57 protein-coding genes (1 of these 57 cut by a window edge) are annotated in these 55568 nt (G+C 71.7%); 35 read left to right on the top strand and 22 right to left on the bottom strand.

Annotated features, from left to right (window positions below):
- Positions 1 to 427 precede the first annotated feature (427 nt).
- Positions 428 to 1783 (bottom strand): DUF2252 domain-containing protein, encoded by a 1356-nt coding sequence (locus QSK10_RS23995; protein WP_285665195.1) that lies wholly within the window; start codon positions 1781 to 1783, stop codon positions 428 to 430.
- Positions 1784 to 1886: 103 nt separating this feature from the next.
- Between QSK10_RS23995 and QSK10_RS24000 the strand changes: the two genes are divergently transcribed.
- Both QSK10_RS24000 and QSK10_RS24005 read left to right on the top strand, forming a co-directional pair.
- Positions 1887 to 2498, top strand: coding sequence for a trimeric intracellular cation channel family protein (locus QSK10_RS24000; protein ID WP_285665196.1), 612 nt, complete (start codon positions 1887 to 1889; stop codon positions 2496 to 2498).
- Between the two features lie 41 nt (positions 2499 to 2539).
- Positions 2540 to 3274 carry a class I SAM-dependent methyltransferase gene (locus QSK10_RS24005; RefSeq protein WP_285665197.1) on the top strand — a complete coding sequence of 245 codons (735 nt, stop codon included), beginning with the start codon at positions 2540 to 2542 and terminating at the stop codon, positions 3272 to 3274.
- A 3-nt stretch (positions 3275 to 3277) separates the two neighbouring features.
- Here QSK10_RS24005 and QSK10_RS24010 read toward each other — a convergent pair whose 3' ends face one another.
- Positions 3278 to 3523, bottom strand: coding sequence for a DUF3039 domain-containing protein (locus QSK10_RS24010; protein WP_285665198.1), 246 nt, complete (start codon positions 3521 to 3523; stop codon positions 3278 to 3280).
- Between the two features lie 58 nt (positions 3524 to 3581).
- Positions 3582 to 3923 carry a DUF3099 domain-containing protein gene (locus QSK10_RS24015; protein WP_285665199.1) on the bottom strand — a complete coding sequence of 114 codons (342 nt, stop codon included), beginning with the start codon at positions 3921 to 3923 and terminating at the stop codon, positions 3582 to 3584.
- 73 nt (positions 3924 to 3996) lie between these two features.
- Between QSK10_RS24015 and dtd the strand changes: the two genes are divergently transcribed.
- A complete protein-coding gene (dtd, locus tag QSK10_RS24020) occupies positions 3997 to 4419 on the top strand; it encodes a D-aminoacyl-tRNA deacylase (RefSeq protein WP_285665200.1) in 423 nt (140 codons plus the stop codon).
- 47 nt (positions 4420 to 4466) lie between these two features.
- On the top strand, positions 4467 to 6167 hold the full coding sequence (locus tag QSK10_RS24025; protein ID WP_285665201.1) for a DEAD/DEAH box helicase: 1701 nt from the start codon (positions 4467 to 4469) through the stop codon (positions 6165 to 6167).
- A 1057-nt stretch (positions 6168 to 7224) separates the two neighbouring features.
- Here the strand turns inward: QSK10_RS24025 and QSK10_RS24030 are convergent.
- Both QSK10_RS24030 and QSK10_RS24035 read right to left on the bottom strand, forming a co-directional pair.
- Positions 7225 to 7464, bottom strand: coding sequence for a DUF7455 domain-containing protein (locus tag QSK10_RS24030; protein WP_285665202.1), 240 nt, complete (start codon positions 7462 to 7464; stop codon positions 7225 to 7227).
- Between the two features lie 366 nt (positions 7465 to 7830).
- Positions 7831 to 9435 carry an RNA polymerase sigma factor gene (locus QSK10_RS24035; RefSeq protein WP_285665203.1) on the bottom strand — a complete coding sequence of 535 codons (1605 nt, stop codon included), beginning with the start codon at positions 9433 to 9435 and terminating at the stop codon, positions 7831 to 7833.
- A 220-nt stretch (positions 9436 to 9655) separates the two neighbouring features.
- On the opposite strand from QSK10_RS24035, the gene QSK10_RS24040 reads away from it, so the two are divergent.
- The gene (locus QSK10_RS24040; protein WP_285665204.1) at positions 9656 to 10537 is read left to right on the top strand and encodes an inositol monophosphatase family protein; all 882 of its coding nucleotides are present in this window, start codon (positions 9656 to 9658) and stop codon (positions 10535 to 10537) included.
- A 16-nt stretch (positions 10538 to 10553) separates the two neighbouring features.
- Here the strand turns inward: QSK10_RS24040 and QSK10_RS24045 are convergent, their stop codons facing one another.
- A complete protein-coding gene (locus QSK10_RS24045; protein WP_285665205.1) occupies positions 10554 to 11102 on the bottom strand; it encodes a LytR C-terminal domain-containing protein in 549 nt (182 codons plus the stop codon).
- A 361-nt stretch (positions 11103 to 11463) separates the two neighbouring features.
- On the opposite strand from QSK10_RS24045, the gene QSK10_RS24050 reads away from it, so the two are divergent.
- Positions 11464 to 11763: a DUF4193 domain-containing protein gene (locus QSK10_RS24050; protein ID WP_285665206.1), complete on the top strand. Its 300-nt coding sequence runs from the start codon at positions 11464 to 11466 to the stop codon at positions 11761 to 11763.
- 132 nt (positions 11764 to 11895) lie between these two features.
- Here QSK10_RS24050 and QSK10_RS24055 read toward each other — a convergent pair whose 3' ends face one another.
- Positions 11896 to 12351 (bottom strand): DUF3093 domain-containing protein, encoded by a 456-nt coding sequence (locus QSK10_RS24055; protein ID WP_285665207.1) that lies wholly within the window; start codon positions 12349 to 12351, stop codon positions 11896 to 11898.
- Positions 12352 to 12378: 27 nt separating this feature from the next.
- Between QSK10_RS24055 and dut the strand changes: the two genes are divergently transcribed.
- From dut to QSK10_RS24080, 5 genes are all read left to right on the top strand, one after another.
- Positions 12379 to 12864, top strand: coding sequence for a dUTP diphosphatase (gene dut, locus QSK10_RS24060; RefSeq protein WP_285665208.1), 486 nt, complete (start codon positions 12379 to 12381; stop codon positions 12862 to 12864).
- 7 nt (positions 12865 to 12871) lie between these two features.
- The gene (locus QSK10_RS24065) at positions 12872 to 13558 is read left to right on the top strand and encodes a DUF3710 domain-containing protein (protein ID WP_285665209.1); all 687 of its coding nucleotides are present in this window, start codon (positions 12872 to 12874) and stop codon (positions 13556 to 13558) included.
- A 179-nt stretch (positions 13559 to 13737) separates the two neighbouring features.
- A complete protein-coding gene (locus QSK10_RS24070) occupies positions 13738 to 14136 on the top strand; it encodes an OB-fold nucleic acid binding domain-containing protein (protein ID WP_285665210.1) in 399 nt (132 codons plus the stop codon).
- Between the two features lie 43 nt (positions 14137 to 14179).
- Positions 14180 to 14836: a DUF3159 domain-containing protein gene (locus QSK10_RS24075; protein ID WP_349497705.1), complete on the top strand. Its 657-nt coding sequence runs from the start codon at positions 14180 to 14182 to the stop codon at positions 14834 to 14836.
- A gap of 5 nt (positions 14837 to 14841) precedes the next feature.
- Positions 14842 to 15246 carry a hypothetical protein gene (locus tag QSK10_RS24080; RefSeq protein ID WP_285665212.1) on the top strand — a complete coding sequence of 135 codons (405 nt, stop codon included), beginning with the start codon at positions 14842 to 14844 and terminating at the stop codon, positions 15244 to 15246.
- Between the two features lie 2 nt (positions 15247 to 15248).
- Here the strand turns inward: QSK10_RS24080 and QSK10_RS24085 are convergent, their stop codons facing one another.
- Together QSK10_RS24085 and QSK10_RS24090 are read right to left on the bottom strand one after the other, a co-directional pair.
- Positions 15249 to 15911: a potassium channel family protein gene (locus QSK10_RS24085; protein WP_285665213.1), complete on the bottom strand. Its 663-nt coding sequence runs from the start codon at positions 15909 to 15911 to the stop codon at positions 15249 to 15251.
- The gene (locus QSK10_RS24090) at positions 15911 to 16576 is read right to left on the bottom strand and encodes a potassium channel family protein (protein WP_285665214.1); all 666 of its coding nucleotides are present in this window, start codon (positions 16574 to 16576) and stop codon (positions 15911 to 15913) included. The genes QSK10_RS24085 and QSK10_RS24090 overlap by 1 nt, the downstream gene beginning before the upstream one ends.
- Before the next feature lie 175 nt (positions 16577 to 16751).
- Here QSK10_RS24090 and QSK10_RS24095 point away from each other — a divergent pair, with 175 nt between their 5' ends.
- Together QSK10_RS24095 and QSK10_RS24100 are read left to right on the top strand one after the other, a co-directional pair.
- Positions 16752 to 18722, top strand: a complete 1971-nt coding sequence (locus tag QSK10_RS24095; RefSeq protein ID WP_285665215.1) for an APC family permease — start codon at positions 16752 to 16754, stop codon at positions 18720 to 18722.
- Positions 18719 to 19930, top strand: coding sequence for a class I SAM-dependent RNA methyltransferase (locus QSK10_RS24100; protein ID WP_285665217.1), 1212 nt, complete (start codon positions 18719 to 18721; stop codon positions 19928 to 19930). Before QSK10_RS24095 ends, QSK10_RS24100 begins: the two co-directional genes overlap by 4 nt.
- Here the strand turns inward: QSK10_RS24100 and QSK10_RS24105 are convergent.
- Positions 19894 to 20757 (bottom strand): LysR family transcriptional regulator, encoded by an 864-nt coding sequence (locus QSK10_RS24105; RefSeq protein WP_285665218.1) that lies wholly within the window; start codon positions 20755 to 20757, stop codon positions 19894 to 19896. The genes QSK10_RS24100 and QSK10_RS24105 overlap by 37 nt on opposite strands.
- 82 nt (positions 20758 to 20839) lie before the next feature.
- Between QSK10_RS24105 and QSK10_RS24110 the strand changes: the two genes are divergently transcribed.
- Both QSK10_RS24110 and QSK10_RS24115 read left to right on the top strand, forming a co-directional pair.
- Positions 20840 to 21724, top strand: a complete 885-nt coding sequence (locus QSK10_RS24110) for an MBL fold metallo-hydrolase (RefSeq protein WP_285665219.1) — start codon at positions 20840 to 20842, stop codon at positions 21722 to 21724.
- A 1134-nt stretch (positions 21725 to 22858) separates the two neighbouring features.
- On the top strand, positions 22859 to 23134 hold the full coding sequence (locus tag QSK10_RS24115) for a hypothetical protein (RefSeq protein WP_285665220.1): 276 nt from the start codon (positions 22859 to 22861) through the stop codon (positions 23132 to 23134).
- On the opposite strand, the gene QSK10_RS24120 is transcribed toward QSK10_RS24115, so the two are convergent.
- Entirely contained in the window at positions 23131 to 24312 is a 1182-nt protein-coding gene (locus QSK10_RS24120; protein ID WP_285665221.1) for an ROK family transcriptional regulator, read from the bottom strand. The two genes, QSK10_RS24115 and QSK10_RS24120, sit on opposite strands and share 4 nt — an antisense overlap.
- Before the next feature lie 216 nt (positions 24313 to 24528).
- On the opposite strand from QSK10_RS24120, the gene QSK10_RS24125 reads away from it, so the two are divergent.
- From QSK10_RS24125 to QSK10_RS24140, 4 genes are all read left to right on the top strand, one after another.
- Positions 24529 to 25818: an ABC transporter substrate-binding protein gene (locus QSK10_RS24125; protein ID WP_285665222.1), complete on the top strand. Its 1290-nt coding sequence runs from the start codon at positions 24529 to 24531 to the stop codon at positions 25816 to 25818.
- Between the two features lie 90 nt (positions 25819 to 25908).
- Entirely contained in the window at positions 25909 to 26796 is an 888-nt protein-coding gene (locus QSK10_RS24130) for a carbohydrate ABC transporter permease (protein ID WP_285665223.1), read from the top strand.
- Positions 26793 to 27692 (top strand): carbohydrate ABC transporter permease, encoded by a 900-nt coding sequence (locus tag QSK10_RS24135; RefSeq protein WP_285665224.1) that lies wholly within the window; start codon positions 26793 to 26795, stop codon positions 27690 to 27692. Before QSK10_RS24130 ends, QSK10_RS24135 begins: the two co-directional genes overlap by 4 nt.
- 2 nt (positions 27693 to 27694) lie before the next feature.
- Positions 27695 to 28852 (top strand): ABC transporter ATP-binding protein, encoded by a 1158-nt coding sequence (locus QSK10_RS24140; protein ID WP_285665225.1) that lies wholly within the window; start codon positions 27695 to 27697, stop codon positions 28850 to 28852.
- A 70-nt stretch (positions 28853 to 28922) separates the two neighbouring features.
- Here QSK10_RS24140 and QSK10_RS24145 read toward each other — a convergent pair whose 3' ends face one another.
- Positions 28923 to 29579 carry a response regulator gene (locus tag QSK10_RS24145; protein ID WP_285665226.1) on the bottom strand — a complete coding sequence of 219 codons (657 nt, stop codon included), beginning with the start codon at positions 29577 to 29579 and terminating at the stop codon, positions 28923 to 28925.
- Positions 29576 to 30721 (bottom strand): sensor histidine kinase, encoded by a 1146-nt coding sequence (locus QSK10_RS24150; RefSeq protein ID WP_285665227.1) that lies wholly within the window; start codon positions 30719 to 30721, stop codon positions 29576 to 29578. Before QSK10_RS24150 ends, QSK10_RS24145 begins: the two co-directional genes overlap by 4 nt.
- 165 nt (positions 30722 to 30886) lie before the next feature.
- On the opposite strand from QSK10_RS24150, the gene QSK10_RS24155 reads away from it, so the two are divergent.
- Entirely contained in the window at positions 30887 to 31342 is a 456-nt protein-coding gene (locus tag QSK10_RS24155) for a class I SAM-dependent methyltransferase (protein ID WP_285665228.1), read from the top strand.
- Here the strand turns inward: QSK10_RS24155 and QSK10_RS24160 are convergent.
- The 4 genes from QSK10_RS24160 to QSK10_RS24175 all read right to left on the bottom strand — a co-directional run bounded on the left by QSK10_RS24160 (position 31296) and on the right by QSK10_RS24175 (position 36660).
- A complete protein-coding gene (locus QSK10_RS24160; protein ID WP_285665229.1) occupies positions 31296 to 33020 on the bottom strand; it encodes a hypothetical protein in 1725 nt (574 codons plus the stop codon). The two genes, QSK10_RS24155 and QSK10_RS24160, sit on opposite strands and share 47 nt — an antisense overlap.
- A gap of 24 nt (positions 33021 to 33044) precedes the next feature.
- Positions 33045 to 35078 carry a hypothetical protein gene (locus tag QSK10_RS24165; protein WP_285665230.1) on the bottom strand — a complete coding sequence of 678 codons (2034 nt, stop codon included), beginning with the start codon at positions 35076 to 35078 and terminating at the stop codon, positions 33045 to 33047.
- Entirely contained in the window at positions 35075 to 35404 is a 330-nt protein-coding gene (locus QSK10_RS24170; protein ID WP_285665231.1) for a PadR family transcriptional regulator, read from the bottom strand. The genes QSK10_RS24165 and QSK10_RS24170 overlap by 4 nt, the downstream gene beginning before the upstream one ends.
- 113 nt (positions 35405 to 35517) lie before the next feature.
- Positions 35518 to 36660 (bottom strand): epoxide hydrolase family protein, encoded by a 1143-nt coding sequence (locus QSK10_RS24175; RefSeq protein WP_285665232.1) that lies wholly within the window; start codon positions 36658 to 36660, stop codon positions 35518 to 35520.
- Between the two features lie 373 nt (positions 36661 to 37033).
- Here QSK10_RS24175 and QSK10_RS24180 point away from each other — a divergent pair, with 373 nt between their 5' ends.
- The gene (locus QSK10_RS24180; RefSeq protein ID WP_285665233.1) at positions 37034 to 38176 is read left to right on the top strand and encodes an anhydro-N-acetylmuramic acid kinase; all 1143 of its coding nucleotides are present in this window, start codon (positions 37034 to 37036) and stop codon (positions 38174 to 38176) included.
- Between the two features lie 68 nt (positions 38177 to 38244).
- Complete coding sequence (locus tag QSK10_RS24185) at positions 38245 to 39210, top strand: oxidoreductase (protein ID WP_285665234.1); 966 nt, start codon at positions 38245 to 38247, stop codon at positions 39208 to 39210.
- Here QSK10_RS24185 and QSK10_RS24190 read toward each other — a convergent pair.
- Positions 39171 to 40172, bottom strand: coding sequence for an amidohydrolase family protein (locus QSK10_RS24190; protein WP_285665235.1), 1002 nt, complete (start codon positions 40170 to 40172; stop codon positions 39171 to 39173). The genes QSK10_RS24185 and QSK10_RS24190 overlap by 40 nt on opposite strands.
- 111 nt (positions 40173 to 40283) lie before the next feature.
- Here QSK10_RS24190 and dxs point away from each other — a divergent pair, with 111 nt between their 5' ends.
- Genes dxs through QSK10_RS24205 form a run of 3 tightly spaced genes read left to right on the top strand, consistent with a single transcriptional unit; the run spans position 40284 to position 43903 of the window.
- The gene (dxs, locus tag QSK10_RS24195) at positions 40284 to 42203 is read left to right on the top strand and encodes a 1-deoxy-D-xylulose-5-phosphate synthase (protein ID WP_285665236.1); all 1920 of its coding nucleotides are present in this window, start codon (positions 40284 to 40286) and stop codon (positions 42201 to 42203) included.
- 10 nt (positions 42204 to 42213) lie between these two features.
- On the top strand, positions 42214 to 42879 hold the full coding sequence (locus tag QSK10_RS24200) for a response regulator transcription factor (protein WP_285665237.1): 666 nt from the start codon (positions 42214 to 42216) through the stop codon (positions 42877 to 42879).
- Position 42880: 1 nt separating this feature from the next.
- Positions 42881 to 43903: a sensor histidine kinase gene (locus QSK10_RS24205; protein ID WP_285665238.1), complete on the top strand. Its 1023-nt coding sequence runs from the start codon at positions 42881 to 42883 to the stop codon at positions 43901 to 43903.
- Between the two features lie 2 nt (positions 43904 to 43905).
- Here QSK10_RS24205 and QSK10_RS24210 read toward each other — a convergent pair whose 3' ends face one another.
- A complete protein-coding gene (locus QSK10_RS24210; protein WP_285665239.1) occupies positions 43906 to 44775 on the bottom strand; it encodes an NmrA family NAD(P)-binding protein in 870 nt (289 codons plus the stop codon).
- Between the two features lie 73 nt (positions 44776 to 44848).
- On the bottom strand, positions 44849 to 45676 hold the full coding sequence (locus QSK10_RS24215) for an NAD(P)-dependent oxidoreductase (RefSeq protein WP_285665240.1): 828 nt from the start codon (positions 45674 to 45676) through the stop codon (positions 44849 to 44851).
- Between the two features lie 82 nt (positions 45677 to 45758).
- Between QSK10_RS24215 and QSK10_RS24220 the strand changes: the two genes are divergently transcribed.
- Complete coding sequence (locus QSK10_RS24220; protein ID WP_285665241.1) at positions 45759 to 46661, top strand: LysR family transcriptional regulator; 903 nt, start codon at positions 45759 to 45761, stop codon at positions 46659 to 46661.
- Positions 46662 to 46850: 189 nt separating this feature from the next.
- Positions 46851 to 47240, top strand: a complete 390-nt coding sequence (locus QSK10_RS24225; RefSeq protein WP_285665242.1) for a VOC family protein — start codon at positions 46851 to 46853, stop codon at positions 47238 to 47240.
- Here QSK10_RS24225 and QSK10_RS24230 read toward each other — a convergent pair.
- Entirely contained in the window at positions 47237 to 47773 is a 537-nt protein-coding gene (locus tag QSK10_RS24230) for a TetR/AcrR family transcriptional regulator (RefSeq protein ID WP_285665243.1), read from the bottom strand. The two genes, QSK10_RS24225 and QSK10_RS24230, sit on opposite strands and share 4 nt — an antisense overlap.
- Before the next feature lie 91 nt (positions 47774 to 47864).
- Between QSK10_RS24230 and QSK10_RS24235 the strand changes: the two genes are divergently transcribed.
- The 8 genes from QSK10_RS24235 (at position 47865) to QSK10_RS24270 (ending at position 53931) form a co-directional block, all read left to right on the top strand.
- A complete protein-coding gene (locus tag QSK10_RS24235; RefSeq protein WP_285665244.1) occupies positions 47865 to 48395 on the top strand; it encodes a carboxymuconolactone decarboxylase family protein in 531 nt (176 codons plus the stop codon).
- Positions 48392 to 48598: a hypothetical protein gene (locus QSK10_RS24240; RefSeq protein ID WP_285665245.1), complete on the top strand. Its 207-nt coding sequence runs from the start codon at positions 48392 to 48394 to the stop codon at positions 48596 to 48598. The genes QSK10_RS24235 and QSK10_RS24240 overlap by 4 nt, the downstream gene beginning before the upstream one ends.
- A gap of 88 nt (positions 48599 to 48686) precedes the next feature.
- A complete protein-coding gene (locus QSK10_RS24245) occupies positions 48687 to 49547 on the top strand; it encodes an aminoglycoside phosphotransferase family protein (RefSeq protein ID WP_285665246.1) in 861 nt (286 codons plus the stop codon).
- Positions 49548 to 49586: 39 nt separating this feature from the next.
- Positions 49587 to 50285 carry an AraC family transcriptional regulator gene (locus tag QSK10_RS24250; protein ID WP_285665247.1) on the top strand — a complete coding sequence of 233 codons (699 nt, stop codon included), beginning with the start codon at positions 49587 to 49589 and terminating at the stop codon, positions 50283 to 50285.
- Between the two features lie 52 nt (positions 50286 to 50337).
- On the top strand, positions 50338 to 51198 hold the full coding sequence (locus QSK10_RS24255; protein ID WP_285665248.1) for a sterol desaturase family protein: 861 nt from the start codon (positions 50338 to 50340) through the stop codon (positions 51196 to 51198).
- A 150-nt stretch (positions 51199 to 51348) separates the two neighbouring features.
- Positions 51349 to 52875: an alkaline phosphatase D family protein gene (locus tag QSK10_RS24260; protein WP_285665249.1), complete on the top strand. Its 1527-nt coding sequence runs from the start codon at positions 51349 to 51351 to the stop codon at positions 52873 to 52875.
- Positions 52876 to 53025: 150 nt separating this feature from the next.
- Entirely contained in the window at positions 53026 to 53454 is a 429-nt protein-coding gene (locus QSK10_RS24265; protein WP_285665250.1) for a CARDB domain-containing protein, read from the top strand.
- A gap of 72 nt (positions 53455 to 53526) precedes the next feature.
- A complete protein-coding gene (locus QSK10_RS24270) occupies positions 53527 to 53931 on the top strand; it encodes a RidA family protein (RefSeq protein ID WP_285665251.1) in 405 nt (134 codons plus the stop codon).
- Here the strand turns inward: QSK10_RS24270 and QSK10_RS24275 are convergent.
- Positions 53928 to 55568, bottom strand: the 3' portion of a protein-coding gene (locus tag QSK10_RS24275) for an AfsR/SARP family transcriptional regulator (protein ID WP_285665252.1). It continues 900 nt past the right edge of the window; 1641 of the gene's 2541 nt are visible here — the last part of the coding sequence; its start codon lies off the right edge, out of view — the gene reads right to left on this strand; its stop codon occupies positions 53928 to 53930. The two genes, QSK10_RS24270 and QSK10_RS24275, sit on opposite strands and share 4 nt — an antisense overlap.

Here is a 55568-nt window from a genome sequence, read left to right on the forward strand (position 1 = left end):
GGAATGGGGTGAGACCCAAGGTGAGGCGACTGGCGGACCACGGTGGCCTCGCGAGGCGAACCCCGGCTGGTGAAGCGGCGCGACCCCGACGCCCCAGGGCATGGGCAGGGGTGAGGCGCGTGGCCCGCAAGCCGAGAGATGGCGGGGGAGAGATGGCGGGGCGAGAGAGGCGAGGGCTGGCGCGGTGCGGGCGAGGCCGCGGGTGGGGTGAGAGCCGAGGCCCGCTGGCTGAAGGGCTACTGGGAGCGGCCTCGCGAGGTGAACCCCGGCCGGTGAGCCGTGTGTCCCCGGTGGCCCGGGGCGTGGGCTGGGTGAGTTCCGTGGCCCGCACGCCGAAAGACGGCGGGGGGTGACGGCGGGGGGTGACGGCGGGGGGTGACGGCGGGGGGTGACGGCAGCGGAAGACAGCGGCGGAGCCCCCGCCCCCTCACCCCACCCGAACCTCCCCCCGCCTCACCGCCCTCCCCAACTCCTCAAAATCCCGCTCCGTCTGGTCCGCATACGAAAACGCGTACCTCACCAGCGACTCGTCAAGACTCTCCCCATCCGAGCAGTACCCCGCCAAAACCCGCACATCCAGCGACCGCGCATGCGCCCGCGCCAGCAACGCCCCCGCCAGCCGCCCGTAATCGTCCAAATCATGATGCGACAACGCCGAAGGGTCGATCTTCCCCTTCCGGTTCCGGAACTGCCGCACGATGTAGTCCCGCCCCTGCACCGACGTCCACCCCAGCAGCACGTCCGTATCGGCCTGCACCAGCCGCGACCCCCGCACCACTCGCTCACCCTCGTGCCGGGACGGCGCAAGCCCGAGGTACGGCGCCAGCGCCGACCCGATCGCCTGTTTGACCTGCAGGATCATCGGCTCGTCCCCGTTGCCGCGCATGAGGACGAGGTAGTTGCGCAGTCCCACCGATCCGGTGCCGACCACGCGGAAGGCCACGTCGTAGACGGTGTAGCGGCGGATGAGCGCGGCGAGTGAGTCGGGGAGGGTGGTGGTGTACTCGTCGAGTCCGGCGACCACGGCGTCGGCGACTTCCGCGGAGACGGGGGTGAGGGTGGGCGGGTCGGCGACGAAGCGCCAGTCGCCGTTGCCGTCGCGGCGGGTCCATTTCGCCGCGGCCTTCGCCGAGGTGTTCTTGCGGGCCTTGGCGGCGGCGTCCTGGAGTTCGTCGATGAGGTCGTGGGAGCCGATGCGGCGGAGGGTCTTCTCGTCGGCGAGGGCGTACCAGGAGTCGAGGAACGGCTGGGCGGCGAGCGCGGCGGCGGCGCGGCGGTAGAGCTCGACGGTGTCGTGGACGGCCGAGCGGCAGTGTTTCTCCGATACTCCGGCGACGCGGCCGGCGAGCACCAGTGATGTCGCGAGGCGTTTGACGTCCCATTCCCAGGGGCCGGGGGCGGTTTCGTCGAAGTCGTTGAAGTCGATGACGATCTCGCCGTCCTTGCGCCCGAAGAGGCCGACGTTGGCGGCGTGGGCGTCGCCGCAGAGTTGCGCGGTGATGCCGGAGGTGGGGTCGTCGGCGAGGTCGTGGGCCATGAGCCCGGCGGCGCCCCGGAAAAACGAGAACGGCGAGGCGAGCATGCGTTCGACGCGCAGGGGGATCAGCGAGGGCACACGTCCCGCGGAGGTGGCGCGGATGTACTCGGTGATGGTGGGCCGCCCGGCGGTGGGCGCGTGGTCGCGGTGGACGGCGTGGTCGGCGATGTCGCGCAGGGCCCGGCCGTGGGCGTGGGCGTCCTCGGGGGCGGTCCAGGACCGCCAGTCCGTCCTCTGTCGATGCACGTCCACAAGTGTGCCGCGCGCTACCTCGCCGCGCGGCTTCCTTTCGCGCACCGGCGGCGGCCGTAGTCTGATCCGGCCCAAACGGTGAGTCCTGGAGTGACCGATGCTCGTGCTCGACCTGATCGGCGTGGCGGTGTTCGCCGCGTCCGGCGCTTCGGCGGGTGTCGCCAAGCGCCTCGACCTGTTCGGTGTGGTGTTCGTGGGCATGGTGACCGCCCTGGGGGGTGGGGTGATCCGTGACGTGGTGATCGGCTCGACGCCGCCGCTGGCGTTCACCGACTGGGAGTACGCCACCACGGCGTGCCTGACGTCGCTGGCGGTGTTCTGGCTGCATCCGCAGGTCGACCGGCTGCGGCGCACGATGCTGGTGCTGGACGCCGCCGGGCTCGGCCTGTTCAGCGTGGTCGGGGCGATGAAGGGCGTGGACTTCCACGTGCCGCTGGTCGGCTCGATCATGGTCGGCATGATCACCGGCATCGGTGGCGGCGTGATCCGCGATGTGCTCACCAAGGAGATTCCGGTGGTCCTGCACCGCGAGATCTACGCCTCGGCCTCGCTGCTGGGCGCGGCGGTCGTCGTGACCGTCACCCACTTCGGGATCGCCCGGCCCGTCCCGATCATCGGGGCGATCCTGCTGGTGTTCGGGCTGCGGCTGCTGTCGCTGTACCGGCGCTGGTCGGCGCCGACGCCGCGGGTGGGTCCCACCTCGGGATAAAGCGCGCGACATGGGCGTGATCGTCCCCGATACTGCCGGACGTGACAGCGACGTACACCGATGCCGAAGCCGCCGCCCTCTACGACGTGCTGAACCCCTGGGATCCGGCCGAGTGGCCGGGTGACGCGTTCTACGCCGGGCTGATCGAGGACGCCGAGAGCGTCCTGGACGTCGGCTGCGGCACCGGGCAGGCACTGGCCCACGCCCGCGCCGCCGGGCACACCGGGCGGCTGGCGGGCATCGACCCGGACGCCGCCGCGCTCGACGTCGCGCGGGCCCGCGCCGAGGCCGAGTGGGTCCTGGGGACCGCCGCGAACATCCCGTGGACGGGCGAGTTCGAGCTGGCGTTCATGACCGGGCACGCCTTCCAGTTCATCCCCGCCGCCGAGCTGGACCGCTCGCTGCGCGCGATCCGCGCGGCCCTGCGTCCCGGCGGGCGCTTCGCCTTCGAGACGCGCCACCCTCAGGCGCGCGCGTGGGAGCACTGGATCCCCGCCAACGAGGACACCGTCACCGACGCCGCCGGGCGCGTCCTGCGCGTCTGGCACGACCTGGAGTCGGTCACCGGCGACGAGGTCACCTTCACCGGCACCACCGCCGACCCCGACGGGACGGTCCTGCGCGTGGAGCGCGCCACTCTCCGGTTCATCACCGAGGACGCGCTCGACACGGCTCTGGCGGCGGCCGGCTTCACCGTGGAAGCACGGCACGGGTATTGGGACGGCCGCCCGGTGGACGCCGCCTCTCGCGAGATCATCACGATCGCGCGGGCGTGAGGACTACTCGCCCCGCATCGACTCGTGGATCTCCTTGCACTCGGGGCAGATCGGGAAACGCTCGGGATCACGGGAGGGCACCCACAGCTTGCCGCACAGGGCGCGCACCGGCGTCCCGTTCACCATCGCCTCCATGAGCTTGTCCTTCGGCACATAGTGCGCGAAGCGCTCATGGTCACCCTCGTCGTAGCGGAGTTCGCTGACGCGCTCCTCGATGATCGTGCCGCCGTCGGTCTGCGGGTTGGTCACGTGAGGCTCCGGATCGGTCGGTTAACGAAAGACCCGTCCAGTGTCGCACGCGGCCGCACTACTCGTCGGCGTCCACCACCGTGTGCGGACGGGCCTCCAGCGCGCGCGGATCGTCCGGCTCGGGACGCTTGTGGAAGAAGTGCCGCAACCGGTGCTGCTCCTTGGGCGGACGGTCATTGGCCAGCAGCACCGCGAACCACGGCAGCAACGCGCCGCCCACGATGCACCCCAGCGCCCACAGCCACGCCAGCGGCACCTTCAGCGTCACCAGGACCACGGCCAGGATCACCAGCACGATGCGCGCGCACATCATCAGCACGTACCGAAGACGCCGGTCGCGCAGCTGCTCGTCCTGGCTCTTCTCCGCGTTGGTGATCAGCGCGGGCCTGCCATCCGCCATACCCCCAGCCTGCCAGATCCGCACGACGGCGGCCGTGCCAGGATCGAACGGTTTCGACGAGGGAGGGAAGAAAATGCGCGCTGTGGTGCAGACCGTCTCCGAGGCGAGTGTCACCGTCGGCGGGGAGGTCGTCGGAGAGATCCGCGACGGCCTGCTGGTCTTGCTCGGCGTCACCCACACCGACGACGAGGCCGTCGCCGCCAAGATGGCCCGCAAGATCTGGGACCTGCGCATCATCGACGGCGAGAAGTCCGCAAGCGACCTCGGCGCGCCCGTCCTCGTGGTATCCCAGTTCACCCTTTACGGTGACGCCCGCAAGGGCCGCCGCCCCACCTGGACGGCCGCCGCGCCCGGACCCGTCGCCGAACCCCTCGTCAACGCCGTGGTCACCGCCCTGCGCGAACACGGCGCCGTGGTCGAGACCGGACGCTTCGGCGCCGACATGTACGTGGCGAGCGTCAACGTAGGTCCCCGGACCGTCCTCCTCGAACTCTGAGGGCTCATAAACTCGAACGGCCGTTTGTGACCCTTGGGAGCCCACGCATGATCGATCTCGACGCCCTGCCGCCACTACGAGCGTGGCAGCGCAAGGCACTGGTCTCGTACCTGCGCGCCCGCGACCGCGACTTCCTCGCCGTGGCCACCCCCGGCGCCGGGAAGACCACCTTCGCGCTGCGCGTCGCCGCCGAGATGCTCAATGACGGCACCGTCGAGCAGCTCATGGTCGTCGCCCCCACCGAGCACCTGAAGCTCCAGTGGGCCCAGGCCGCCGCCCGCGTCGGGATCTCCCTCGACCACACCTTCCGCAACGCCGACGTCCACCAGTCCAGCGACTTCCACGGCGCCGTGGTCACCTACGCCCAGATCGGCGCCGACCCCGCCGTCCACCGCCGCCGCACCATGACCCGCCGCACCATGGTCGTCCTCGACGAGGTCCACCACGCCGGCGACTCCCGCAGCTGGGGCGAAGGCGTCCGCCTCGCCTACGAGCACGCCGAACGCCGCCTGTGCCTCACCGGAACACCCTTCCGCTCCGACGACAACCCCATCCCCTTCGTCACCTACGAACACGGGCCCGGCGGCCTGCTCACCTCCCGGCCCGACTCGGTATACGGCTACTCCGAGGCGCTCGCCGACCACGTCGTGCGGCCCGTGATGTTCCTGGCCTACTCCGGCGAGGCCCGCTGGCGCACCCGCGCCGGCGACGAACTCGCCGTCCGCCTGGGCGAACCCCTCACCAAGGACCTCACCTCCCAGGCCTGGCGCACCGCCCTCGACCCCACCGGCGAATGGATGCCGCAGGTCCTGCGCGCCGCCGACGCCCGCCTCACCGCCCTGCGCGGCGCCGGGATGGGCGACGCCGGCGGCCTCATCATCGCCTCCGACCAGACCCAGGCCCGCGCCTACGCACGGCTCATCGAACGCATCACTGGGCTCCCACCGGTCGTGGTCCTGTCCGACGACGCCGGCTCCTCCGACAAGATCGCCAAGTTCGCCGAGTCGGACGACAAATGGCTGGTCGCCGTCCGCATGGTCTCCGAAGGCGTCGACATCCCCCGCCTCGCCGTAGGGGTGTACGCGACCAACGCGCACACGCCCCTGTTCTTCGCGCAGGCCATCGGCCGCTTCGTGCGCGCCCGGCGTCCCGGCGAGACCGCCACGGTGTTCGTGCCCTCGGTGGCACCGCTGCTGGAACTCGCCGCCGACCTGGAACGGCAGCGCGACCACGTCCTCGGCGGACCCAAGGACGAGGACCCCGAGGCGCTGCTGCGCGAGGCCAACCGCGAGGAGAAGGCCGGAGAGGACGACCGGCGCACGACCGAGACGCTGCACACGTCGGCGGAGCTCGACCAGGTGATCTTCGACGGGACGTCGTTCGGGACGCCCGTGGCGTCCGGGACGCCGGAGGAGGAGGAGTTCCTGGGGCTGCCGGGGCTGCTGACGCCGGACCAGGTGTCGATGCTGCTGTCGAAGCGGCAGGCGGAGCAGATGGCGCGGTCTTCTTCCTCGCCGCGGGCGGTTCCCGCGGCGCCTTCGTCGCCGCAGAGGAACATGACGGCGGCGGAGCGGCGGGTGGGGTTGCGGCGGCAGCTGAACGCGCTGGTGGCTTCGCGGCATCATGCGACGAATGAGCCGCACGGGAAGATTCATGCGGAGTTGCGGAGGTTGTGCGGGGGGCCGCCTAGTGCGCAGGCGACGATCGAGCAGTTGGAGGAGAGGATCGCGCGGATTCGGGATTGGTGAGGGGGGTGGGGCTCTCTCTTTGGGCGCAGGACCTCGGCTTGCGGGGCATCCCGGGGGTCTCTCCTACCCCGTGCGCCTCATGCCAGTCGACGTGCGTAGCGGCCTGACTTGGGCTGCAGCAGCCCGGGTCGCGCCGCCCTGGGCCGCAGCGCCCCCGGGGCCCATCGGCCTCGTCGTGCCTCTCCGCCTTGGCCCGTCGCCTTCCATCCCCACCGTGGTCGGTCGGCGTGCTGGCCGCGGATCTTCCGTCGTTCGGTCTCGCTCTAGCACCACCCCGGCCCGCACCGGCCTCATCTCGCCTCTCCCCCTGCCGCGTCCCCTTCCATCCCCACCGTGATCGTTCGGGTTGCTGCCTGCGGATCTCCCGTCGTTCGGCCTTGGCGACGGTGAACGAGGAACCTGGGGGTGTCAAGACGGTAGAGCGTGTCTTGACACCCCCAGAACCCTCGTTCCAAAGACCCGTCAGGCCGCACGCCGAAAGATCCAGCTCTCGAAGGAAAGGTTGTGCGGGGCCTCGTCTGTCGTGACGGGCAGGTTTGCAAGCTGCGGGTCAGGTCAAGAGCCCTACCCTGCTACGCATCGCACCCGGGTTGTGACATCGTCACCGGTTCTCGTCTCGGGCGGGCTTCACCCACCGCTGGCGTGCCCACACCGCCAGGACTTCGTCTCGCCCTCACTGCACGGGGCTGCGCGTCGCACCCGGCTTTAGCCAGCGTCACCGGCTTATCTTCGGGCGGGCTTCACCCATCGCTGCTTGCCCGGCCCGGCTCTTGCCTTCGTCTCGCGCTTGCCGCACTTCAGGCTGCGCGCACATCGCACCCGGCTCATCTACCGTCTACCGCCCTGCGTTCGGGCTTGCTTCACCCCATGCTCGTGGGGGGCTCCGGTCGGTCTGTCGGCTTGCTGGGGGGCTTGCCGCGCTTCTCAGGCCGGGTTGTGCCTCTCGGTCTTCCGCCGTCCCACGTGCCGGTGTGGTGAAATCACCCGTTCGTGGAAGGCCTTGGATACGGACACGGCCCCCGGAGGTGTCTCCGGGGGCCGTTAAGTCCTGTTGTCCCTAGTTCTTGGACATCATGTCGCTGCCGCGCCAGGTGACCTCGGGGTCGACGACGTAGTCGACCGCGATCTTCACCAGCTGCTCGGCGTACTTGTTGGCGTGGTGTCCGCAGAACACCAGGTCGCCGGCTCCATCGGCAAGGAGAATTCGCACCTTGGCCGCTGCGGAGCACCGGTCGCAGCGCTCACCGGTGGTAGGACGCGCCGCCGTCTCCGGCGGGGGCATCAGGGTCGGGGTCATTGACTCCTCCTCGTCCGCTGTGACCGGTCAACGCCACTCGTCCTGACGTGGGCTGGTCCGGGGGTTACTTGACTCAAGGTCCAACACGTTACCGACGTCGTTGCCTTCCCCGATCTCGTCGTCGGCGACGTGTCTCACACACAACCGCCTTGCACTACTGGATGTTCCCCGTTGTCGCGGGGAGCATTCCCATTGTCGCCGATCGGGGCGACGGTTTCGCCCGGGCGGCGCCCACCACGGCGGTTTCCCGACGTAGCGGCGTCGCCACTGGCAGATCACGTTATCCGGCCCGCGGCCCGATCGGCAACCGGTGCGTACGCACAGGCGACCAAGGGCCGACGGACTGTGACCGAAGGGACCTGAAGATCAGTCCAGATAGTCGCGAAGCACCTGCGAACGGGACGGGTGCCGCAACTTGGACATGGTCTTGGACTCGATCTGGCGGATGCGCTCGCGGGTGACGCCGTACACCTGCCCGATCTCGTCGAGGGTGCGCGGCTGGCCGTCGGTGAGGCCGAAGCGCAGCCGGACGACGCCCGCCTCGCGCTCGGAGAGCGTCTGCAGGACCTGCTGGAGCTGGTCCTGGAGCAGGGAGAACGACACCGCGTCCACGGCCACGACGGCCTCGGAGTCCTCGATGAAGTCACCGAGCTGGCTGTCGCCCTCGTCACCGATGGTCTGGTCCAGCGAGATCGGCTCGCGGGCGTACTGCTGGATCTCCAGGACCTTCTCGGGGGAGATGTCCATCTCCTTGGCCAGCTCCTCCGGGGTGGGCTCGCGGCCCAGGTCCTGGAGCAGCTCGCGCTGGATGCGGCCGAGCTTGTTGATGACCTCGACCATGTGCACCGGTATGCGGATGGTGCGGGCCTGGTCGGCCATGGCGCGGGTGATCGCCTGGCGAATCCACCAGGTGGCGTAGGTGGAGAACTTGAAGCCCTTGGTGTAGTCGAACTTCTCCACCGCGCGGATCAGGCCCAGGTTCCCCTCCTGGATCAGGTCCAGGAAGGCCATGCCGCGGCCGGTGTAGCGCTTGGCCAGCGACACCACCAGACGCAGGTTCGCCTCCAGCAGGTGGTTCTTGGCGCGGTCGCCGTCACGGACGATCCACATCAGGTCCCGGCGCAGCTGGGTGACCAGCTTCTCGCCCGCCTCGTCGGCGGTGCGCAGGCGCTCCACCGAGTACAGGCCCGCCTCGATGCGCTTGGCCAGCTCGACCTCCTGCGCGGCGTTCAGCAGCGGCACCTTGCCGATCTGCTTGAGGTAAGCGCGCACCGAGTCGGCCGAGGCGGTCATCTCGGCGTCCTTGCGGGCCTGCTTCAGGGCCTCGGAGTCCTCGTCGTCCCAGTCGAAGTCGAGTTCCTCGTCATCGCCGAGATCGGGCTCGTCGCCCTCACCCTTCGCGGTGGCCTTCTTGGCGGTCTTCTTCGCCGTCTTCTTGGCCGTCTTGCGGGCCGCCGGCTTCGCGGCGGCCGCCAGGTCGGCCTCGATCATCGAATCGTCGAAGTCCTCGGGCTCGGCGCCCTCGGCGTCGATGTCCTTGGGTGCGGTGGCCTTGGCCGCCGTCGTCTTCTTGGCGACGGTCTTCTTGGCCGCCGTCTTCTTCGCGGCGGCCTTCTTGACCGGAGCCTCGCCGTCCTCCTCGGCCGCGGCGGCCGTGGTGGAGGACGTGGTCACCTTCGCGGGAGTAGCGCGCTTACGAGTGGTGCGCGCAGTGGTCGCCTTCGAGGCCGGAGTCGCCGCGCGCGCAGCCGGGACGCGGCGGCGGGTGGTGCCCGCCGATCCGTCCACCACGATGGTCACGTCGGCTTCGGTGAGGGCCCGCAGGATCTTCTTACCCTGCGCCGGGGTCACGCCCTCCAGGCTGTGGGCGACCTCCCCGGACGTGATCTGCCCACCGTTGGCGGCGGCCTGCTCCAGGATGGACTCAGTGAGAGAGCGGATGTCAATGCCGGTGGGGCGCGCTGCGGTCACGAACTACCTTCCGAGGCGGTTGGCGGGCACGCCGAACCGTGACCGGTTCGGGCTGATTTCTGGTTACTTTCTTGGTCTGCGACCCCCGCTTCGCTCCGGCGTCGCGTGGGCAGGCGTGAATTGTAACGCCCTACTGCCCGGATCATCTTCTGTCAAGGCCGCTGTGACGAAAAAACCCGCGCCCTGATATCGGGCCGTGTTCACTTGGCACGATGGGGTCATGGATCCCGAAGAAATCTCCGATCATCCCATCTCCCGGCCATGGCCCCTGACCAGCGGCCCGATCCCCGGTGGCGAGGACCTCCCCGCGCTCCTCGGCCTCGCCTTGAGCATCGCCGCCGAGGCCGCCGCGCTCGCCCGCGCCACCCGGGAGAAGGCGCTGACGGAGATCTCCACCAAATCCAGTGCCACCGATGTGGTCACCGCCGCCGATAAAGCGGGCGAAAGGCTCATCAGGGAACGATTGGCCATTGCCCGTCCGGGTGACCCCATCGTGGGGGAGGAGGGCGGGGAACAGGACGCGGTGCCCGGCACCGTCCGCTGGATCCTCGACCCCATCGACGGGACCGTGAACTACGTCTACGGCGTCCCTTACTACGCCGTGGCGATCGCCGCCGAGCGCGACGGGCGGCTCCTGGTGGGCGTCGTCCACAACATCGCCGACGGGACCGTCTGGCACGCCGCCGCGGGCCTGGGCGCCTACCGGAACGGTGAGCCCGTCCACTGCGGCAGCCCCACCGACCTGTCCTGGGCGCTCATCGCCACCGGCTTCGGCTACGACAAGGAGGTCCGGCGGTGGCAGGGCGAGATCCTCGCCGCGGTGATCCCCGAGGTCCGCGACATCCGCCGGATGGGCTCGGCCGCGATCGACCTGTGCCTGCTCGCCGAAGGCGTCCTGGACGGCTACTACGAGCGCGGGCCGCACCTGTGGGACTACGCCGCCGGCGGGCTCATCGCGGCCGAGGCGGGCGCGGTGGTCAGCGGCCTCTACCGCGAGGCCCCCGAGATCGGCATGACCCTGGCGGCGGCGCCGGGCGTGTACCCGGCGCCGCGCGCCCTACTTCAAAGTCGGATTCCCGACACGGAATCCACGGAAGGCTGATTTCCGGATGGATCGGTCAGCTGGCCGAGGTCTGCGGAGTGACCTCGGTCCCCTTGCCGATCTCACACGTCCCGGGAGGCGCGGTCGGGCGGCCGATCTCGCCGAGCGACTGCACCTTCTCGCTCTCGGTGTTCACCTGGCGGAAGCCGTCGCCGATGATGACGTCGATGGTGGTGTCGTCCCGGTCGGGGACGAACTGCCGCTCGGCGTCCAGGAAGTACGCGCTCAGCACGTGCCCGGCGCCCAGCGACTTCGGGCCGTAGACGATGCGGGCGGAGGTGGTCAGGCCCTCGACCTCCTTGTCGTCGGTCTCGACGACCTTGTACCCGTACTCCTGGAGATCGGCCTTGACCTGCCCGGCCAGGCCCGGCTCCTTGGTCGAGTTGAACACCCGGACCTCGACGTCCTGCGGTTTCGGCATCGCCAGGTTCACCGGGACCTCGCCCGGCTCACACCCCGCCAGGTCCGCCTGGGAGTCGTTCATGATCGCCCAGGCGGCGGTCGCGGTGGCCACCAGCGCCAGCGTTCCGATGATGATCAACGCGCGCACGCGAGCCAACCGCATGACCGGCCTCCCCGAAGTCGACGACGCTCAGAGGCTATCGTGCCCCGGGCCCGCTGCTGATCCGCATGGCGCAATGACCCGTCCACGTGCGTGTTCGGCGCGTCGTGCCGGTCCGTCCGATTCGGGCCCGCGACACGCGGACAGTCGCCTGAGTCACATCCGGAACAAAAACCGGGTGGCGGGTGTACCTACGATGCATCGACGCGGTAAGGTACCGCGCCTCAGGGGGTACCCCGCCGCGGGGAACCGCGACCGCAGGTGTGTCGACAAGGGACGGCTCGGCGGCTCGCCGCGGGCAGGAACATGAAGCGCGTGGTCGTCACCGGCCCCGCGCATAACGAACATGGGAGTGTGAACACCAATGGCTACCGACTACGACGCGCCGCGTCGGGACTCGGACGACTCGAGCGAAGACAGCCTCGAAGAGCTCAAGTCGCGTCGTACCGATGCGCAGTCGGGCAGCGTGGATGTTGACGAGGCGGAGGTCGCGGAGAACTTCGAACTGCCCGGAGCGGATCTGGCCGACGAGGAATTGACGGTCAAGGTCCTGCCGATGCAGACCGATGAGTTCCGTTGCTCCAGTTGCTTCCTGGTCCACCACCGCAGCCAGCTCGCCTCGGAGAAGAACGGCCGGCTCATCTGCCGCGACTGCGCCGCCTAGGCGCGTCCGCGATCCCGGGTGAGGACCGGGACGCAGTACGGCATTGAGTCAGGGCGCGGGGAGACATCAACGAGACCGGACAGGGTGCGCGTCGTCCGCAAGGGCGGTGCGCACCCTGTGCCATACGCGCGGCTAGGCCCGCGCGCCCACCGCGGCGCGCAGGGCCTCGGCGAGCTGCTCGGGACGGCGGGTGGAGACGATCCAGTACGGCGTCGGGTCCTCCGGGTCGTCCAGGGTCACCTTGACCGCGCCGCTCATCCACGGACGCTGCACGACGAAGGCCAGCGGGTCCAGCCCGACGGTCATCGCATCGCGCAGGGGCGTCCCCGACAACGGGGTCACCTCGGCGATGAACTCCACGGGCAGGCGGGCGTCGTCGACCTTGAACTCGCCGTCCTCGACGGCGACGCGCAACCTGCCCAGCCACAGCAGCACCACCACCGCCAGGGGCGGGATGACCACGTAGGCGATCCAGGCCCGCAGGCCGGGCGCGCCCATGTGGATCTGCGCGGCGATCAGTGCGACGATCGCCAGCGAGCCCACCCAGGCCCACCAGGACAGGTACATGCGCTCACGGAACGAACTCACCGATCGAGACTACCGAGAGGCCGACGAATGACGTCCACAGGCACCGGCGTGGAGACCGTCACGGTCGCGCTGCGAGCCGTCGACCCCGATCTCCCCGTCCCCGCCTACGCCCACGACGGTGACGCCGGGGCCGACCTGTACTCGGCCGAGGACGTCGAGATCGCCCCCGGCGAGCGCGTCCTCGTCCGCACGGGTGTGGCCATCGCGCTCCCCGACGGGTATGTCGGACTGGTGCACCCGCGCTCGGGCATGGCGGCCCGGCTGGGCGTGACGGTGCTGAACGCGCCGGGTACGGTCGACGCCGGTTACCGCGGCGAGATTCTGGTGAACCTGGTCAACCACGACCGGGCCACCACCGCGAAGATCTCCCGTGGCGACCGCGTCGCGCAGCTTGTGGTGCAGCGGGTCGCGCGGGCGCAGTTCGCGGTGGTCGACGCGCTGCCCGGCACCGCGCGCGGCACCGGAGGACACGGATCGACCGGCGGCCACGCCGCATTCGAGCGGAAGGACTGAGGGAACGGTGTTTCGACGTCGCAAGAAGAAGGACGAGCCGGTCACGCCGGTGGAGGCCGACGAGGTCGCCGAGGACCTCGGCGACGAGGACGCCGAGCCCGGCCAGGACGGTCCCTACGACTCCTCCGAGGCGCCCAAGGACGGCGTCCACCGGCTGGACCTGGGCAGCCTCCTGGTGCCCGTGGTCGAGGGCATCAACGTGCAGATGCAGGGCGACCAGCAGGGCAACATCCGCCAGGTCGTGCTGATCCACGGGGACTCCGCGCTGCAGCTGATGGCCGTGGCCGCGCCGCGCACCGAGGACATCTGGGACGAGGTCCGCGAGGAGATCCAGGCGCAGATCCACCGCGAGGGCGGCAGCGTCAAGGACGGCGAGGGTCCCTACGGTCCCGAGCTGCACGCGCGCCTGAAGGGCCCCAAGGGCACCGTCCAGGCGCGTTTCGTGGGCATCTCCGGGCCGCGCTGGCTGATCCGCGCGGTGTTCCAGGGCAAGGCCGCCGTCGATGACGAGGCGGCCGCGGTCCTGGACGGCGTGCTGCGCGGCGTCATCGTCGAGCGCGGCGACGACCCGCGTCCGGTGTCGGAGCCGCTGCCCATGACCCTCCCCAAGGAGGTCGCCGAGCAGGCCCGCGCCCAGGCCGCCGCCGAGTCGAACGGGGCCCGCAAGCCCTCGCCCGGCGCTTCGGCCGAATAGCTTTAGATCACTGTTCTTCAGGACATTCAGCGGCCCGGGGAGGGTTCTCCCCGGGCCGTCCTGTGCCCTGCGCCACTGCCGGGAACCCCGCGTGCCGGTCTCGTCCACAAGGTCGCTTGGGTGAGCGCGGCCCGCGTACGCTGGCTGTGAAGGTTGCGACCAGCGGATGGAGCCTCCCAGTGACGGCCGTGAAGCAGCTCGACCCGGAGAAACCCGGGCGGCTCAAACGTCTCTTCGCACGTCTTTCGGCCGACGACTCGCAGATCGAGGCCGAGGAGCTGCAGCGGGAGTGCACCCGGGCGTCGTGCCGTCCGATGGGGCAGATCCAGCCCGGTGAGACCGTCGCGGTCACCGGAAGGCTCAAGGCGGTGACGTTCACGCCGTGCACCAACCTCCCCATGCTGGAGGCGGTCCTCTACGACGGGACCGACAAGATCACCCTCGTCTGGCTGGGCCGCCGCCGCATCGCCGGCATCGAGCCCGGAAGATTGCTGACCGCGCGCGGTCGCGTCGCGGTGCGCGATGACCGTAAAGTTATCTTCAACCCGGAGTACACCCTGGCACCGCCCATGACGTGACCGGTCGCGTCCCGTTCCGGCCGGGCCGTGACCAGCGAGGAGCATCGTGACCGATCAGCAACCAGCCGCCACTGGCAAAGAGGCGGCCGAGCAGCCGTTCGGTGAGCAGCTGGCCGGCCAGCTCGGCGGCGTCCGGGGGATCATCGAGGCCAGCGTCCCGGTGGCGGTGTTCGTCATCATGAACATCGTGTGGGACCTGCGTCCCGCGATCATCACCGCCGCCGCCTCCGCCGTGGCCATCGCCGTCTGGCGGCTCGTGCGCAAGGAGACCATCCGCCACGCGATCAACGGGCTCTTCGGCATCGCCGTCGGCGCCTACCTGGCGTGGAAGAGCGGCGAGGCCTCCGACTTCTACCTCCCCGGCATCCTGATCGGGCTCGCCTACGGGCTCGGCATGCTCGTGTCGGTGCTCTTCCGCCAGCCTGCGGTCGGCTGGGTGTGGGCCGTGGTCGCCGGCGGCGGCAAGAAGGAATGGCGCGACAACCCCAGGCTCCTGCGGATCTTCACCTGGCTGACGATCCTGTGGGGCGTGGTGTGGCTGGCGAAGAACATCCTGCGTTGGACGCTCTACGCGATGAGCGCGGAGACGACCTTGGGCGTGGTGACGCTGGTGGCGGGATACCCGGTGACGGGTGGGCTGGTGGCGATCACGATCTGGGCGGTGCGGAAGGATCTCTCGCTGAAGCGGGCGGCGGCTTAGGGGGCGTGCCCGGCGTCGGCAAGTCCGGCGTGATCGAAGGGCTCGCCCATGCCATCGCCCGGCGCGCGGTGCCCACTTCGCTTCGGGCGAGCCGGGTGATGCCGCTCGACTGCCGCTTTTCGGGCCGCGCCATCGACACGCTCACCGGCGACGGCATCCTGACGGGACAGCTCGACATCACCGGGACCTACATCCTCACCGCGACGGCCGCCACCCAACTGGCGCTCGCCTCGGCGGGGGAGCGGTACACCGCGTTCACGGGCGCGCTGCTGGGCGTCCTGCGGGAGGGCATCGCGGACGGCGGGTCGCTCACCTCGCGATCGCCCGGAACCGTCAGGTGGGGCCGAGGCCGCCGGACGCGGCGTGAGAGCAGAGCCGACGCCCGGACCCGGCGAAGGGCCGGCCGGTGATGTCAGTCCACCCCGAGCATGACCACCCGCAGCGCCTCCTCGGCGTCCTCGGCGCACACGAAGACCAGCTCGTCGCCGGCCTCCAGGGGGTCGTCGGCGGTGGGGGAGATGACGCGCTTGCCGCGCAGGATCGCGGTGAGGGCGCTGTCGGGGGGCATGGGGACCTCGCGGAGGGGGCGGCCGACGTAGGGCGCGTCCTCGGGGAGGGTGATTTCGACGAGGTTGGCCTGGGACTGGCGGAAGGTCATCAGGCGGACCACCTCGCCCACCGACACGGCCTCTTCCACGAGGGCGGCCATGAGGCGGGGTTTGGACACCGACACGTCCACGCCCCACTGCTCGGTGAACAGCCACTCGTTCTCGGCGCGGTTGACGCGGGCGACCACGCGGGCCACCGCGAACTCGGTCTTGGCCAGCAGGGACACCACGAGGTTGACCTTGTCGTCGCCGGTGGCGGCGACCACGGCGTCGCACTCGTTGAGGCGGGCGGCCTGGAGGGAGGACAGCTCGCAGGCGTCGGCGAGGACCCACTCGGCCTGCGGGACGCGCTCGGGACGCACCATCGACGGGTTGCGGTCGATGAGCAGGATGCTGTGCCCGTTCTCGGCGAGCTCGGCGGCGATGGAACGGCCCACGTTCCCGGCGCCCGCGATTGCCACGCGCATCACTGGTGTCCTTCCGGAGCGTGGGCGGCGACGCGGCGGACCGCGGTCGCCAGGTCATCGGTGACCAGGACGTAGATCTCGTCGCCGTCCTGGATGACGGTCGACGGCGTCGGGACGGCGCCCAGCCCGAAGCGGGTGATGTAGGCGGTGCGGACGCCCGTGGCGTGCTCCAGGCGTTCGAGGGGCTGACCGACCCAGCCCTCGTTCACGTCCAGGTGGACCATCGCCACCGTGCTGGTCGGGTCGCGCCAGATCTCGGGGGTCTCACCGGGGTCGAGGTGCCGCAGGAGACGCCCGGCCGCCCACCGCACGGTCGCCACGGTGGGGATGCCGAGACGCTCGTAGACGGCGGCGCGCCCGGAGTCGTAGATGCGGGCGACGACGTTGGACACGCCGAAGATCTCCCGGGCCACGCGCGCGGCGATGATGTTGGAGTTGTCGCCCGAGGACACCGCCGCGAACGCGTCGGCGCGGTTGATGCCCGCCTCGGCGAGCACGGTGCGGTCGAAACCGACCCCGGTCACCGTCTTCCCGTCGAAGTCCTTGTCCAGGCGACGGAAGGCCTCGGGGTTCTGGTCGATGACGGCGACGGAGTGCCCGCGCCCGGTGAGGTCGCGGGCGAGGGTCGAACCGACCCGGCCGCAACCCATGATCACGACATGCACTCGACTGTCTCCAGCTTGACGTGCCCTGACGGACTCTTCACGTGTTCCAACTCAGTGCTTTGACGCGGTCATGACGCACCCGCATACAACAGCGTGCCACGTGACACTGGGTACGGACACGATCACCTCCGAATGTCGCCCGCGCGCTGTCGCAGACGGTGGCTAGGCTGTCGCAGTGGCTCGTCCGACCGAACTGGTGAAACGGCTCCTGCTGGGCAGGCCGTTCCGCTCCGACCGGCTCGCCCACGCGGTGCTCCCCAAACGCGTGGCCCTGCCGGTCTTCGCCTCCGACGCTATGTCGTCGGTGGCCTACGCCCCGGAGCAGATCTACCTCGCCCTGAGCATCGCGGGCGCGGGCGCGTTCGTGTACGCGGGCTGGATCGGCCTGTTCATCGCGCTGGTCATGATCGCCGTCGTGGCGTCCTACCGGCAGAACGTGCACGCCTACCCCTCCGGGGGCGGTGACTACGAGGTCGCCACCGTCAACCACGGACCCGCGGCCGGCCTGGTCGTCGCCAGCGCGCTGCTCGTCGACTACGTCCTCACCGTGGCCGTGTCGATCTCGGCCGCCGCGGCCAACATCGGCTCGGCCCTCACGATCGTCGACGAGCACAAGGTGGCGTTCTCGCTCATCGCGATCTTCCTGCTGGCCGCGGTCAACCTGCGCGGCATCCGCGAGTCGGGCGTGGCCTTCGCCGTCCCGACCTACGCGTTCATCTTCGGCATCATCGCGCTGATCCTCTACGGCCTGTTCCGCGCCTTCGTGCTCGGCGACACCCTCACCGCCGAATCGGCGAACTTCCAGCTCGTCGCCGAGGAACCGGACCTGGCCGGCGTCCCACTGGTGTTCCTGCTCCTGCGCACCTTCGCCTCCGGCTGCGCCGCCCTCACCGGCGTCGAGGCCATCTCCAACGGCGTCCCGTCGTTCAAGCCCCCGAAGGGCAAGAACGCCGCCACGACACTGCTGCTGATGGGCTCCATCGCCGTCGCGATGTTCATGGGCCTCATCGCCCTCGCCAACATCACCGGCGTGCAGATGGCGGAGAACCCGCGCCTCCAGTTCCTCGACGCCCCCAACGGCTACATCCAGAAGACGCTCCTAGCGCAGCTCGCCCAAACCGTCTTCGACGGCTTCCCGCCCGGCTTCGTCTACGTCACCGCCGTCACCGGCCTCATCCTCGTGCTGGCCGCCAACACCGCCTTCAACGGGTTCCCGGTGCTCGGCTCCATCCTCGCCCAGGACCGCTACCTGCCGCGCCAGCTGCACACCCGCGGCGACCGGCTCGCCTTCTCCAACGGCATCGTGATGCTCGCGCTGGCCGCGATGATCCTCGTCATCGTCTACGACGCCGACGAGAACAAACTCATCCAGCTCTACATCGTCGGCGTGTTCGTGTCCTTCGTGATGAGCCAGTCGGGCATGATCCGGCACTGGAACCGCCACCTGCGCACCGAACGCGACGCCCGGGCCCGCCGCCGCATGCGCCGCTCCCAGGCCATCAACGCCTTCGGCCTGGTCATGACCGCCGCGGTACTCGTCATCGTGGTCGTCACCAAGTTCACCCACGGCGCGTGGCTGTCCATCGTCTTCATGGTCGCCTTCTACCTGATGATGCGGCTCATCCGGAAGCACTACGACAACGTCGCCCGCGAACTCGTCCCACCCGACGAGCGCCCGCCCCTGCCGTCCCGCAACCACGTCGTGGTCGTCGTCAGCAAGCTCCACCTGCCGACCCTGCGGGCCCTGTCCTACGCGCAGGCCACCCGGCCCGACACCATCGTCGCCCTCACCGTCAACGTCGACGACGCCGACACCCGCGCCCTCCAGGCCGAATGGGACCGCCGCCGCATCCCCGTCCCCCTCTCGGTCGTCGAATCCCCCTACCGCGAGATCACCCGCCCGATCATCGACCACATCAAGGGCATCCGCAAAGCCTCACCACGCGACGTCGTGACGGTGTTCATCCCCGAGTACGTCGTCGGCCGCTGGTGGGAGAACCTCCTGCACAATCAAAGCGCCCTGCGCATCAAGAGCCGCCTGCTGTTCGAGCCCGGCGTGATGGTGACCAGCGTGCCCTGGCAACTCGCCTCCAGCGAGAAACGCGATCTAGACCACTTCGACGACAGGATGTCTCCCCGCCGATGAGCGCCATCGACCTGCTCACCCTCGACATTGGCGCGATCGCCCACGGAGGGCACTGCGTCGCCCGATCCGAGGACGGCCGGGTGGTCTTCGTCCGGCACGCGCTGCCCGGCGAACGCGTCGTGGCCCGCGTCACCGAACGCAAGAAGAGCTACCTCCTCGCCGACGCCGTGGAGATCCTCACCGCCGCCCCCGGACGCCGCGAAGCCCCATGCCGCTTCGCCGGACCCGGCGCCTGCGGCGGCTGCGACTTCCAGCACGCCGACCGCGCCACCCAGCTCGAACTCAAAACCGCCGTCCTGCGCGAACAACTCGTCCGGCTCGGCGGCTTCGCACCCGAAACCGTCGCCGACCTCACCGTCGAAGCCCTCCCCGGCGGCGAGACCGGCTGGCGCACCCGCGTCCAATACGCCATCGGCGAAGACGGCCGCGCCGGACTCCGCGCGCACCGCTCCCACCGCGTCATCGACGTCGACCGCTGCCTCATCGCCACCCAGCGCATCCAGGACGCCCCCGTCCTCGACGAAGACTGGACCGACTGGGGCGGCGTCCAGGTCATCGACTCCGACGAACCCGAGGTCAGCGTCTACGCCGCCCGCGCCGAACAGCGCTCACACGGCCGACGCCCACACGCCGAACACGTCTCCGGGCCCTCCTTCATCACCCAGCACGCCGCCGGACACGAGTTCAAACTCATGGCCGACGGCTTCTGGCAGGTCCACCCCGGCGCCGCCAAGGCCTACGTCGACACCGTCCTCGACTTCCTCGCCCCCCTCGAAGGCGAAAGCGCCTGGGACCTCTACGGCGGCGCCGGGCTCTTCGCCGTCGCGCTCGCCGACGCCGTCGGCCCCCTCGGCGAGGTCACCCTCGTCGAAGCCGACCAGCGCGGCAACGCCGTCGACAACCTCACCACCGACCACCCCCGCGCCGGAGTCGTCTGGGACCGCGTCGACAAGGTCGTCGACCTCCTGCCCCAGCCCGACCTCGTCGTCCTCGACCCGCCCCGCACCGGCGCCGGCGAGGCCATCGTCCGCGGCATCGCCGAAGCCCGCCCCCGCGCCATCGCCTACGTGGCCTGCGACCCCGCGGCCTTCGCGCGCGATGCGAAACTATTCGGCGAACTCGGCTGGGACATGAAGCGCGTCCGCGCCTTCGACGCCTTCCCCATGACCCATCACTTCGAGACGATCGCGCTGTTCGAACCCCGATAGGCCGACACCGCCAGCCGAGCGAAGGACCGCACCAGCGGTGGCGCGCCCTCCGGGGCCGCCACCACCACCCGGCTCGGCGGCATGTCCCGCAACGGCACGACCACCACCCCACCCGGCAGGTCGTGCCCCAACGGCGCCAGCCCGATCGTCCCGTTCCACAAGACCGCCTGCACGCACTCCTGCACACCCCGCACCACCGGGCCCTCCCGGCGCTCGCCGCCGTTCCAGAACTCCCGCCACCGCTCGTCGGTGGACGCCGGGAACTGGAACCAGCGGCGCCCGGCGAGCTCGGCGAGGGCGAGGCCGTCCCGGCGCGCGAGCGGATCGTCGGCACGCAGGACCGCGCCCACCGGGTCCTCACGCAGCACGTGCACCACCAGGCCCGTGGTGTCGAAAGGCGCACGCGTCACCGCCACATCGGCCAGCCCGGTGCGCAGACCGCACGCCGGATCGCTCAGATCGCTCTCACGGACCCGCACCTCCACCCCCGGATGCGCTCGCCGGAACATCTCCGCCAGCCGCGCGGCACCCGGGTCGGTGGCACCGCCCAGGACACCGACCGTGATCGAGGCGGAGGCCGCGACCCGCTCCCGGATCCGCCCGGCCCGCGCCAGCAGCTCCCGCGCCTCGGCCAGCAGCGTCGTCCCGGCGGGGGTGAGCGTCACTCCGCGCGGCGTCCGGTCCAGCAGCCGCACACCCAGCTCGGTCTCCAGGGCCTTGACGGCCCGCGAGAGCGGCGGCTGGCTCATGTGCAGGCGCGCGGCCGCCCGGCCGAAGTGCCCCTCCTCGGCGACGGCGACGAAATACCCGAGCCCGCGCAGGTCCATGACCGGCGACGATACGCCGAAGGTATCGAGACGACGGAAGCGGTCTTGGACGCCGGCGGGCCCGGGGGAGTGGGATGAGGGCATGATTCCCGACCCCGTCGTCCAGACCTCCGGCGCGCGCGAGATCGTCGCCGACCTCCACGTCGTCCCGAACAACGGCGTCCAGCTCGTGCCCAACATCGGCGTCATCGGCGGACGCGACGCCGTCCTCGTCGTCGACACCGGCATGGGCACCGCCAACGCCACCGGCGTGCTCGACTTCGCGTCCGGCATCGCCCGCGGCCGCCGCGTCTACCTCACCACCACCCACTTCCACCCCGAGCACGCCTTCGGCGCGGGCGTCTTCGCGGGCGAGGCGACCTACCTCGTCAACCGCGCCCAGGCGGAAGACCTCGCGGGCAAGGGCCCGGCCTACCTGGAGATGTTCCGCGGCTTCGGCGGAGCCATCGCCGAGCGCCTCACCGGAGTCGAGGTCCCCACCCCCGACGTGGTCTTCGACGGCGAGCACGTCCTGGACCTGGGCGGCCGCACCGTCCACCTGCGGCCCACCGGGCGCGGGCACACCCTCGGCGACCAGGTCGTGGTGGTCCCCGACGCGGGCGCGCTGTTCACCGGCGACCTCGCCGAGACCGGGCAGTTCGCGATCTTCCCGTGGTTCCCGCCCCACGACACCGACGTCTCGGGGCTCGGCTGGCTGGCGGTGCTGGAGCGCCTGGCCGCCACCGGACCGCGACTCGTGGTGCCGGGGCACGGTGAGATCGGGGACGCCCGGGTGCTCGCCGATGTGGCCGACTACCTGCGGGAGCTGCGGGACGAGGTCTGGCGCAGGTGCGGGGCGGGGGTGCCGGAGGAGGAGGTCGTCGCGGAGGTGCGGGCGGTGCTGCTGGAGCGGCACCCGGAGTGGGCGGGGCGGGAGTGGATCGAGCGGGGGGTGGGGTGTTTTTGTGCGGAGTACGGGTCTCCGTAGGACCGAGTCGACCGTGTGGTTGGTGGGCTTGCTCCCGGGCTTGATGGCTCGGGTTTACGGCCGTAGTGCTGGGGCTAGCGTCTGGGCTGCCGCGCATCCGGGTCGCGGGGCGACCCGGATGCTTGCCACTGAAGTGCCTTGTACCCCGGCGTGTGCGGACCACAGGCTGAGCCCCCACCTTCGTGTTTGAAGCCGGGTTTTAGGAGCTCGCCCTTCGCGACTGGCCGGGGCAACGGTGAAAGAGCGATTTCTCCATCTTTTCGGTCGTCGAAGTCAAGACCATCGCGGTCACCGCAACCACGCGCCGAGCCGCAAGTCTTTCGGCCAGCGTCCGACTCGGCTTTAGAGGCAGCAACGCCGGGTACGGGAATCGAGGGCAAGTGTTCCGGCCGGCCACGGCCGGAACACGCGGCAGCACCATAGCGCGGCCTGCCACGTCATAGCCCGGGTGGCCACCGTGGAGGGTGAGCCAAGAGACAAGCGCATTCGCCGGCCCACTCATCGCTGCTCGAACCCCGGCTCTACCCCTGTCCACCGCTGACCGCGAGTCCTCGGCTGAGCGTGGTCGACCGTGCCGGTGTAACACCGTGGCGGTGTTCGGCGCTGTCCGTATGGGTGCCGGGCCAGGGACGATGCCGAGGGCGCGACCCGATGCGGCCCCACTTACCCGCCGCGCTCACCCGTCCACCCCAGCCCACCAATCCGCACTGTTCATCTACTCGCACGTAACGATCTTGGAATCAACTCACCGATCGCGCCGATCGGCTCACCCTGAGCACCGTTCTGTCGAAGCTTTCGCCCTTTTCCCTGAGGGCGATGTCGGGCAAGCCCACCAAAGTGGATGGTGGATGCTCGTCCGAACGGGCGAGTGGTGATGGTTCGTACCGGCGTTGCCCCCGGCCGGTCGGTGAGAGGATCTGCGATGACCCGCATTGGCTGTGTCGTGGTGGTGGCTCTTGTGACCCGCGCGAGGTTCGCGCAGGTGGGGCCGCTGCGTGTGCCAGGCGAGCCGCGATGAACGCGGCCGCATCGAGTGAGTTGACGTGCCCGATCGCGCCGGTGGCGGCTTCGAGCCGGTTGCTGGGGATCGTGGGTCCCGGCGGGCGTGTGGTCTTCACGCCCGGGGGGCCGCGTGTGACGCGGGGGTTGCGCGCGGCGCTGGAGGACGGCCGTCCATTGGAGACGCGATTCCGGTTCCACGGGCCGTGTGCGGAGTCGGCGTGCGGACATTGGCGGGACGAGGGCGTGTGCGCGGCGATCGAGCCGGGTGAGCCGGTCCAGGACCCGCCGGAGTGCGGCATCCGGCCGACGTGCCGCTGGTGGCGGCAGTTCGGGCCGCGCGCGTGTGGCGCGTGCCCGGGTGTGGTGAGCGTGTCGGGGGCCGAGCCGCCGGTGGGTTCGCTGCGTTAGGCCGTGAGGGCCAGCGCGACGCCGCCGAGGGCGGTGGCGCGGTCGCCGAGGGCGGCGGTGGTCAGCTGTACGGCTTTGGCTGCGGCGGGCATGGCGGTGCTGGACAGGCCCGTCCGGAGGGTCTCCAGGAACAGGTCGGCGGCCCCGCCCAGTTCGCCGCCGACGGCTATGACCTCGGGGTTCACCAGGTTCACCAGGCCGCCGAGGGCGATGCCGAGGTGCCCGCCCGCGTCGTTCAGGACGCGGCGCAGCCCGGCGTCGCCCTCGGCGGCGCGGGTGGTGAGCTCGCGCAGGCCGGTCAGGCCGGGGTGGGTGTGGCGGACGTGGTCTAGCAGCGCGCGGCCGCCCACGTACAGCTCCAGGCAGCCGCGGTTCCCGCAACGGCAGACGGGACCGTGCGAGTCGAGGGTGACGTGCCCGAGTTCCCCGGCGGTGCCGGTGATGCCGCGGAACAGGTTGCCGTCGAAGACGAGCCCGGCGCCGACGCCGGTGGCGAGCTTGACGTAGACGAAGACCGACGCGCCTCGTCCCGCGCCCCAGCGCTGTTCGCCGAGGGCGCCGAGGTTGGCGTCGTTGTCGGCGACGACGGGGACGCCGAGGCGGCCGGACAACTCGGCGGCGGGCGCCAGGTGCGCCCACGCGGGCAGGAGTGTCGGTGAGCCGAGGCCGCCTGCGCGGGTGAGGGGGCCGGGGACGCCGAGGCCGAGGCCGACGATGTCCTCTCTGGACGCGCCCAGCTCGGCCAGCGCGGTGTCCACCATGGACGCGGTGTGGTCCAGGACCATCACCGGGTGGTCGTCGGCGTCGCGGTCGAGGCGCTCCTCCAGCTCGGTGAGGACGTGGGAGCCCAGGTCGGCCAGCAGGACGCGGACGTGGCGGCGGCCGACGTCGACTCCGGCGGCGATGCCGGCCGCGCGGGTCAGCGCGACGCGGGCGGCGCGGCGGCCTCCGGTGGCGGGGGCGTCCTCTTTGGACTCCTCGGCGGCGAGCCCGGCGTCGATGAGCTCGGTGACGGCCGCCGAGACCGTCGGGCGCGACAGTCCGGTGTGGGACACGATGTGCGCGCGGGTGCCGGGGCCGCCCTCGCGGAGCGCGCGGGCGACGCGGAGGGTGTTGCCGCGCAGGGCCTCCCGCCACAGGACGGCGGGGGACGCGGAGGCGAAGGGGTGGGTCGGCACGGCGCGATCCTCCGTCGGGCGGGCGACTTCTGTCAAGGCGAGTTCCGGCAAATCCCGACAGAAGTTGGTCCACATTGCCCGGACGCGACCGTTTCGGATCGTCGAGCCGTCGCTCACTTAACGGGTTGGCAACAAGCACAGGTCAACAGTTGACATATGAAGAGCTCACATGGTGAGGTTCAGCCGTTGCACGCAACCAACACCCGGAGGTGTGTCATGGGCCTCAGCCGCAGAGGTTTAATCGCGCTGGCCACGGTGGCGGCTCTGGCCGTCCTGCCGGCCTGCTCCAAGGACGCCGGTCAGGACGGCGGCGGCGGAGACAACAAGTCCGTCGAGGTCTTCTCGTGGTGGACCGGTCCCGGTGAGGAAGAGGGCCTCGCCGCGATGATCGCCGACTTCAAGGCGAAGAATTCCGGCATCGAGTTCAAGAACGCGGCGGTCTCCGGCGGTGCCGGATCCAACGCCAAGGCGATCCTGCAGACCCGGCTCAAGGACGGCGACGCGCCCGACTCCTACCAGCGGCACGCCGGCCTGGAGCTGCAGGACGACATCAAGAACGGGTGGGTCTCCGACATCACCTACCTGTACGACTCCGAGGGCTGGAAGAACGTCTTCCCCAAGCAGCTCCTCGACTACCTGACCATCGACGGCAAGATCTACGCCGTCCCGGTCAACATCCACCGCTCCAACCTCATGTGGAGCAACCCCAAGGCGCTCAAGGACATGGGTGTGGAGTCGACGCCCAAGACCTGGTCGGAGTTCCTGACCGTCGCCGAGAAGATCAAGGGCAAGGGCAAGATCCCGCTGGCCATCGGCCCCGGCTGGACGCAGAAGCACCTGCTGGAGAACGTCCTGCTCGGCGAGCTCGGCAAGGCCGGTTACGACGGTCTGTGGAACGGCACCACCGACTGGACCGGTCCTGCGGCCACCAAGGCCCTGGAGACCTACAAGAAGGTGCTGGAGTACTCCGACATCAGCTCCGCCTCCGCCGACTGGCAGCCGATGATCGACAAGGTCGTCTCCGGTCAGGCCGCCTTCGCGGTCATGGGCGACTGGGCCGACGCCTACCTCAAGGGCGACAAGAAGCTCAAGTTCAATGAGGACTACCAGGTGACGGCCTCGCCGGGCACCGACGGGATCTTCAACTTCCTGTCCGACTCCTTCACGCTGCCGGTCAAGGCGAAGAACAAGACCGCGGCCGAGGCGTGGCTGAAGGAGGCCGGGTCCAAGAGCGGCCAGGACGCCTTCAACCCGAAGAAGGGCTCGGTCCCGGCGCGCACCGACGGCGACGCGGCCCTGTACACCGACTACCTCCAGTTCGCCCTCCAGCAGTGGCAGGGCACCAAGGACGGCTCGGTGCAGCTGGTCGGCTCGCTGGCGCACGGCGTGGTGGCGAACAACGCCTGGAACGCCGAGATCGACACCGCGCTCGGTCTGTTCATGCAGGACCACGACGTGGCGAAGTTCGCCGCGGCGGTCAAGCAGAAGTACACCGACACCAAGTAACGGCGACCGGGGCCGCCGCGAGGCGGCCCCGGTACTCCACCGCGGTTCGTCTCAAGACGGTGCCTCGTTTCAAAGCGATGGAGCATTCCCATGCGACGCTTCCGGCGCTGGGGTCCGGCGCTGCTGCTGGTCTCCCCGTCCCTGCTGCTGATCGGCCTGTTCGTCTACGGCTTCGCCGGGTGGAACGCGAAGGTGTCCACCAGCACCTCGCGCGGCTACCAGATCAGTGACGACTACATCGGCACCGACAACTACGAGAAGTTGTTCGCCGACGAGCGCTTCGGGCTGGACGTCCGCAACGTCCTCATCTTCACCCTGGTGTTCGTGCTCGGCGCGATGGCGACCGGTCTGGTGCTGGCGCTGCTGCTGGAGCGCGGGATCCGCTTCGAGTCCTTCTTCCGCAGTTCCTTCATCTTCCCGATGGCGCTGTCGCTGATCGCGGTGGGCATCGTGTGGCGGTGGCTGCTGAAGGGCGGTGAGCCGGTCGGCGGCCTGAACAAGGTCTTCGACTCGCTGGGGCTCGATTTCCTGGTGGGCGACTGGTACCAGTCGGGTTCGAGCTGGGCCATCGCCTCGATCGCGCTCCCGGCGGGCTGGGCGCTGTCCGGTTACATCATGGCCCTGTTCCTGGCCGGGATCCGGGGCGTGCCCGACGAGCTGCGCGAGGCCGCGCGGGTCGACGGCGCCAACGAGCCGCGCGTGTTCTGGCACATCGTGCGGCCGATGCTGTGGCCGGTGGTGATGAGCGCGCTGGTGATCCTGGCGCACATCTCGCTGAAGACCTTCGACCTGCTGCTGGCGATCGTCCCCAAGGGCAACCTCGGGCTGGACACCCCGGCGATGTACATGTGGTACACCAGCTTCGACGGCGGCTTCTACGGGCGCGGCGCGACGATCGCCACGCTGCTGCTGGCCGGGATCGCGCTGGTGATCGTGCCCTACATCTGGTACTCGGTGCGATCGGAGCGTAAGAAGTGAGCGCCGCGACCCTGGACGACACCACCGTCCCCAAAGGACAGACCCCCCGGAAGGGGCACGGCCGGATCCGCTCGCGCTGGGCGCCCTACGTCACGGTGCTCAAGTACGCGCTGCTGCTGTTCTTCCTCGTGTTCTTCCTGATGCCGGTCTACGCCCTGGTGGTGACCTCGCTGAAGGATCCCGCCGAGGTGGGTGTGGACACGGTGTGGAACCTGCCGTCCACATTGTCCTTCGACTCCTTCGCCACGGTGTGGCCGAAGCTGCAGGACGGCCTGGTCAACAGCCTGATGCTGGCGATCCCGGCGAGCCTGATCTCCTCGCTGCTGGGCGCGGCCAACGGCTTCGTGCTGTCCAAGTGGCGCTTCCCCGGCGCCGACTTCGTCTTCCCGTTGATCCTGTTCGGGATGTTCATCCCGTACCAGTCGGTGCTGATCCCGATGACGGAGACGATGTCCTTCCTCGGGCTCAAGGGCGGCCTGGACGGGCTGATCCTGGTGCACATCATCTACGGCCTGCCGCTGACCACGCTGATCTTCCGCAGCTACTTCGCCGGGATCTCCGACGAGATCGTGGAGGCCGCCGAGGTCGACGGCGCGGGCATGCTCCGGACGTTCTTCCACGTCGCGCTGCCGGTGGCGCCACCGGCGTTCGCGGTGGCCATCATCTGGCAGTTCACCTCCGCCTGGAACGACTTCCTGTTCGGGGCGGTGCTCACCACCAACCGCGCCTACTGGCCGGTGACGATCGCCCTCAACAACATCGCCGGCGGGCAGGCCGTGCCGTTCAACGAGGCGATGGCCTCGGCGCTGATCGCCTGCCTCCCGACGCTGCTGGTCTACATCCTGCTGGGCCGCTTCTTCATGCGCGGCCTGATGGCGGGAGCGCTGAAAGGATGAACGTGGACATCACCAACGCCGAGGCCGCCGGGATCACCCTGGACGGGGTGGACAAGGTCTACCGCGGCGGCGTCAAGGCGGTCAGCGGTGTGGACCTGACGATCGACCCCGGCGAGTTCATGGTCCTGGTCGGGCCCTCCGGGTGCGGCAAGTCGACGCTGCTGCGCATGATCGCCGGGCTGGAGGAGGTCACCGCCGGTCGCGTCCACATCGGAGACACCGACGTCACCAACAAGCTGCCCCAGCAGCGCGACGTGGCGATGGTCTTCCAGAGCTACGCGCTCTACCCGCGCATGTCGGTGCGCCGCAACATGGAGTTCGGGCTGCGGATGCGCGGCACCAAGGCCGCCGAGCGCAAGGCCCGCGCCGCCGAGGTCGCCGAGACCCTCGGCCTGGCGCACCTGCTGGAGCGGCGCCCGGCGGCGCTGTCCGGCGGGCAGCGGCAGCGCGTGGCGATGGGCCGGGCGATCGTCCGGCGCCCCAAGGTGTTCCTCATGGACGAGCCGCTGTCCAATCTGGACGCCAAGCTGCGGGTCAGCATGCGCGCCGAACTGTCGCGCCTGCACCAGCGCCTCGGGGTCACCACCGTCTACGTCACCCACGACCAGATCGAGGCGATGACGCTCGGGCAGCGGGTGGCGGTGCTGCGCGACGGCGTTCTCCAGCAGTGCGACACGCCCGCGAACCTGTTCCACAAGCCGGTGAACCTGTTCGTGGCGGCCTTCATCGGCTCGCCGGGCATGAACTTCGTGTCCGCGCGCGTCGAGGGCGGCCGGGTCGGGTTCGGCGGGCTGTCGATCCCGGTTCCCGAGGGCAGGACGCTCGCCGACGGCGAGGTGATCCTGGGCGTGCGGCCCACCGGCATCACCCTGCCGGGCGAGGGCCGCCCGGCCCTCACCGCCGTCCCGGAGGTCATCGAGGACCTCGGCGACGAACGGCACGTGGTATTCCCGGTGGCCGCGCCGCGCGTGGACACCGACGCCACCCGCGCGGCGGTGGACGCCGAGTCCGCCGACGACGTCCTGCTCCCCGACGACCACGCCCGCTTCACCGTGAAGCTCCCGATCGACGTGCCGGTGACCCTCGGGGAACCGCTGGAACTGGCCATCAACCCGGCGCGCCTGCACTTCTTCGACCCCGCGACCGGCGCCGCGCTCTGATCCTCCCGGAGCGCGCGGGCGCACCGTCCCGTGGAACCGGGCCACAGCCGGTTCCACGGGACGGCGGAGGTCAGTCGGGCGGCCGGACCAGGCCCGTCTCGTAGGCGTAGACGACCACGTGCGCCCGGTCGCGCGCGCCGATCTTCACCATCGCCCGGCTCACGTGCGTCTTGGCGGTGGCCGGACTGATGTAGAGCCGCGTGGCGATGTCGTCATTGGACAGTCCACGCGCGACCAGCGCCACCACCTCCGTCTCGCGCGGCGTCAGCCCCGGCGCCGCCCCCGACATCGCCAGCGGCGGACGGGCGGTGAACTCCTCGATCAGCCGCCGCGTGACGGCCGGCGACAGCAACGCGTCGCCGCGCGCGGCGTCCCGCACCGCGCGCACCATGTCCTCCGGCTCGATGTCCTTCACCAGGAACCCGCTCGCCCCGGCCCGCAGCGCGTTGTACACGTACTCGTCGAGGCCGTGATTGGTCAGCATGACCACCCGGACGCCCGCCAGCTCCGGGTCGGCGGCGATGCGGCGGGCGGCCTCGATGCCGTCCATCACCGGCATCTGCACGTCCAGCAGGACCACGTCGGGCCTGGTCTCGGCCGCCAGCGCGACCGCCTCGGCGCCGTGCGCGGCCTCGCCGACCACCTCGATGTCGTCCTCGTCGTCCAGCAGCGCCCGGAACCCGCCCCGGATGAGCGGCTGGTCGTCGGCGAGCATCACCCGGATCATCGCACCGCTCCCGCCATCGCCAGGGGCAGCACCGCGCGGACGGCGAAGCCGCCCCCGGCGGTGGGCGCCGCCGAGAGCCGCCCGCCGAGGGCGGTCACGCGCTCGCGCATCCCGATGAGCCCGATGCCCGGCACCGGTGGGCTGGCCGTGTCGCCGCGACCGGCGTCGGTGACCGCCACGGTGAGCTCGACGTCCCCATAGGACACCTCCACCTCGGCCGCGGAGGCCCCGGAGTGCCGGGCCACGTTGGTGAGCGCCTCCTGCACCACCCGGAACGCCGCGAGGTCCACATCGGAGGGCAGCGGGAACGCCTCGCCCACGATGGACAGCGCGGCGGTCACGCCCGCCGCGCGGCTGTCGGCGATCAGGCGCGGCAGGTCGGCCAGGCCCGCGCCGGGAGCGGTGTCGTCGGGATCGCGCAGGACCTCCAGGGTCCGGCGCAGCTCGCGGGTGGCGGTGCGGCTGGCGTCCCGGATCGCCACCAGCGAATCGGGGACGTCGTCGCCGCGCTTGGCGGCCAGGTGCACCGCGACGCCCGCCTGGACCTTGATGACCGAGATGGCGTGCGTGAGGGTGTCGTGCAGTTCGCGGGCGATGCGCAGCCGCTCCTGCCCGGCGCGGCGGCGGGCGACCTCCTCGCGCGTGCGCACCGCCTCGGCCGCGCGCGCCTCGACCTGCGCCACGTACTCCCGGCGCTGCCGGGTGACCTTGCCCAGCACCCAGGCGGCCAGGAACCAGCCGACCGGCAGGAACGCCGTCTGCACCACGTCGCGCACGGTCTGTCCCGGCTGCGGCGTCAGGACGGCCTTGGTCACCACCGCCAGCAGCGGCGGATCGACCAGCAGCGCCGCCAGCAGGCCGTGCCCGGCGTCGGTGGCGGTGAACACCGCCACCAGCAACGGAACCGTCGCCACCATCCCCGGACCGGTCAGCAGCGAGTAGGCGACCAGCCCCACCAGCGTCGCCACCAGCACCGCGCGCGGGAAACGCCGCCGCACGGCCAGGACACCGCCGTACACGACGGCCACCGCCAGCGCGCCGAACCGCACTCCACCGGGCATCAGAAGGACGTCGGTGACCAGCGTGGCGACGGCGGTCGCCGCCAGCGCGGGATCGACCCAGTTGCGAGGACGCGAGACCATGTGGGCACCGTAGAACACCCCGCGCCCCGGCACGTCATCCGCGGAACCGAGATCACACGTACTCCCCACGCGGTAGAGCTTTTCGCCGTCTGCTCCACCGTGGGCATGAGATAAGTCCACCGCTCGGGCGACGACTCCGGGCCCGGATGGGCCGATCATGACGCGGTGACTCCCGACGACCTCATCGCGGCGACCGGCACCGACGGCCACGACTGGATCCTCACCGTCGGCTGCGGCGACGGAACCGACGCCCGCGCCGCCGCCCGCCACGCCGTCCACGGGCACGTCCTGTGCCTGGACGCCTCACCCCGCGCCCTCGCCCGCGCCGCCCGCCACGGCGACGCGGCCAACCTCCGCTACCGGCTGGGCGACATCGAGACCTGCGAGCTGCCCGAGGGCGATTTCGACGTGGCGGTGACGCGCCTGCGTCCCGGTGCCTTCGCCGACCCGGTGGCCGCCTACCGCAACATCGCCCGCGCGCTCGCGCCGATGGGGACGCTGGTGATCGCCGGGGACGGCGACCCGGCGAGCCTGGAGGAGGTTCTCGGGCTCGCCGGGTTCGGGCCGGTGTGGGTCAGTGGAGGGGAGCGGGACGGGGTGACGGTGGCGGTGCGGAGGTGACGGGGATGAGCAGGACCGCCAGCGCCAGCCCCAGGAGCAACCCGGCGAGCACCGGCGGTCCGCCGTAGCCGTGCTCGATGTCGAACAACCGGTAGAGGCCGGGCCCGAGGGGCTGGACGACGATCTGCCCGAGCTGGCTCACCGGCCAGCCCACCAGTGGCGCCAGCACCGCGCTCAGCGCGAGGTGCCACCAGCGGAAGACGCCCGTCGCGCACTGGACGACCACGACGAGGAAGATCAGCGAGAGCCCGTCGAACCACGTGTACAGCGGGACGAAGTCCGACTGCAGGACCGTCGCGGCCGCCACGGCCGCGGCCATGGCGGCGGGAGCGGCCCACACCGTCCACGTCGGCAGCGGGGCGCGGCGAGCCGAGACCGCGCCCGCCCACGCGAGCACCGCGAAGAGGGCGCCGATGGCCAGGACGAGCCCGTCCCAGCCCGGGCCGGAGGCGTCGGCGGGGTAGGAGCCGAGGAGCACGGTCGTCATGATCGCGGCGACGACGCCGAGTCCGGCCTTGAGGACACGGCCGCCGGGGATCGACAGGAGCGCGGCGAGCAGGACCAGCGTCACCGAGGCCGCCCGCAGGTTCCACACCCCGATGCCGGGGCCGTACGCGGGATCGGGCATCGGATGGGTGAAGGCGAGGAAGGCCACCGCGATCGACACCGGCAGCGCGCCCCAGGCCAGCCAGAGGCCCTCCCGGCGCGCGGGCGCGGCGGGACGGGCGGCGGGCGCTGCGGCGAACCGGCCGTGGATTCCGGCGAACGCGTAGGCGAGCCCGAAGATGATGAGCGTGGCCAGCTGCCGCAGAGCCGGGGCGGCCTCAGTGGCGAGCGTGGCGGTGTCCGAGGCCGAGGCGAAGGTCGTCGTGACCATCGCCTCGGGGAAGAGCCGGATCATGTCGGCCGGGCCCGCTCCGGTCAGGAAGAGGTACGGCATCGACAGCGCCATCCCGGCCAGATCGATGATGATGAGCCCACCGGCGACGGTGACGGCCGCGGCGATCGCGCGGCGCCGGCGGGCGATGAGCACCAGGCCCGCGCACAGCAGGCCGGATCCACCGAGGACGAGGACCACCAGCGGCGTGCGCTCGAAGGCCAGGACGGGAAAGTAATAGCCGTTGCCGATGTTGCGGGGGCCCACGAACGCGATCGCGAGGAGCGCGATGACGACGGGCGCGATCGCGTTGAGAAGCGGGCGGCGCCGCGAGACCGGTGCGCACCTGAAGGCGAGCGCGCCGAAGACGGCGGACAGCGCCAGTGCCAGGAGATTCGCCGTGAGCAGGATCGGCCACGCCGCCGCGTGGATGCCCTCGGTCTCGGTGCGCTCGCCGAAGTACCCGGTGGTGAAGGCGGGGAACTGCTCGGCCAGCTGGGGCAGCAGGAGTACGGCGATGGTCATGGCGAGCAGCGGGGCCAGGCGCCGCGCGCCTCCCGGTGTCGCCTCACGCAGTCGCGTGAAGAACCCCGGTGGCTCGTCCACCGGCGGTGTGGCGGCCAGGCTCGCGCCGAAGCGCAGCCGCCGCCAGGCGCGGCTTAAAGTCCCGCGCTCGGGGTCGTTGCCGATGGCGTGGATCTCGGCGTTCCATTCTCCGGTCATGTCCTCCCTCATCTCTTCGGGCCAGTTCAGGGCCGCGCGGGCGATCAGGCGGCCGGTGAGGCGGTCGACGACGGTCATGGGCGTTCTCCCCGTGGTGAAGGGTCAGACGGTGGGCAGGGGCTGCCAGGCGGGACGCGGCGGCAGGGCCACGCGTTCGCGCATCGCCCGGGCGGTGATCAGGGCGTATCCGGTGGCGATGGCCAGGACGGTGACGAAGGTGCCGATGCCGTCCCAGGCGCCGGCGAAACCGGCTCCGGCGAGCAGGTACTCCTCGGCGGCGAAGCCCGGCACCATGAGGATGTAGAAGACGGCGATCTGCGCGGGTATCGAGACGATGGCGGCCAGCACCCAGCGGATGCCGCTCAGCCACGGGCGGCGGGGGCGGTTCCAGGCGATGAGGACGGTGATCGCGATCGTCCACGGCCCGCAGATGAGGGCGAGGAGGACGGGAATCTCGCTGGGGAGTCCGCTGACCGCGCCGATCGCGGCGAAGGCCAGTACGGACAGTGTGGCGAGTACGGCCCCGGTGGTCCGGCGGAGTGGCCGGATGCGGGCGGAGAGCGCGGCGACGACGGCCATGGCGGCGAGGCCGCCGCAGATGACGGCGGTGCCCAGGGGCAGGCCCCAGGGTGTCGGCGGATCGGTGTCGATGGTGTCGGGCCAGGTGGCCTGGAGGTAGAGGGCGGGGGCCGTCACGGCGGCGAAGAGGGCGATGACGATGCGGCCGCGCCGCACCGATTGGGGTGTGGCGGTGCCGCGCACGTTCACCCCGAGCCACCACGCGGCCCAGCTGGTGAGGCCGCCGGTCGCGGCGGCGATGGCGGCGGTGGTCGGCTCGGGCAGGCCGGTGCCGGAGAGGGCCTTGTCGGCGACGACGAGGACGAAACCGGCCAGGAGCGCGGGCCAGAGCGCGCGGCCGCGTCCGGTGAGGGCGAAGGCGAGGCCGAGGACGGCGAGGGTGATCGCGGCGAGCCGGACCTCGTAGGTCCAGATGCCGAACTCCGGATCGGCCTGGTAGCGGACGACGCGGGACGGCAGGAACGCCAGTGCGGCGGCCCAGGTGGCGAGCGCGACGCCGGTCAGCGCGAGGGCGATGGGACGGCCCCGGCGTACCGGCGCGACGGGCACGGGGACCGCGACCTTGGTGGCGCGGGCGGCGGGGGCCGGGATCGCGGTCCGCACGGTGTAGCAGACGATCAGGAGCAGCCCGAGCATCATGCCGATGACCACGCTGGACAGCCACCAGGCGATCTCGATGTCGCTGTCGGGCGCTCGCCCCGCGTTGGGACTGGGGCCGATCAGCGCCGAGGGGAACCACAGTGGACCGTGTGAGACGTCCACGCGGGCCGGATCGATGTAGGGACCGGCGTCGTAGGTCGAGCCGCCCTCGCCGACGCCGAGGACGCGCGCGGCGGCCTGGCGCAGGCCGATCTCGATGCACGCCAGGTCGAACAGGATGAGGCCGAGACCGACGCCCAGGACGCGGCCCAGCCAGAGCAGCCCGCCCCGCGCGATGAGGACCGCGCCGACGCAGACGATGCCGGCGGTCGCCGCCCACATCCCGACCGCGACGGTCTGGACGGGCCCGCTGCCGAAGAGCAGGGTCTGGGTCGTCATTCCGGCGGCCACGGCCGCCACCGCGGCCAGTGTCCACAGGAGACGGGAGGCGGCCGTGCGCGGTCCCCGGGCGACGGGGTGGCGGCGGGCGAGCAGGGTGCCGAAGAGCCCGAAGGACGCGTAGGCGATCAGGGTGACCAGGATGTAGAGGCCGATGCCCAGGGGCGTGCGCTTCTCCAAGCTGGAGAAACCCGTGGTCAGTTGCTCGGCGGCACCCGCGAGGACGCTCACGGCGCCGGCCATGAGCATGGTGGCGAATCCGGCGAGGAACAGGACCAGGAACGGCCGGACCCGCCGTCCCAGGCCCGGGACGATCTCCCGCCAGCCCATGGGGACGCCGTTCTCGTCGCCGACGGGTGGGGAGGCGGCCAGGCTGAAGGCGAAGCGCAGGCGGCGCAGCCCGCCCATCACGCTCATCTCGGCCAGCCATTCGCTGGTGAGGTCCTCGCGCAGGTCTTTCGGCCAGCGGTCGGCGGCGATGCGGATCCAGTGGGAGGCGACGCCGTCGAGGAGGCTCATGCCGTCCTCGGCTTCCCCGTGGCTCCCTCGGCCTTGGACAGGTGCTGGTACAGGGCGGCCAGCTCGACGCGGGCGGCGGACACGCCGTCGGGGGTGAGGGTGTAGTAGCGGCGGGCGGGACGTCCCACGACCTCCGGGTCGATGTCCTCCCAGTGCGCGGTGACCCATTCGGCGCGCTGGAGGCGCAGCAGGATCGGGTACAGGGTTCCGCTGGGCAGCCCGGTGTCGTTCATCAGATCCAGGCCGTAGCGCTCGGCGGTGGGGTCGGCCAGGAAGGCGGCGAGGACCTTCGTCACCGCCGCGGTGATCCTGAGTTTCTCTACCATGGTCCGAACTCTACATAGGGTAGGCTCGGGCTGTCCACCCTGGACCGTGGGCGGACGCGGTGGAGGGACGCCACGGGGGCGTCCCTCCACAGTGCTGGGTGCGGGCTACCGGGTCACAGCGAACCGAAGAACGCGCGGATCTCGCCCGCGGCCAGCTCCGGCTGCTCGAAGGCGAAGAAGTGCCCGCCCCGCTCCGGCCGGCTCCACCGGCGCAGATCGGTGGTGGAGCGCGCGGCGATCGAGCGCGGCGCGCCCTGCGTGCCCGGCTCGTTGGACAGCGCGACGGCGGTCGGCACGGTGGTGACCGGACGCGGGTTCATCAGGTCGTAGTCGTGGTACTGGCGGAAGGACTCGCCGATGGTCCCGGTGACCCAGTAGAGGGTCACCACCGTCAGCAGCGAGTCGCGGTCCCAGATCGACTCCAGCTCGCCGCCGTGGTCGGTCCAGTCCCGGTACTTGTCGGCGATCCAGGCCAGCAGGCCCGACGGCGAGTCGATCAGCGCGGCGGCGATGGTGTCCGGCCGCATCCACATGATCTCGCTGTAGCCCTGGTCGATCTTGGTGTCGTAGTTGTGGAGGTGGTCGATGAACGCCTGCTCCTCCTCGTTCGGCGCCGGATCGAACGTGGCGGGGAACTGCGGGAAGAGCGTCTGGACGCCGATCAGGCTCTGCGGGTACTTCGCGCCCAGCCAGGCGGTGACGCCGCCGCCGATGTCGCCGCCGAAGGCCGCGAAGCGCTCGTAGCCGAGCACCCGCGTCATCAGCTCGTGCCAGCGGTCGGCGATCGTCTCGCGGGTGGTCAGGCCCTCAAGGGACTGGGAGAACCCGAATCCCGGCAGGGACGGGACCACCACGTCGAAGACGGGCGTGGTCAGCGGGTCGGCGCCGTGCGCGCCGGGGTCGGTGAGCGGGCCGACCAGCCTGAGGTACTCGAAGTGGCTGCTGGGCCAGCCGTGCGTCAGCACCAGCGGGATCGGCTCGGGGCCACCGGGAGTCCGGACGCCCTTGACGTGGACGAAGTGGACGTTCCCGCCGCCGACCTCGGCGAGGTACTGCGGGAAGGAGTTGAGGTGCGCCTCGGCCTTGCGCCAGTCGAAGCCCTCGGCCCAGTACGCGACGATCTCGCGCAGCCAGCCCGGATCGACACCGCCGGTCCAGTGACCGCGCGCGACGCTCTCGGCGAATCGGGTGTTGCGGAGCCGGGAGCGCAGGTCTTCGAGGACGGCGTCCGGCACGGAGATGCTGAAAGTCTTCATGGGTCCTTCGAGAAATGAAGAAGAGGTGGACCCGTGATCAGCGCACGCCGAAGGGGGCACGGGCCCGGCTAACAGACCTGGACATCGGGCTCACCTCCTTCGCGTGATCGCCCTGACTCTAGCGCCACACACGACCCCGCGCACCCCGACGGCGATGTGCGCTGCGTCGCACCACCCCCCACCGGCAATGGGTGAGTCGGCGGAGGGTGAGTTGGCGGAGGGTGAGCCGGTAGAGGGGGAGTCTGAGGGTGGAGACGGAGTCGCCCCCCTCAGGAGGGAGGAGACGCCCACTGACCTCAACCACCGGCAGCGGGGGAGTCTGAGGGTGGAGACGTGTCTCCCCCTCAGGGAAGGGGAGCGCTATTTTCGACGGGTGCGCATCATCGGGATCATGTCGGGCACGTCGCACGACGCCATCGACGTAGCCGCCGCCGAATTCACCCACACCGACGGTGAACTGCGCCTGCGGCCGCTGGGTGACCTGAGCGTCGAGCACGACCCGGACCTGCGCGAGGCCCTTGTCGCCGCCCTCCCGCCCGCGCGCACCTCCTTCGCCGAGGTCTGCGCCCTCGACACCCGCCTCGGCCGGGCCTTCGCCGACGCCGCCGCCAAGGGCCTGGCCGTCCTGTGCGACGGGGAGGCCGATCTGGTCGTCTCGCACGGTCAGACCGTCTACCACTGGGTCGCCGACGGCCACGCGCACGGCACCCTCCAGATCGGGCAGCCCGCCTGGATCGCCGCGGCCACCGGCCTTCCCGTCGTGGCCGACCTGCGCTCCGCCGACATCGCCGCCGGTGGGCAGGGCGCGCCGCTGGTGCCGGTGCTGGACGCCGGTCTGCTGCGCCCCGGTCAGGCCGCGCTGAACATCGGCGGCATCGCCAACATCACCGCCATCGGGGACGCCGGGGACGTCACCGCCTACGACCTCGGCCCCGGCAACGCGCTGATCGACGCCGCCGCGCGGGAGCACTTCGGGCTGCCCTTCGACGACGGCGGGCTACTCGCCTCGGCCGGTTCGGTGGACGCCGCGCTGCTGCTGCGGCTCATCGACGAGCCCTACTACCGGATGCCGCCGCCGAAGTCGACCGGCAAGGAGCTCTTCCACGGCGGCTACGTCGCCAACCCGGGCCTGTCCGGCGCCGATCTCATCGCCACCCTCACCGAGCTCACCGCCCGCGTCATCACCACCGAGGCCGTGTGGCTGGGCGTCCGGGAGGTCTACGCCTCCGGCGGGGGAGTGCGGAACCCGGTGCTGATGGGCCGTGTCCGCGATCTGGCCGAGGGCCGTTTCGAGCTGCGCGAGACCGATGAGCTGGGCGTGCCCGCCGACGCCAAGGAGGCCTACGCCTTCGCCCTCCTGGGCTGGCTGACCTGGCACGGCCTGCCCGGCGCGCTCCCGTCGGTCACCGGCGCCTCGCGTGCGGCCGTCCTGGGCAGCATCACGCCGGGGACGGCGCCGCTGCGGCTGCCCGAGCCGCTGCCCGGGTGGAGCGGGCGGATCCGCGTCACTCCATAGTGGACGAAAGGGCGTCCTGCCCTTTCGGTCCTTACGGATCGGGCCTGCGCCGACGTACGCTCGCGCCCATGGCAACCACCACCCCGCAAGCCCCCGTCGGCTCCGGCTTCGACCGCCACAGCACCGCCGAGGACGTCCTGCAGGGCGTCGACCTGGGCGGCAAGACCGTCCTGCTCACCGGCGGCTACTCCGGCGTCGGCCTGGCCACCGCCCGCGCGCTGAGCGCCGCCGGGGCGGCCGTGATCGTGCCCGCCCGGCGTCCCGAGGTCGCCAGGGCCGCCCTGGACGGCGTGCCCGGCGCCGAGACCGCCGCCATGGACCTCGCCGACCTCGGCGCCGTCACCGCCTTCGCCGGGGCCTTCGTGGACTCCGGCCGCCGCCTCGACATCGTCATCAACTGCGCCGCCGTGATGGCCCTGCCCGAGCGGACCACCACCGCGGCCGGCTGGGAGATCCAGTTCGCCGTCAACCACCTCGGCCACCACGTCCTGGTCAACCGGCTGCTGCCCGCCATCAACGAGGGCGGACGCGTCGTCGCGGCCTCCTCCGGCAGCCACCGCCGCTCCGGGATCCGCTGGGACGACGTGCACTTCGAGCGCGGCGAGTACGTCAAGTGGCTCGCCTACGGCCAGTCGAAGACGGCCAACGCGCTCTTCGCGTTGCACCTGGACCACCTCGCGCGCGACCGGGGCGTCCGCGCCTTCTCCGCCCACCCCGGCATGATCCCCACGCCCCTCCAGCGGCACCTCAGCACCGAGGAGCACGCCGCCGCCGGATGGGTCGACGCCGACGGCAACATCATCAACCCGAACGTGAAACGCCCCGAGCAGGGCGCCTCCACCCAGGTGTGGGCGGCCACCGCCGCCGTCCTGGCCGGGCACGGCGGGGTCTACTGCGAGGACACCGAGATCGCGGTGCCCGCCACGCCGGGCCAGCCAGGTCCCGGCGTCGCCGCATGGGCCACCGACCCCGAGCAGGCCGAGCGGCTGTGGGCCTACAGCCGCGAGCTGACCGGCGCCGACGCGTTCGCGTAGGCGTCCAGGTACGCCAGCAGCTCCGCGCGCCGCTCACCGGAGGTGAAGCCCGCCCGCACGCCCGCGCGGGTCAGGTCGAGGAGCGCGGCCTCGGACAGCCCCAGCTGCGCCGCCGCCGCGTACTCCTCGCCGATCGTGGTCCCGATCTGCACGGGATTGTCGGTGCCCAGGGCGACCTTGATGCCGTGCTCGCGGAAGCGGCGCAGCGGATGGTCGCCCAGGCGCGTCACCGCGCCCAGGAAGACATTGCAGCTCAGACAGCACTCGACGGTCACCGCGCGCTCGGCGAGCAGGTCCAGCAGCCACGGGTCGCGCCAGGCCTGGGTGGCGTGCCCGATGCGCGACACCCCGTCCAGCTGCGCCACCGCCGCGATGTTGGCCGTGGAGAACTCACCGGCGTGCACCGTCACGCCCAGGCCCGCCTCGGCGGCCTGCTCCACCACCAGCGCGCCCTGCCGCCAGTTCGCCTCGGTGGCGTAGGGCACGTACAGCAGGTCCACGCCGCCCAGGCCGTCGGCGGCGCGCGCCGCGCAGCCGTCCAGCACCGCCGCCAGCCGCTCCGGCTCGGCGTACATCGCCACCGCCGCGATCGCCTCGGCGTAGAACACCGGGTGCTCGGCGCGCACCAGGCCCTCGGCCCGCCGGAACAGCTCCATGAACCCCGGGCGCAGGACCAGGTCGTTGCCGAAGCGCACCTCGGTGTAGATCGAGCCGCCCTCGGCGCTCTCCCGCAACGTGTCGGCGACGCGCTCGACGAAGGCCTCGTCGTCATCGGCGGCGGCCGGTGCCGGGAACACCTGCGACAGGCGCTGCAAACGGGCCATGCCGGGCGGGACCACCGCCAGCAGATCGCCACGCCACGCCGACCAGTCGAAGGGCGCGCGCCCGGCCCGGCGCGCCAGGACCCGGTCCAGCCGGGGCGACCACTCCTGGTGCAGATGAACATCGGCCTTCGGAATCATGGCCGGATCATCTCACTATTTACCCGAAGAGGTGATATATGGTGACCGGCGCGTCAGGGGCACGTGTGTGTTGTCGGGAAGCCGACGGTCGCCCGCGTAGACTTCACGGCTATGAGTTCACGAGACGACTCCGAGACGGGACGCCTGCTCCCCCGTCTCACCGACGTGTCCGCGTTTCGGAAACTCCCCGTGGAGGCGCTGCCCGCCCTCGCCGGTGAGATCCGCGACTTCCTCGTCTCATCGGTGTCCAAGACCGGTGGTCACCTCGGCCCCAACCTGGGCGTGGTCGAGCTGACCATGGCGATCCACCGGGTCTTCGAATCCCCCCGCGACCGGGTCCTGTTCGACACCGGCCACCAGTCGTACGTGCACAAGGTCCTCACCGGCCGCCAGGACGGCTTCGTCGGCCTGCGCCAGCGCGGCGGCATCTCCGGCTACCCCGCGCAGGACGAGAGCGACCACGACGTCATCGAGAACTCGCACGCCTCGACCGTGCTGTCCTACGCCGACGGCCTCGCCAAGGCCTACCGCCTGCGCGACGAGGACCGCCACGTCGTCGCCGTCGTCGGCGACGGCGCCCTCACCGGCGGCATGTGCTGGGAGGCGCTGAACAACATCGCCGCCCGCAAGGACCTGCCGCTGGTCATCATCGTCAACGACAACGGCCGCTCCTACGCGCCCACCATCGGCGGCCTCGCCGACCACCTCGCCACCCTGCGGCTGAACCCGACCTACGAGAAGGTCCTGGACGCCGTCAAGGAGGCCCTCGGCCGCACGCCCCTGGTCGGCCCGCCGATGTTCGAGGTCCTGCACGCCGTCAAGCGCGGCATGAAGGACGCCGTGGCGCCCCAGGCGATGTTCGACGACCTCGGCATCAAGTACGTCGGGCCCGTCGACGGCCACGACATCGACGCCATGATCTCGGCCCTGGAGCGCGCCAAGCGCTTCGGCGGCCCCGTCATCGTCCACGCCGTCACCCGCAAGGGCTTCGGCTACCGGCCCGCCGAGGACGACGTCGACGACTGCCTGCACTCGCCGCCGTCCTTCGACGTCCAGACCGGCCTGCCGCAGGCCTCCGGGGGCGTGCGCTGGACCGGCGTCTTCTCCGACGAGCTGGTCGCCGTCGCCGACGAGCGCCCCGACGTGGTCGCCATCACCGCCGCGATGGCCATCCCCACCGGCGTCCACAAGCTCGCCGCGAAGTACCCCGAGCGCGTCTACGACGTCGGCATCGCCGAGCAGCACGCCGCGACCTCGGCCGCCGGGCTCGCCCTCGGCGGGCTGCACCCGGTCGTCGCCGTCTACGCCACCTTCCTCAACCGCGCCTTCGACCAGGTCCTGCTGGACGTGGCCATGCACAAGCTGCCGGTCACCTTCGTCCTGGACCGCGCCGGCATCACCGGCCCCGACGGCCCCAGCCACTACGGCATCTGGGACCTGTCGGTGTTCTCCGTCGTGCCCGGCATCCGCATCGCCGCCCCCCGCGACGCCGCGACGCTGCGCGAGGAGTTCCGCGAGGCCGTCGGCGTCGACGACGGCCCGACGATCGTGCGGTTCCCGACCGGCTCGGTGCCCGCCGACATCCCCGCCCTGGAACGCACCGGCGGCGTCGACGTCCTCGCCCGCGGCGAGTCCAATGACGTCCTGCTGGTCGCCGTGGGCGCCTTTGGGAAGCTCGCCCTGGACACCGCCGAGCGCATCGCCGGACACGGCATCGGCGTCACCGTCGTCGACCCCCGCTGGGTCACCCCGGTCCCCGAGATCCTCGCCGACCTGGCCGCCGCGCACCGCCTCGTGGTCACCGTCGAGGACGGCGTCCGCAACGGCGGCTTCGGCGACTCCCTCGCCCGCCTGCTGCGCGACAAGGGCGTCACCACGCCGCTGCGCGACTTCGGCGTCGCCCGCGACTGGCACCCCTACGGCACCCGCCAGGAACTGCTCACCGACCTGGGCCTGACCGCGCAGGACCTCTCCCGCGACATCACCGAGACCGTCCTGCGCCTCGGTGACTCTTCCGAGGTGCGCGTCTAAAGGGGCCCGGGTGCGGATTCTGGTCATCGAGGACGAATACAGCCTCGCCGACGCGATCGCGCGCGGTCTGCGCCGGCGGGGCTTCGCCGTGGACGTCGCCTACGACGGGCCCACGGGATACGAGGCCGCCACCGTCACCCGCTACGACGTCATCGTCCTGGACCGGGACCTGCCCGGCATGCACGGCGACGACATCTGCGCCCAGCTCGCCAGCCGCGGCGAGCTGACGCGTGTCCTGATGCTCACCGCCAGCGGCTCGGTCGCCGCGCGCGTCCAGGGCCTCGGCCTGGGCGCCGACGACTACATGGCCAAGCCCTTCGCCTTCGACGAGCTGGTGGCCCGCGTCCAGGCCCTCGGCCGCCGCGCCACGCCCGCCGCGCCGCCCGTCCTCACCATCGGCGACGTCGAACTCGACGTCGCCCGCCACCGCGCCCTGCGCGGCGGACGGGCCCTGGACCTGACCCGCAAGGAGTTCGGCGTCCTGGCCGAGCTCATGAAGGCCGCCGGGGCCGTGGTGTCCAGCGAGGAACTCCTCGACCGGGTCTGGGACGCCAACACCGACCCCTTCACCACCATCGTCCGCGTCACCGTGCGGACCCTGCGCCGCAAACTCGGCGAGCCGCCGATCATCGAGACCGTGATCGGCGCCGGCTACCGCATCCCCACCGGGGACTGAGGTGGCGCGGCGGCTGCCCCGGCCGACGCTGCGGCTGCGTCTGGGCCTCTGGTACGGCGTCGTCGCGCTGATCTCGGTGATCCTGGGCAACCTGCTGCCCTGGCAGTGGATCCCCGTCGTGGCGATGGTCGGGCTGATCCTCGGCTACGTGGTCGCCGGGCGCGCGCTGCGTCCCCTCCACGACGTCACCGCCACCGCCCGCCGCCTGTCGGCGGAGACCTTCGACGAGCGCATCCGTCACGAGGGACCCGATGACGAGATCCACGAGCTCGCCGACACCTTCGACGACATGCTGGACCGCATCGCCGCGGCCTTCGAGGCGCAGAAGCGCTTCGTGGCCAACGCCTCGCACGAGCTGCGCACGCCGCTGGCGGTGATGCGCACCGAGGTCGACGTGACCCTGTCCGATCCCGAGGCCGATCTGGACGAGTACCGGCGCATGGCCGAGGTCGTGCGGGGCGCGGTGGGACGCGCGGGCGACCTCATCGAGTCGCTGCTCCTGCTGGCCCGCACCGAGATCGAGATCGCGCGGCGGCTGACCACCCGCGTCCCGACCGACCTGGGGGAGTGCGCCTCGGGCGCGATCGAGTCCGCGCAGGTCCTGGCCGACGAGCTGGGGCTGGCGATGGCGACGTCGATGATGCCCGCGCCGGTCATCGGGGACCCCTCGCTGCTGGAGCGCCTGGCGGGGAACCTGATCGAGAACGCCATCCGCCACAACCTGCCCGGCGGGCGGCTGTGGGTGCTGGCGGGGGCGCATTCGGCGGCGGCGTGGATGGTGGTCGGCAACACCGGCGCCGACGTCGACGCCGACGACGTCCCGCGCCTGTTCGAGCCCTTCACCCGCGGCGGCGTGGAGCGCGTCGGAGCCCGTGGCGCGGGACTGGGCCTGTCGATCGTGCGGGCCGTGGTCGCCGCGCATGGCGGGACGGTGGCCGCGCACGCGCTGCCCGACGGCGGCGGCCTGGAGTTCCGGGTGGAGCTGCCGCTGGCGCCGGAGGCCGAGGCCGAGATCGAGGGCTGAGCTCACAGCGCCGGCAGCAGTTCCTCGCGGATCCACGATTCCAGCGTGGTCGGGGTCGTGGTCAGAGGTGTGCGCGGCTGTTCGGGGACGAAGCCCTCGCGCAGGCCGGTGGACATGCCCAGGACGCCCTCGACGTACCCCGGCGGGAGCCCGGCGCCGGTGAGGCGCTCACGCATCGCGTCGTCGCTGATCCGCTCGGCGCGCACGGGACGCCCGGTGGCCTCGGTGAGCAGCCCGGCGACCTCGGCCCAGCTCAGGTCGGCGGGGCCGTGCACGGCCTGGACGGCGCGGCCCGGCCAGTCGGGGCCGAGCAGGCGCCCGGCGGCGACCTCGGCGATGTCGCGCGGCGCGACCCAGGCCATCGGGGCGTCCACCGGCAGGATCACCGCGATCGTCCCGGCGCGGATGGCCTCGCGCTCGAACATGAGGTTGCTGAAGAAGAACCCGTTGCGCAGGTGCAGGACGTCGGCGCCGGTCTCCTCCAGCAGCAGTTCGGTGCGGGCCAGGCCGTCGATCTCCCCGGCGCCGTGGCGCTTCTCGGCGCCCACACTGCTCTGGAAGACGACCCGGCCGATGCCGTTGGCGCGCACCGCCTCGGCGGCGATGGCGCCGAAGCGCTCGTAGGCGCCCACGGGGTCGGGGCCGACGGTGGGCGGGTCGACCCAGTAGAGGGCGTCGACGTCCTCGGTGGCGGCCAGCACGGCGTCCCGGTCGCCCTGGTCGGCGGTGACGACGTCGGCGTACGGGGCGAGTTCGGGGTCGAGGCGCTCGGGGTCGCGGATGAGGACGCGCGGCCGCGTTCCGGCCCGGATCAGGGCGGGCAGCAGGTGGCGGCCGACGTTGCCGGTGGGTGTCGTGATCGCGATGCGCATGGTTACCTCCCGGTCGGTTGTCCGGGTTCCCACGCTAGGCGCGAATGAGGTCACCCACCGGCACCATTCGCGTTCAGCGCATGAGTTCCACCGCGCGCGCCAGCTCGTCCTGCCCGTGGCCGAGGGCCTCGACGCGGCGCAGGTGGGCCTCGGCGGCGGCCAGGACGGGCAGCTCGCGCCCGGCGGCCTCCTGGGCGAGCAGGAGGTCCTTGGCGGCCAGGCTGATCGGGAAGTCGGAGGTGGTCGACTCCGAGCGGGCCAGGATCCCGGCGAGCGGCCCGGTGCGGATCACCGAGCGGGCCACGTCCTCGGGCAGGCCGAGGGATGCGGCGATGACCAGGGTCTCGCCCACCACGGTGAGCGCGGAGAGGATGCCGCCCATCAGGACCAGTTTCGCCGCCGCGCCCGAGCCCGAGGGGCCGGTCGGGACGACGGTGCCCAGGGTCTCCAGGACGGGCCGCACGCCCTCGATGACCTCCGCGTCGCCACCGGTCAGGAGGGTCAGGCCGCCGGTGGAGGCCTTGTCCACGCTGCCCAGCGCGGGGGCGTCGATGAGCCGGACGTCGTCGGGCAGGCGCGAGGCGAAGGCGGTCAGGGCGGCCGGTCCCACGGTCGACATTTCGATCACCGTCGCCGAGGGCGGCAGCGCGGGGACGAACTCGTCGGCGACGGCCTCCAGCGCGGCGGGATCGGCGAGCATGGTGATCACGATGTCCACGTCGGCGACGGCGAGGGCGGGCGTCTCGGCGACCTTCGCCCCGGCCGCGGCGAGCGGCTCGGCCTTGGCGGCGGTGCGGTTCCAGACGGTCAGGGCGTAGCCCTCGGCGAGCAGGTGGGCGGCCATGGCGCCGCCCATCCGGCCGAGTCCGAGCAGGGCGATGGCGGGCTTGTCGTCGGTCATGAGCCGAACCTAGATCCCCCGGAGCCATTCGACCAACGAATGTCTCGCATACTTGTCATGCATATCGAGCATGGGAGGCGTGATGGACACCGTCTGGCTGCGGGTCTTCGACGAGGTCGCCCGGCGCGGCTCGTTCACCGCCGCCGCGAGCGCGCTGGGCTACACCCAGTCGGCGGTCTCGCGGCAGATCTCGGCGCTGGAGTCGGCCGTCGGCTCGCTGCTGTTCGACCGGCTGGCGCGCGGGGTGGCGCTCACCGAGGAGGGCCGCCGCTTCGAGCGGCACGCCCGCGCCGCGCTCTCCCATGTGGACGCCGCCCGGCGCGAGCTGGCCGAGCTGCGCGACCTGGGCACCGGGAAGCTGCGGGTGGCGGTCTTCGCCACGGCCTCGGCGGCGCTGGTGCCGCGCGCGCTGGCCCGTTTCACCGCCGCGCATCCCGACGTCCGCGTCTGCCTCATCGAGGGCCTCACCGCCGCGCACGTGGCGGCCCTGGAGGACGGTGAGGTGGACGTGGCGGTGATCAGCTCCTACCACCCCGGCGCGCCCGAACTGTCCACGGTGGACCTGCTGCCGCTGGGCGAGGACCCGATCCTGGTCGCGCTGCCCGCCGGGCACCGCTTCGCCGGGCGCGAGCGCGTCGGGCTGGCCGAGCTGACCGGCGAGACCTGGATCGCCGGTTACGCCGAGGCCGAGCGCACCCTGTTCGCCTCGGTCATCGGCGGCGACGTCGAGCCGCGCGTGGACTTCGTGGTGCAGGAGTGGACCGCCAAGCTCGGCTGCGTGGCCGCCGGGCTGGGCGTGACCCTCGTCCCGTCGCTGGCCGCGTCCTCGGTGCGGCCGGACGTCGTCCTGGCCGCGCTGGACGCCCCCGGCGCGCCCGTGCGCGGCGTCTACGCCGCCACCCCGGCCGGGCGCAAGCACACTCCGGCCGTCACCGCGTTCCTGCCGATCCTCACCGCCGAGGCGAAGGCGATTCTGGGGGGTTGACAGAAGCGCGGAGATCGGTGAGGATCATCCCCGATGCCTTACGTTGAAAGGAGGTGCGGAATGATCATCAGCTCGCTTCTGACGAGCAAGTCCGCGCCTCGGCCGGTGCAGTCTCACTGACGCATCAATGCACCACGCCGAGGCGCGGGCCTAGCCCGTATCACCTCCGCGAAAGGCAATCCTCCCTAGATGACCGCCATTCGGCACATCACGATCGACTGCGCTGACACCTACGCCCTCGGCAATTTCTGGGCGGCGGTTCTCGGCCACCCTCTCGCCGATGACGACTTCCCCGGCGATCCCGAAGCGCTTCTGCACCTCCCCGAGGGTCCCGACCTGCTGTTCATCCAGGTCCCCGAGGGCAAGGCCGCCAAGAACCGCCTGCACTTCGACATCGCGCCCGACACCACCCGCGACGAAGAGGTCGAGCGCCTCCTCACGCTGGGCGCCACCGTCTACGAGGACCACCGCATGCCCGACGGGCGCGGCTGGGTCACCATGCGCGACATCGAGGGCAATGAGTTCTGCGTCGAGCGCTCCGAGGCCGAGCGCGCGAGCTGGACTCCGCCCGCGGCCTAGAGCAGCGCGCTCGCCAGCTCCTTCGCCCGCGCCGCCGCCTCGGTGGTGCGTTCGCGCAGGGCGGTGACGATCGCCCCGTCCATCAGCAGCACGAACCGCGCCGCCGTCCCTTCGGGGTCGGCGGCGCCGTCGTTTCTCAGCAGCCCGGCGACGTAGCCGGTCACGCGCTTCTTGTGCTCGTCGGCGATCTTGTGGGCCGCGCTCTCGGGATCGGCGCTCTCCACCATGGTGTTGATGAACGCGCAGCCCCGGAAGTCGGCGCGCGCGAAGCGCTCGGCCAGCGCGTCGAACACCGCCAGGGGCCCGCCGCCCAGGGCGGTCACCCGCTCGTCCAGCCAGGCCCGCCACGCCTCGTCGCGGCGGCGCAGGACGGCGGCGACCAGGTCGTTCTTGCCCTCGAAGTGCCGGTAGAAGGACGCCCGCCCGGCCCCCGACTCGGCCAGGATGCGCTCCAGCCCGACGGCCCGGACGCCCTCGGCGTAGAAGAGCTCCTCGGCGGTGTCCAGCAGTCGTTGCCTCGCGCGCGTCGCCATGCGGTGAGCATAGCCGGATCTTGACGAAAACGGAACCGGTCAGTACCGTCTGCGAATGGAACCGATCGGTACCGTTTGATTGGAGCACCGCATGTCCCGCCTCCCGCAACTCACCGGGGCCCCCGTCCTCGACCAGGTCAAGGCCCAGCTCGGCCGCGTCCCCAACCTCTACGCCGCCATGGCCAACGGCCCGGCCGCCCTCACCGGCTACCTCGCCCTCCGCGAGCACCTCCAGGACGGCGTCCTCACCCCGCGCCTGCGCGAGCAGCTCGCCCTCCTCGTCGCCCAGGAGAACGGCTGCGACTACTGCGTGGCCGCCCACACCTACCGCGGCGAGAAGCTGCTCAAGATGACCCCGGCCGAACTGGCCGCCACCCGCCACGGCGACGACGCCGACCCCCACGCCGCCGCCGTCCTGGCCGTCGCCCGCGAGGCCGTGCGCGCCCAGGGCCGCGTGGACGACGCCACCCTCACCGCCGCCCGCGCGGCCGGCGTCACCGACGCCGAGCTCGCCGAGATCGTCGCCCACGTCGCGCTGAACGTGCTGTCCAACTACTTCAACCACCTCGCCCGGCCCGAGCTGGACTTCCCCGCCGCTCCGGCGCTGGAGGGGGCCCGGTGAGCCGCCAGTGGCGCAAGGGCGCGATCACCCTCGTCCCCGGCTACTGGCTGCTGGACGCCGCCGGCGAGCGCGCCGAGAGCCTCGACGGCATCGAGTTCGCCGTCGAGGGCGGCTTCGTGAACATCCGGGTGGAGGGACGCGAGGACGTCCAGCTCGTCTCGGCGCCCGCGGTGGCGCACATCCGCTGCGACTCCCGGGACTGACCGCACCGGGCCGCGCCGAAAATCCCGCGCGCGGCCCGGCGTCCGGCGTTAGGGTGACGCGTCCCGGAACCCGCGCCGAAGAGAGCCCATGAACGAGATCACCACCGAACTGGCCGCCCGGCTGGTCGCCGCCCAGTTCCCGCAGTGGGCCCACCTGCCCGTCACCTCCGTCGACCGCCAAGGGCACGACAACCGGACCTTCCGCCTCGGCGGGGAGCTGTCGGTGCGGCTGCCCACCGACGAGGGCTACGTCGCCGCGGTGTCCAAAGAGGACACCTGGCTGCCGCACATCGCCCGCCACCTCCCGGTGGCCGTGCCCGAGCCGGTGGCCGTGGGCGTACCCGGGCCGGACTACCCGTTCCCGTGGGCGGTCCGCCGCTGGCTGCCCGGCGCGGACCTGCTCGGCGCCGACACCGACGACGTGGCGATCGCCGGGCAACTCGGCGACCTGCTCACCGCCCTGCGCGCCGTCCCGGCCGAGGGGCCCGCCGCCGGAGAGCACTCGTTCTTCCGGGGCTGCCACCCCACCGCCTACGCCGATCAGGTCCAGCGCTCCCTGGAGATCCTCGGCGACACCGTCGACGCCGAAGCCTGCCGCGCCGTCTGGTCGGCGGGCGTCACGACGGTCTGGACCGCCCCGCCGGTCTGGTTCCACGGCGACATCGCCTACGGCAACCTCCTCGCCGAGAACGGCCGCCTGTCCGCGCTCATCGACTTCGGCACCAGCGGTGTCGGGGACCCCGCCTGCGACCTCGCGATCGCCTGGGGACGCTTCACCGGCGAGGCGCGCAAGGTTTTCCGCGAGCGCGCCGGGCTCGACGACGACACCTGGCGGCGGGCGAGGGCGTGGGCCGTGTGGAAGGCCCTCGTCGTCCTGGCCGGCATGTCCGGGCCCGATGACACGCAGCGCCGGGTGCTGACGGAGGCGCTGGCCGACTCGCTCGTCTGACCGGCGCCTCTAGACTCGGCCCCCGGCGGAGGGAGCCCGATGACCGCGTGGACCGGCGACGTGCGCATGTACCCGGGCCTGCTGGCCTTCACCGGGCGCATCGGCCCCGCCGACGCCCACGCGCACGCCTGCCTCCAGCTCCTCGTGCCCACCGCCGGGACCGTCCGCCTCACCGGCGCCGACGGCGCCACCCGCACCGTCACCGGCGCGGCGATCATCCCGGCCGGTGTCGCCCACCGCGTTCACGCCGACGCCGGGGCCACCGGACTCGCCGCCTACATCGAGGCCGACTCGCCCGCCGGGCGCGCCGCCACCGCGAAACTGCGCGCCACCGGCGAGCTCACCGACGTACGCACCTGGCTCACCGCCGCCGGGCACACCACGCCCGCCCCTCGGCCGGCCCGGCACTCCGCCTGGAACCCGGTGCTGGACGCCGCGGTGCGCGCCGCCGTCGCCGCGCCTGGCGGCCCGCCGTCCCTCACCGCGCTCGCCGCGGCGGTGGCGATCTCGCCCGATCGTCTCGGCCGCCTGTTCGCCGGGCACATGGGACTGTCCTATCCGGTCTGGCGGCGCTGGATCCGCCTCCAGCGGGCCATGGGCGCCGCCCGCGCGGGGGAGAACCTGACGCGCTCGGCGCACCTGGCCGGATTCGCCGACTCCGCGCACCTGTCGCGGACCGTGCGCTCGATGTTCGGGATCACCGCCGGGGACGCGCTGGCCGCCACCGGCTGGCGATAGTCGCCCGATCCGTTCAAGCCGCCGCCGGGCGGGCGCGGCGAACCTTGCCCGCATGACGATCCTGAAACCCCTGGTCCGCTACGGATACGCGCCGCTCATGCTGCTCGGCGTCAACGGCGCGGCCGTCGCGATCACCGCCGCCGGTGCCTCGAAGCTGTGGCTGCCGGCGCTGCTGGCATTCGCGGTGGCCCTGTCCTTCGCCGTCGAGCGCGTCCTGCCCTATGAGGCCGACTGGAACCACGGCCACGCCGACCGGGGACGCGACGCCGCCCACACCTTCGTCAACGAGACCCTCGTGCTGGTCAGCGTGAGCGTCATCCCGCTGCTGGCCGCCGCCGTCCCCGGCGACGGGATCTGGCCCCGCGAGTGGCCGCACGTGCTCCAGGTGCTGGCCGCGATCCTGGTCGCCGACGCCGGGCTCACCCTCGTCCACTACGCCAGCCACAAGATCGGCGCGCTGTGGCGCTTCCACGCCGTCCACCACTCGGTCAAGCGCTTCTACGGCCTCAACGGGCTCATGAAGCACCCGGTGCACCAGGCCCTGGAGATGGCCGTCGGCGTCCTGCCGCTGGTGCTGCTCGGGATGCCCGCGCCGGTGGCCTCCGCGCTGGCCTTCGCGGTGGCCGTCCAGCTGCTCATGCAGCACTCGAACGCCGACTACCGGGTCGGCGCGCTCAAGCACGTCCTCGCGCTGAACGAGGGGCACCGGTTCCATCACCTGAAGTGGGCCGGGGCCGGCGATGTCAACTTCGGGCTGTTCACGCTGATCTGGGACCACCTGCTGCGCACCAAGTCCTATGACCCCGCGCGCCGCTTCACCACCGCCGACCTGGGGATGGCCGCCAAGCCGGACTACCCGGACGCCTACGGCGCGCAGCTGGCCGAGCCGTTCCGGCGGTCCGGCGCCTGCTGAGCGGACGCGGCGCGGCACACAATAGACCGTCCACTGTGCACCATCCTTAGTGAACAACGTCACGTTGGTAATCGGAGCATTTGCCTGAGAGCGTTTGTATCTCGGAATCCTACTTAGGGTGCCGCCTTCTTGGAGAGAGTGGAGTTCGCCTTGCGACGCAGAAACCTGATCCGCGGAGCCGCCATCGGTACCGGTGCCGTTCTCATCGGCAGCGGCGCGGCCTCGGCCGGGCCCGCCCTGCACACCGAACGTCCCGTGCTCACCCACGGCGTGCAGGCCGGTGACGTGGACTCCTCCGGCGCGGCCGTGCTGTGGACCCGCGCCGACCGGCCCTCGCGGATGTGGGCGCAGGTCGCCACGCGGCCCGACTTCCGCCACGCGCGCACCTTCCGGGGCCCGCAGCTGACCGCCGCCACCGACTTCACCGGCAAGCTGCGGATCAACGGCCTGTGCGCCGGGCAGACCGTCCACTACCGGGTGTGGGCCGAGGACGAGCGCGGCCGCTCGCTGTCGGCCACCGGCTCGCTGCGCACGCCGCGCACCGGTGACCAGGACGTGCGCTTCGTGTGGTCGGCCGACCTGGCCGGGCAGGGCTGGGGCATCAACCCCGAGTTCGGCGGCTTCCGCATCTTCGGCGACATGCTCGCCCGCGACCCCGACTTCTTCCTGTGCAGCGGCGACTTCTACTACGCCGACAACCCCATCCCCGAGAGCATCACCCTCGCCGACGGCCGCGTCTGGCGCAACGTGGTCACCGCGGAGAAGTCGAAGGTCGCCGAGACCCTCGACGAGTTCCGCGGCCAGTACAAGTACAACCTGGCCGACACCAACCTCCGCGAGTTCCTCAGCAAGGTCCCGCTGATCAACCAGTGGGACGACCACGAGGTGATCAACAACTGGTACCCGGGCAAGGTCCTCACCGACGACCGGTACACCGAGAAGAACGTCGACGCGCTGGCGGCCAACGCGTGGAAGGCGCTGGCCGAGTACACCCCCAGCGCGCTGACCTCCGACGGACAGGGCCGGGTCTACCGCAAGATCTCCTACGGCCCGCACGTGGACGTCTTCGTCACCGACATGCGCTCCTTCCGCAACAAGAACGACGAGGACAACCAGCCCGACCTCGCCTCCGGGGTGTTCGGACGGGCGCAGCTTGACTGGCTCAAGGCCGCGCTCACGGCGTCCACGGCGACCTGGAAGGTCCTCTCGCTCGGCATGCCCATCGGCGGCATCGTCAGCGACGGCAAACCCAACCAGGACGGCGTCCCGCAGGGCGACCCCGGCCAGCCCCTCGGGCGCGAGCTGGAGGTCGCCGAACTGCTCACCCACGTCCACCGCGCCGGAATCCAGAACCTCGTGGTGGCCACCGCCGACGTGCACTACACCTCCGCGCAGCACTACGACCCGTCCCGGGCCGCCTACCAGGAGTTCACACCGTTCTGGGAGTTCATCGCCGGGCCCATGAACGCCGGCTCCTACGGCCCGGTCAAGTTCGACCCGACCTTCGGCCCCGAGGTGCGGTTCCACAAGCCCCCGAAGACCGCCGGAACCGGCCCCATGGACGGCGGGCAGTTCTTCGGCGAGATGAGCGTCGACGCCGAAACGCTGGCGCTGACCGTGCGGCTGATCGAGATCGGCGGCACCGAACTGTTCCAGGTGGAGATCCCCGCGTCCTGACCGGCGCGGGGGAGGCGGCCCCACGGGGACTCCGCAGCGGAAGCGGAGCCGTGGGGCCGCCCCGGTCCGCCTGAACGGGCAGCACCGGGGTCGGCTTCGCGACAGGCACCGCGACCGCGCTCGCCGAGCATGGGGTGAGGGGGGATCGCCATGGGTGCGATATCGGACTGGCTTCGGGCGCTGATCCGGCGGATCGGTGAGCTGCTGCGACATGCGCTGGGACGCCGGTCGCCGAATCTGTGGATCGAGATGCTCGCCTTCACCGGCGACTCGATCTACGTCGGCGAGCCGTTCCCGCTGGAGGCGAAGATCTGGAACGAGGGCAAGTCCGCCAGTGCCGCGACGCAGGTGGTGATCCTGGCCCTGGACTCCTCGTACAACAAGGTGGGGACCACGACCGCTCCGGTCGGCGCCATCCAGCCGGCGAACTACGTGCGGGTCAAGCTGACGCATCCGGGCCTGCCCCGCGTCGAGACGTACCTCCTGCGCGCCACGGTGGATCCGCAGAACACCGTGCCCGAGAGCAATGAGCACGACAACGAGCACACCCTGACCGTGTACGTGAAGCGCCGCCCCTGAGCGCCTCCGGGATTGGCCGCCCGCCACGCGCATGCCGCATGATCGACGGGCACGCTCTACCGAGGAGGACTCATGTCGCACGTCGTACGCGTCCAGACGCCCGAGGGCCTGGCTCCGCCGACCGGTTACAGCCACGTGGCGTGGGGGACGGGCCGGACGATCGCGATCTCCGGTCAGGTGGCCTATGACGAGAAGGGCGAGCTGGCCGGCACCGACGCCACCTCGCAGGCGCGGCAGGTCTTCGAGAACCTGCGCCGGTGCCTGGCCGAGGCCGGGGCGACCTTCGACGACGTGGTGAAGCTGACCTACTTCCTCACCGACGTCGCCGATCTCCCCGCGATCCGGGTGGCCCGGGAGGAGTTCATCCCGGCCGACCGGATCCCGGCCAGCACCGCCGTGCAGGTGGTGGCGCTGTTCCGGCCGGAGCTGCTGATGGAGATCGAGGCGTGGGCGGTGGTCCCGGAGGACCGGGCCTAAGCGGCGAGCCGCGCCCGGATCGCGGACGCCTCGCGGCGGGCCGCGCCGGCCGCCGCGTGGTCGCCGGACAGCTCGTGGGCGTCGGCGAGGTGGCCGAGGGACTCGGCGAGGACGACGTCCTGCCGCAGCTCGCGGAATCTGGGCAGTGCCCGGCCGAGGTACCGCACGGCCTCCCGCGGCTGGCGCAGCCGCAGGTGCAGGTAGCCGATGGTCGCCTCGGCCACCGCGAGCGCGCTGGACAGGCCGAGCCGCGCGCTCTCGCGCCTGGCCGCGGTGGCGAAGGCCATGCCCATGGCGTAGCCGCCCAGGCGCGCGTTCAGCCAGGCGATCGACGACAGGGACCGCACCACCGCCGCGGCGTGCCCGCTCTCGCGGTGCAGGCGCAGCTCCTCGTGGGCGGTGCGCAGGGACTCGGTGATCGCACCGCCGCGTTCATTGAGCCAGACGTGCAGCCGGGCGCGCTCGGCGCGCACGTCCGGCGCTTCGCCCGCCACGGTGTCGAGGGTGGCGTGGGCGTCCTCGAAGCGGCCGAGGAACGCCTCGCGCCGGGCGATCTCCACCAGCAGCCGCCCGTCGCCGCCGCCGCCGGTGCGGGCGGCGCGCAGGATCTCCAGCTGTTCGGCCCAGGCGCCCTGCCACTGGACGGTGAAGGTCGCCGCGATCGCCAGCGCGGCCCGGCGCGGCCCGTCCCGCCGCGCCAGGGCCACCAGGACGGCCCGCTCCCGCAGGTGCCAGGCCCGCCCGGCGGGCCCGGTGAAGGACTCCGCGGTCACGCCCGGCAGCGCGGGCGCCTCGGGTGCGAGCCACACCGGTGACAGCGCGACGTTGGCCGCGCAGGCCGAGCGCAGGTAGTGGTCGGCGAGGCGCTCCTCGGCCTCCGGCTCGCCGGGCAGCGTCAGCGCGTAGTCGCGCAGGAGGTCGTGCATCGCGTACCGGCCCTGCCCGCGTTCGGTGAGCAGCCCGGCCCCGGCCAGGCGGCGCAGCAGTGGCCGGACGTCGGGCAGCCCGGCGAGGCTGGCGGCCTGCGCGGTGCCGAACTCGGCGCCGGGATGCCGCCCGAGCAGCGCGAACAGGCGCGCGGACGCGTCGTCGACCTCCCGCAGCGACCACGAGAACACCGCGGCGAGGTCCTCGGTGAGGGTCTCGCCGATCTCGCCGAGCAGGTCGGTGAGCGCGACGCGGGGACGCAGCGCGGCCCGCGCGGCGACCAGCGCCAGCGCCAGCGGCAGGCCGCCGCAGCGGGCGGCCACGGCGTCCACGGCCCCGGCGGCGCGTTCCCCGAGCCGCTCGGTGAGCAGCCGCGCCGACTCCCCGGGCGTCAGCGGCTCCAGCGGCAGCGCGTGCGCGCCCGCGACGAGCAGGTCGCGTAGGGCCTCGCGGCCGGTGACCACGGCCAGCGCGCCGGGCGAGCCCGGCAGCAGCGGGCGGACCTGGGCGGCGTCGCGCGCGTTGTCCAGGACCACCAGGACGCGGCGGCCCGCAAGGCGCGTGCGGTACAGCGCGGCGCGCGTGTCGAGCCCGTCCGGCAGGGAGCGCACGCCGAGGGCGGAGAGGAATCCGGCGAGCACGTCGGCGGGCTCGGCGGGCGCGTCGGGACCGAAGCCGCGCAGGTCGGCGTGCAGGACGCCGTCGGGGAA

The sequence above is a fragment of the Actinorhabdospora filicis genome (assembly GCF_030269765.1).
GTDB lineage: Bacteria > Actinomycetota > Actinomycetes > Mycobacteriales > Micromonosporaceae > Actinorhabdospora > Actinorhabdospora filicis.

What these genes read in the sequence shown, in the direction of transcription:
- QSK10_RS24000 (WP_285665196.1), top strand. Translation starts at nt 1,887, where the DNA reads ATGCTCGTGCTCGACCTGATCGGCGTGGCGGTGTTCGCCGCGTCCGGC.
- QSK10_RS24015 (WP_285665199.1), bottom strand. Translation starts at nt 3,923, where the DNA reads ATGGCGGATGGCAGGCCCGCGCTGATCACCAACGCGGAGAAGAGCCAG.
- dtd (WP_285665200.1), top strand. Translation starts at nt 3,997, where the DNA reads ATGCGCGCTGTGGTGCAGACCGTCTCCGAGGCGAGTGTCACCGTCGGC.
- QSK10_RS24025 (WP_285665201.1), top strand. Translation starts at nt 4,467, where the DNA reads ATGATCGATCTCGACGCCCTGCCGCCACTACGAGCGTGGCAGCGCAAG.
- QSK10_RS24030 (WP_285665202.1), bottom strand. Translation starts at nt 7,464, where the DNA reads ATGACCCCGACCCTGATGCCCCCGCCGGAGACGGCGGCGCGTCCTACC.
- QSK10_RS24040 (WP_285665204.1), top strand. Translation starts at nt 9,656, where the DNA reads ATGGATCCCGAAGAAATCTCCGATCATCCCATCTCCCGGCCATGGCCC.
- QSK10_RS24045 (WP_285665205.1), bottom strand. Translation starts at nt 11,102, where the DNA reads ATGCGGTTGGCTCGCGTGCGCGCGTTGATCATCATCGGAACGCTGGCG.
- QSK10_RS24050 (WP_285665206.1), top strand. Translation starts at nt 11,464, where the DNA reads ATGGCTACCGACTACGACGCGCCGCGTCGGGACTCGGACGACTCGAGC.
- dut (WP_285665208.1), top strand. Translation starts at nt 12,379, where the DNA reads ATGACGTCCACAGGCACCGGCGTGGAGACCGTCACGGTCGCGCTGCGA.
- QSK10_RS24085 (WP_285665213.1), bottom strand. Translation starts at nt 15,911, where the DNA reads ATGCGCGTGGCAATCGCGGGCGCCGGGAACGTGGGCCGTTCCATCGCC.
- QSK10_RS24100 (WP_285665217.1), top strand. Translation starts at nt 18,719, where the DNA reads ATGAGCGCCATCGACCTGCTCACCCTCGACATTGGCGCGATCGCCCAC.
- QSK10_RS24105 (WP_285665218.1), bottom strand. Translation starts at nt 20,757, where the DNA reads ATGGACCTGCGCGGGCTCGGGTATTTCGTCGCCGTCGCCGAGGAGGGG.
- QSK10_RS24110 (WP_285665219.1), top strand. Translation starts at nt 20,840, where the DNA reads ATGATTCCCGACCCCGTCGTCCAGACCTCCGGCGCGCGCGAGATCGTC.
- QSK10_RS24125 (WP_285665222.1), top strand. Translation starts at nt 24,529, where the DNA reads ATGGGCCTCAGCCGCAGAGGTTTAATCGCGCTGGCCACGGTGGCGGCT.
- QSK10_RS24130 (WP_285665223.1), top strand. Translation starts at nt 25,909, where the DNA reads ATGCGACGCTTCCGGCGCTGGGGTCCGGCGCTGCTGCTGGTCTCCCCG.
- QSK10_RS24145 (WP_285665226.1), bottom strand. Translation starts at nt 29,579, where the DNA reads ATGATCCGGGTGATGCTCGCCGACGACCAGCCGCTCATCCGGGGCGGG.
- QSK10_RS24150 (WP_285665227.1), bottom strand. Translation starts at nt 30,721, where the DNA reads ATGGTCTCGCGTCCTCGCAACTGGGTCGATCCCGCGCTGGCGGCGACC.
- QSK10_RS24160 (WP_285665229.1), bottom strand. Translation starts at nt 33,020, where the DNA reads ATGACCGTCGTCGACCGCCTCACCGGCCGCCTGATCGCCCGCGCGGCC.
- QSK10_RS24165 (WP_285665230.1), bottom strand. Translation starts at nt 35,078, where the DNA reads ATGAGCCTCCTCGACGGCGTCGCCTCCCACTGGATCCGCATCGCCGCC.
- QSK10_RS24170 (WP_285665231.1), bottom strand. Translation starts at nt 35,404, where the DNA reads ATGGTAGAGAAACTCAGGATCACCGCGGCGGTGACGAAGGTCCTCGCC.
- QSK10_RS24175 (WP_285665232.1), bottom strand. Translation starts at nt 36,660, where the DNA reads ATGAAGACTTTCAGCATCTCCGTGCCGGACGCCGTCCTCGAAGACCTG.
- QSK10_RS24185 (WP_285665234.1), top strand. Translation starts at nt 38,245, where the DNA reads ATGGCAACCACCACCCCGCAAGCCCCCGTCGGCTCCGGCTTCGACCGC.
- QSK10_RS24190 (WP_285665235.1), bottom strand. Translation starts at nt 40,172, where the DNA reads ATGATTCCGAAGGCCGATGTTCATCTGCACCAGGAGTGGTCGCCCCGG.
- dxs (WP_285665236.1), top strand. Translation starts at nt 40,284, where the DNA reads ATGAGTTCACGAGACGACTCCGAGACGGGACGCCTGCTCCCCCGTCTC.
- QSK10_RS24210 (WP_285665239.1), bottom strand. Translation starts at nt 44,775, where the DNA reads ATGCGCATCGCGATCACGACACCCACCGGCAACGTCGGCCGCCACCTG.
- QSK10_RS24215 (WP_285665240.1), bottom strand. Translation starts at nt 45,676, where the DNA reads ATGACCGACGACAAGCCCGCCATCGCCCTGCTCGGACTCGGCCGGATG.
- QSK10_RS24220 (WP_285665241.1), top strand. Translation starts at nt 45,759, where the DNA reads ATGGACACCGTCTGGCTGCGGGTCTTCGACGAGGTCGCCCGGCGCGGC.
- QSK10_RS24225 (WP_285665242.1), top strand. Translation starts at nt 46,851, where the DNA reads ATGACCGCCATTCGGCACATCACGATCGACTGCGCTGACACCTACGCC.
- QSK10_RS24230 (WP_285665243.1), bottom strand. Translation starts at nt 47,773, where the DNA reads ATGGCGACGCGCGCGAGGCAACGACTGCTGGACACCGCCGAGGAGCTC.
- QSK10_RS24235 (WP_285665244.1), top strand. Translation starts at nt 47,865, where the DNA reads ATGTCCCGCCTCCCGCAACTCACCGGGGCCCCCGTCCTCGACCAGGTC.
- QSK10_RS24245 (WP_285665246.1), top strand. Translation starts at nt 48,687, where the DNA reads ATGAACGAGATCACCACCGAACTGGCCGCCCGGCTGGTCGCCGCCCAG.
- QSK10_RS24250 (WP_285665247.1), top strand. Translation starts at nt 49,587, where the DNA reads ATGACCGCGTGGACCGGCGACGTGCGCATGTACCCGGGCCTGCTGGCC.
- QSK10_RS24255 (WP_285665248.1), top strand. Translation starts at nt 50,338, where the DNA reads ATGACGATCCTGAAACCCCTGGTCCGCTACGGATACGCGCCGCTCATG.
- QSK10_RS24265 (WP_285665250.1), top strand. Translation starts at nt 53,026, where the DNA reads ATGGGTGCGATATCGGACTGGCTTCGGGCGCTGATCCGGCGGATCGGT.
- QSK10_RS24270 (WP_285665251.1), top strand. Translation starts at nt 53,527, where the DNA reads ATGTCGCACGTCGTACGCGTCCAGACGCCCGAGGGCCTGGCTCCGCCG.